49 protein-coding genes are annotated in these 57,671 nt (G+C 68.8%); 31 read left to right on the top strand and 18 right to left on the bottom strand.

The window, feature by feature from the left end:
• Positions 1–15 precede the first annotated feature (15 nt).
• A complete protein-coding gene (locus FEK34_RS24630) occupies positions 16–804 on the top strand; it encodes an aquaporin (RefSeq protein ID WP_138451505.1) in 789 nt (262 codons plus the stop codon).
• Between the two features lie 51 nt (positions 805–855).
• Here the strand turns inward: FEK34_RS24630 and FEK34_RS24625 are convergent, their stop codons facing one another.
• A complete protein-coding gene (locus FEK34_RS24625) occupies positions 856–1,437 on the bottom strand; it encodes a type II toxin-antitoxin system PemK/MazF family toxin (protein ID WP_138451503.1) in 582 nt (193 codons plus the stop codon).
• A 163-nt stretch (positions 1,438–1,600) separates the two neighbouring features.
• Here FEK34_RS24625 and lepA point away from each other — a divergent pair, with 163 nt between their 5' ends.
• The 3 genes from lepA to FEK34_RS24600 all read left to right on the top strand — a co-directional run bounded on the left by lepA (position 1,601) and on the right by FEK34_RS24600 (position 7,916).
• Positions 1,601–3,478, top strand: a complete 1,878-nt coding sequence (gene lepA / locus FEK34_RS24620) for a translation elongation factor 4 (RefSeq protein WP_138451501.1) — start codon at positions 1,601–1,603, stop codon at positions 3,476–3,478.
• 223 nt (positions 3,479–3,701) lie between these two features.
• Positions 3,702–6,005, top strand: coding sequence for a hypothetical protein (locus FEK34_RS30170; protein WP_171048373.1), 2,304 nt, complete (start codon positions 3,702–3,704; stop codon positions 6,003–6,005).
• Positions 6,006–6,110: 105 nt separating this feature from the next.
• Positions 6,111–7,916: a dynamin family protein gene (locus FEK34_RS24600; RefSeq protein WP_138451493.1), complete on the top strand. Its 1,806-nt coding sequence runs from the start codon at positions 6,111–6,113 to the stop codon at positions 7,914–7,916.
• Between the two features lie 69 nt (positions 7,917–7,985).
• Here the strand turns inward: FEK34_RS24600 and FEK34_RS24595 are convergent, their stop codons facing one another.
• Positions 7,986–9,956, bottom strand: coding sequence for a glycoside hydrolase family 15 protein (locus FEK34_RS24595; protein WP_138451491.1), 1,971 nt, complete (start codon positions 9,954–9,956; stop codon positions 7,986–7,988).
• 86 nt (positions 9,957–10,042) lie between these two features.
• Positions 10,043–10,699 carry a class I SAM-dependent methyltransferase gene (locus FEK34_RS24590; RefSeq protein WP_138451489.1) on the bottom strand — a complete coding sequence of 219 codons (657 nt, stop codon included), beginning with the start codon at positions 10,697–10,699 and terminating at the stop codon, positions 10,043–10,045.
• Positions 10,700–10,794: 95 nt separating this feature from the next.
• On the opposite strand from FEK34_RS24590, the gene FEK34_RS24585 reads away from it, so the two are divergent.
• Complete coding sequence (locus tag FEK34_RS24585) at positions 10,795–11,070, top strand: hypothetical protein (RefSeq protein ID WP_138451487.1); 276 nt, start codon at positions 10,795–10,797, stop codon at positions 11,068–11,070.
• Positions 11,071–11,136: 66 nt separating this feature from the next.
• Here FEK34_RS24585 and FEK34_RS24580 read toward each other — a convergent pair whose 3' ends face one another.
• The gene (locus FEK34_RS24580; protein ID WP_138451486.1) at positions 11,137–12,204 is read right to left on the bottom strand and encodes a M48 family metallopeptidase; all 1,068 of its coding nucleotides are present in this window, start codon (positions 12,202–12,204) and stop codon (positions 11,137–11,139) included.
• On the opposite strand from FEK34_RS24580, the gene FEK34_RS31415 reads away from it, so the two are divergent.
• From FEK34_RS31415 to FEK34_RS24545, 8 genes are all read left to right on the top strand, one after another.
• Positions 12,203–12,364 (top strand): Ms4533A family Cys-rich leader peptide, encoded by a 162-nt coding sequence (locus FEK34_RS31415; protein ID WP_368857039.1) that lies wholly within the window; start codon positions 12,203–12,205, stop codon positions 12,362–12,364. The two genes, FEK34_RS24580 and FEK34_RS31415, sit on opposite strands and share 2 nt — an antisense overlap.
• A 189-nt stretch (positions 12,365–12,553) precedes the next feature.
• Positions 12,554–13,600, top strand: coding sequence for a sulfate ABC transporter substrate-binding protein (locus FEK34_RS24575; RefSeq protein WP_138451484.1), 1,047 nt, complete (start codon positions 12,554–12,556; stop codon positions 13,598–13,600).
• Between the two features lie 98 nt (positions 13,601–13,698).
• Positions 13,699–14,547 (top strand): sulfate ABC transporter permease subunit CysT, encoded by an 849-nt coding sequence (gene cysT, locus FEK34_RS24570; protein WP_249359604.1) that lies wholly within the window; start codon positions 13,699–13,701, stop codon positions 14,545–14,547.
• The gene (cysW, locus tag FEK34_RS24565; protein WP_138451481.1) at positions 14,544–15,350 is read left to right on the top strand and encodes a sulfate ABC transporter permease subunit CysW; all 807 of its coding nucleotides are present in this window, start codon (positions 14,544–14,546) and stop codon (positions 15,348–15,350) included. The genes cysT and cysW overlap by 4 nt, the downstream gene beginning before the upstream one ends.
• A gap of 49 nt (positions 15,351–15,399) precedes the next feature.
• Positions 15,400–16,395 carry a sulfate/molybdate ABC transporter ATP-binding protein gene (locus FEK34_RS24560; protein ID WP_138451479.1) on the top strand — a complete coding sequence of 332 codons (996 nt, stop codon included), beginning with the start codon at positions 15,400–15,402 and terminating at the stop codon, positions 16,393–16,395.
• 274 nt (positions 16,396–16,669) lie between these two features.
• Entirely contained in the window at positions 16,670–17,776 is a 1,107-nt protein-coding gene (locus FEK34_RS24555; protein ID WP_249359574.1) for an Hsp70 family protein, read from the top strand.
• Between the two features lie 144 nt (positions 17,777–17,920).
• Complete coding sequence (locus FEK34_RS24550; protein ID WP_138451477.1) at positions 17,921–18,931, top strand: AurF N-oxygenase family protein; 1,011 nt, start codon at positions 17,921–17,923, stop codon at positions 18,929–18,931.
• Between the two features lie 7 nt (positions 18,932–18,938).
• Positions 18,939–20,525, top strand: coding sequence for an FAD-dependent oxidoreductase (locus FEK34_RS24545; protein ID WP_138451475.1), 1,587 nt, complete (start codon positions 18,939–18,941; stop codon positions 20,523–20,525).
• 171 nt (positions 20,526–20,696) lie between these two features.
• On the opposite strand, the gene FEK34_RS24540 is transcribed toward FEK34_RS24545, so the two are convergent.
• Positions 20,697–21,458, bottom strand: coding sequence for an SDR family NAD(P)-dependent oxidoreductase (locus FEK34_RS24540; protein WP_138451473.1), 762 nt, complete (start codon positions 21,456–21,458; stop codon positions 20,697–20,699).
• Between the two features lie 497 nt (positions 21,459–21,955).
• On the opposite strand from FEK34_RS24540, the gene FEK34_RS24535 reads away from it, so the two are divergent.
• Entirely contained in the window at positions 21,956–24,355 is a 2,400-nt protein-coding gene (locus tag FEK34_RS24535; protein WP_138451471.1) for an Hsp70 family protein, read from the top strand.
• Positions 24,356–24,512: 157 nt separating this feature from the next.
• Here FEK34_RS24535 and FEK34_RS24530 read toward each other — a convergent pair whose 3' ends face one another.
• Both FEK34_RS24530 and FEK34_RS24525 read right to left on the bottom strand, forming a co-directional pair.
• On the bottom strand, positions 24,513–26,036 hold the full coding sequence (locus FEK34_RS24530; protein WP_138451820.1) for a class I adenylate-forming enzyme family protein: 1,524 nt from the start codon (positions 26,034–26,036) through the stop codon (positions 24,513–24,515).
• Between the two features lie 57 nt (positions 26,037–26,093).
• On the bottom strand, positions 26,094–27,065 hold the full coding sequence (locus tag FEK34_RS24525; protein WP_138451469.1) for a phosphotriesterase family protein: 972 nt from the start codon (positions 27,063–27,065) through the stop codon (positions 26,094–26,096).
• Positions 27,066–27,239: 174 nt separating this feature from the next.
• On the opposite strand from FEK34_RS24525, the gene FEK34_RS24520 reads away from it, so the two are divergent.
• Positions 27,240–27,821, top strand: coding sequence for a QsdR family transcriptional regulator (locus FEK34_RS24520; RefSeq protein WP_138451467.1), 582 nt, complete (start codon positions 27,240–27,242; stop codon positions 27,819–27,821).
• Between the two features lie 88 nt (positions 27,822–27,909).
• Complete coding sequence (locus FEK34_RS24515; protein WP_138451465.1) at positions 27,910–28,713, top strand: HAD family hydrolase; 804 nt, start codon at positions 27,910–27,912, stop codon at positions 28,711–28,713.
• 127 nt (positions 28,714–28,840) lie between these two features.
• Here FEK34_RS24515 and FEK34_RS24510 read toward each other — a convergent pair whose 3' ends face one another.
• Entirely contained in the window at positions 28,841–29,260 is a 420-nt protein-coding gene (locus tag FEK34_RS24510; RefSeq protein ID WP_138451463.1) for a VOC family protein, read from the bottom strand.
• Between the two features lie 89 nt (positions 29,261–29,349).
• Between FEK34_RS24510 and FEK34_RS24505 the strand changes: the two genes are divergently transcribed.
• A complete protein-coding gene (locus FEK34_RS24505; protein ID WP_138451461.1) occupies positions 29,350–30,315 on the top strand; it encodes a helix-turn-helix transcriptional regulator in 966 nt (321 codons plus the stop codon).
• Positions 30,316–30,357: 42 nt separating this feature from the next.
• Here the strand turns inward: FEK34_RS24505 and FEK34_RS24500 are convergent, their stop codons facing one another.
• From FEK34_RS24500 to FEK34_RS31410, 6 genes are all read right to left on the bottom strand, one after another.
• Positions 30,358–31,197, bottom strand: a complete 840-nt coding sequence (locus FEK34_RS24500; RefSeq protein ID WP_138451459.1) for a sirohydrochlorin chelatase — start codon at positions 31,195–31,197, stop codon at positions 30,358–30,360.
• A gap of 3 nt (positions 31,198–31,200) precedes the next feature.
• Entirely contained in the window at positions 31,201–32,496 is a 1,296-nt protein-coding gene (locus FEK34_RS24495; protein ID WP_138451456.1) for a sulfate adenylyltransferase subunit 1, read from the bottom strand.
• 1 nt (position 32,497) lies between these two features.
• Positions 32,498–33,445: a sulfate adenylyltransferase subunit CysD gene (gene cysD / locus FEK34_RS24490; protein ID WP_171048372.1), complete on the bottom strand. Its 948-nt coding sequence runs from the start codon at positions 33,443–33,445 to the stop codon at positions 32,498–32,500.
• On the bottom strand, positions 33,424–34,143 hold the full coding sequence (locus FEK34_RS24485; protein WP_138451454.1) for a phosphoadenylyl-sulfate reductase: 720 nt from the start codon (positions 34,141–34,143) through the stop codon (positions 33,424–33,426). The genes cysD and FEK34_RS24485 overlap by 22 nt, the downstream gene beginning before the upstream one ends.
• Positions 34,144–34,174: 31 nt before the next feature.
• Entirely contained in the window at positions 34,175–35,956 is a 1,782-nt protein-coding gene (locus FEK34_RS24480; protein WP_138451452.1) for a nitrite/sulfite reductase, read from the bottom strand.
• A gap of 149 nt (positions 35,957–36,105) precedes the next feature.
• Positions 36,106–36,198, bottom strand: coding sequence for an Ms4527A family Cys-rich leader peptide (locus tag FEK34_RS31410; protein ID WP_368857037.1), 93 nt, complete (start codon positions 36,196–36,198; stop codon positions 36,106–36,108).
• A gap of 210 nt (positions 36,199–36,408) precedes the next feature.
• Between FEK34_RS31410 and FEK34_RS24475 the strand changes: the two genes are divergently transcribed.
• Positions 36,409–36,837: an SgcJ/EcaC family oxidoreductase gene (locus tag FEK34_RS24475; RefSeq protein ID WP_138451451.1), complete on the top strand. Its 429-nt coding sequence runs from the start codon at positions 36,409–36,411 to the stop codon at positions 36,835–36,837.
• 160 nt (positions 36,838–36,997) lie between these two features.
• Here the strand turns inward: FEK34_RS24475 and FEK34_RS24470 are convergent, their stop codons facing one another.
• The 3 genes from FEK34_RS24470 to hrcA form a co-directional block, all read right to left on the bottom strand.
• Positions 36,998–37,741 carry a 16S rRNA (uracil(1498)-N(3))-methyltransferase gene (locus FEK34_RS24470; protein WP_138451449.1) on the bottom strand — a complete coding sequence of 248 codons (744 nt, stop codon included), beginning with the start codon at positions 37,739–37,741 and terminating at the stop codon, positions 36,998–37,000.
• Positions 37,742–38,893: a molecular chaperone DnaJ gene (dnaJ, locus tag FEK34_RS24465; protein ID WP_036534748.1), complete on the bottom strand. Its 1,152-nt coding sequence runs from the start codon at positions 38,891–38,893 to the stop codon at positions 37,742–37,744. It abuts the gene before it with no gap.
• Between the two features lie 177 nt (positions 38,894–39,070).
• Positions 39,071–40,102: a heat-inducible transcriptional repressor HrcA gene (gene hrcA, locus FEK34_RS24460; protein WP_138451447.1), complete on the bottom strand. Its 1,032-nt coding sequence runs from the start codon at positions 40,100–40,102 to the stop codon at positions 39,071–39,073.
• 244 nt (positions 40,103–40,346) lie between these two features.
• On the opposite strand from hrcA, the gene FEK34_RS24455 reads away from it, so the two are divergent.
• The 3 genes from FEK34_RS24455 to FEK34_RS24445 are packed head-to-tail and all read left to right on the top strand — an operon-like array spanning position 40,347 to position 42,074.
• Entirely contained in the window at positions 40,347–40,826 is a 480-nt protein-coding gene (locus FEK34_RS24455) for a YbaB/EbfC family nucleoid-associated protein (protein WP_138451445.1), read from the top strand.
• A 1-nt stretch (position 40,827) separates the two neighbouring features.
• A complete protein-coding gene (locus FEK34_RS24450; RefSeq protein WP_171048371.1) occupies positions 40,828–41,172 on the top strand; it encodes a type VII secretion target in 345 nt (114 codons plus the stop codon).
• Positions 41,169–42,074: a hypothetical protein gene (locus tag FEK34_RS24445; RefSeq protein ID WP_138451441.1), complete on the top strand. Its 906-nt coding sequence runs from the start codon at positions 41,169–41,171 to the stop codon at positions 42,072–42,074. Before FEK34_RS24450 ends, FEK34_RS24445 begins: the two co-directional genes overlap by 4 nt.
• Before the next feature lie 685 nt (positions 42,075–42,759).
• On the opposite strand, the gene hemW is transcribed toward FEK34_RS24445, so the two are convergent.
• A complete protein-coding gene (hemW, locus tag FEK34_RS24440) occupies positions 42,760–43,920 on the bottom strand; it encodes a radical SAM family heme chaperone HemW (RefSeq protein WP_138451818.1) in 1,161 nt (386 codons plus the stop codon).
• Between the two features lie 511 nt (positions 43,921–44,431).
• Between hemW and FEK34_RS24435 the strand changes: the two genes are divergently transcribed.
• The 10 genes from FEK34_RS24435 to FEK34_RS24390 all read left to right on the top strand — a co-directional run bounded on the left by FEK34_RS24435 (position 44,432) and on the right by FEK34_RS24390 (position 57,454).
• The gene (locus tag FEK34_RS24435) at positions 44,432–45,520 is read left to right on the top strand and encodes a PhoH family protein (RefSeq protein ID WP_432760986.1); all 1,089 of its coding nucleotides are present in this window, start codon (positions 44,432–44,434) and stop codon (positions 45,518–45,520) included.
• A 65-nt stretch (positions 45,521–45,585) separates the two neighbouring features.
• Positions 45,586–46,134, top strand: a complete 549-nt coding sequence (gene ybeY / locus FEK34_RS24430; RefSeq protein WP_014349758.1) for an rRNA maturation RNase YbeY — start codon at positions 45,586–45,588, stop codon at positions 46,132–46,134.
• Positions 46,131–47,465: a hemolysin family protein gene (locus FEK34_RS24425; RefSeq protein ID WP_138451439.1), complete on the top strand. Its 1,335-nt coding sequence runs from the start codon at positions 46,131–46,133 to the stop codon at positions 47,463–47,465. The genes ybeY and FEK34_RS24425 overlap by 4 nt, the downstream gene beginning before the upstream one ends.
• Positions 47,458–47,808, top strand: a complete 351-nt coding sequence (locus tag FEK34_RS24420) for a cytidine deaminase (RefSeq protein ID WP_138451437.1) — start codon at positions 47,458–47,460, stop codon at positions 47,806–47,808. Before FEK34_RS24425 ends, FEK34_RS24420 begins: the two co-directional genes overlap by 8 nt.
• On the top strand, positions 47,801–48,724 hold the full coding sequence (gene era / locus FEK34_RS24415; RefSeq protein ID WP_138451435.1) for a GTPase Era: 924 nt from the start codon (positions 47,801–47,803) through the stop codon (positions 48,722–48,724). Before FEK34_RS24420 ends, era begins: the two co-directional genes overlap by 8 nt.
• Positions 48,725–48,799: 75 nt before the next feature.
• Entirely contained in the window at positions 48,800–50,377 is a 1,578-nt protein-coding gene (locus FEK34_RS24410; protein ID WP_138451433.1) for a serine/threonine-protein kinase, read from the top strand.
• Between the two features lie 16 nt (positions 50,378–50,393).
• On the top strand, positions 50,394–51,650 hold the full coding sequence (locus FEK34_RS24405) for a DUF7373 family lipoprotein (RefSeq protein WP_138451432.1): 1,257 nt from the start codon (positions 50,394–50,396) through the stop codon (positions 51,648–51,650).
• Positions 51,647–53,212 (top strand): serine/threonine-protein kinase, encoded by a 1,566-nt coding sequence (locus FEK34_RS24400; protein ID WP_138451430.1) that lies wholly within the window; start codon positions 51,647–51,649, stop codon positions 53,210–53,212. The genes FEK34_RS24405 and FEK34_RS24400 overlap by 4 nt, the downstream gene beginning before the upstream one ends.
• A 209-nt stretch (positions 53,213–53,421) precedes the next feature.
• A complete protein-coding gene (locus tag FEK34_RS24395) occupies positions 53,422–56,226 on the top strand; it encodes an ABC transporter substrate-binding protein (protein WP_138451428.1) in 2,805 nt (934 codons plus the stop codon).
• 88 nt (positions 56,227–56,314) lie between these two features.
• Positions 56,315–57,454, top strand: a complete 1,140-nt coding sequence (locus tag FEK34_RS24390; protein WP_138451427.1) for a serine hydrolase domain-containing protein — start codon at positions 56,315–56,317, stop codon at positions 57,452–57,454.
• Positions 57,455–57,671: the final 217 nt, after the last annotated feature.

Here is a 57,671-nt window from a genome sequence, read left to right as displayed (position 1 = left end):
CGGAAGGCGGACCTCATGTCACCGACTGCGCAGGAAGTCGTCGAAGAATCCATCGAGCTGAAGCCGATACCCGAACCCAAGAAATGGGCCGCGGAGGCGCTCGGCACCTTCATTCTGGTCATGGGAGGTGTCGGTACCGCGGTGCTGGCCGGGGAGAAGGTGGGCGCGCTCGGGGTGGCGCTGGCGTTCGGTCTGACGCTGATGTTCCTCGTCTACGCGATCGGCCCGATCTCCGGCTGCCATGTGAACCCGGCGGTGACGGTCGGGCAGCTGCTGATGGGGCGGCTGTCGACCGTGAGCGCGGTCGGCTACGTCATCGCCCAGCTGATCGGCGCCTTCCTGTCCGGCCTTGTGCTGTTCGCCATCGCCAAGAATCTGCCCGCCTATGACCGCGCGGTCGACGGGCTCGGTGCCAACGGCTGGGGTGAGCACAGCCCGTCCGCGCAGACGGGCCCGCTCGGGCAGGTGGTGGTTCAGAACGGTTACGGCATGGCGGCCATGATCATCGTCGAGGTGATGCTGACCGCGCTGCTGGTGTTCGTGGTGCTGGCCTCCACCGACCAGATCTCCGACGTCCCGCTGGCCGGTTTGTCGATCGGTGTGACGTTGGCGGTCATCCACCTGATCTCCATCCCGGTCGACGGCACCTCCGTCAACCCGGCCCGAAGCCTCGGCGTCGCCCCGTATCAGGACGGTGCGATGGCTCAGTCCTGGGCTTTCGTGGTTTTCCCGCTGATCGGCGGCTGCCTCGGCGCTCTGATCTACGGCATGCTGTTCGGCCGGTCCCGCGACATGATCAGCTGAGCTCGCGACAAACGAACAGGCCCCCGCGTCGGTGCGGGGGCCTGTTGTGTTTCAGCTCCAGTTGTATTCGATGACCAGCCGGTGCGCGATCACATCGAAGGTCTTGCGCGGCAGGATGGCGCCCTCGCGGCGGATGCCCGCTTCGGGAACGTCGAGGACGCGGTCGAGCCGGACCCAGCTCGGGCGGCCGTCGTGGTCCCAGCTGCCGCTGCCGATCCCTACCCAGTTGCGATCGTGGGCGCGCACCGGATTCGACGACAGCATCAGCCCGAGCAGGGTGCGGCGGTCCCGGCCGACCACGAGCACCGGCCGGTCCTTGCCATTGGCCGGATCTTCCTCGAACGGCACCCAGGTCCACACGATCTCGCCCGGGTCGGCCCGCCCGTCCAGGTGCGGGGCGTAGACGACCCTGCGGGCACGCTCAGCGGTGGGCACCGGGGTGGAGGCCGTCGGCCGGACCGGCACGGCCACGGGCTTGCGCGGCGGGGCCAGCGATCCGACCGCACGTTCCAGCAGGGTGGAGCGCTGCAATTTGCCGACCAGCTTCGGCGCCTGCGACTTGACGATCCTGGGACCCTGCTCCTTCGCGATGAGGCCGAGCTGCTTGCCGAGAGAGTTCCAACTGCGGGCCATCACTGGAATATAACGGCGGCCGGGCGCGATCACATCCGCACCGAAGGGCCGTGCGCGGCCGTCGATCGTCGTGTGGCCGCCGGTAATTGCGGCAATGCACGGGCCAGCGGAGGGCGCCGGCCCCTACCCATGGGACGATGGAGCGCAGTTCGCCGATACCCGAATGAGGAGTGGAGTGCCCGCCAGCTTCGCCGACACGACGTTCACCGATCCGTCCAGGATCCGGAACTTCTGCATCATCGCGCACATCGACCACGGCAAGTCGACGCTGGCCGACCGGATGCTGCAACTGACCGGAGTGGTCGAGGAGCGGCAGATGCGCGCTCAGTATCTGGACCGGATGGACATCGAGCGCGAACGCGGCATCACCATCAAGGCCCAGAACGTCCGGTTGCCGTGGACCCCGCGCAGCGGCGAACACGCGGGCGAAGACTTCGTGCTGCACCTGATCGACACCCCCGGCCACGTCGACTTCACCTACGAGGTCTCGCGTGCGCTGGAGGCCTGTGAGGGCGCGATCCTGCTGGTGGACGCCGCGCAGGGCATCGAGGCGCAGACCCTGGCCAACCTGTACCTGGCGCTGGACAAGGATCTGACGATCATCCCGGTGCTGAACAAGATCGACCTGCCCGCCGCCGACCCCGACCGCTACGCGGCCGAGCTGGCCCACATCGTCGGCTGCGAGCCCTCGGACGTGCTGCGGGTCTCCGGTAAGACCGGCGTCGGTGTGGCCGAGCTGCTCGACGAGGTGATCGCCCAGGTCCCGCCGCCGCAGGGCGAGGCCGACGCACCGGCGCGCGCGATGATCTTCGACTCGGTCTACGACACCTACCGTGGCGTGGTCACCTACATCCGTGTGGTGGACGGCAAGCTCACCCCGCGCGAGAAGATCAAGATGATGTCCACCGGCGCGACCCACGAGTTGCTCGAGATCGGCATCGTCTCGCCCGAACCCAAGCCCACTCAGGGTCTCGGCGTCGGCGAGGTGGGTTACCTGATCACCGGTGTGAAGGATGTGCGCCAGTCGAAGGTCGGCGATACCGTCACCGCGGCGCGCGGCGGGGCCACCGAACCGCTGACCGGCTACCGCGAACCGCGGCCCATGGTGTACTCCGGCCTGTATCCCGTCGACGGCTCCGATTACCCGGATCTGCGCGATGCCCTGGAGAAGTTGCAGCTCAACGATGCCGCGCTGACCTACACCCCGGAAACGTCGGTGGCGCTGGGCTTCGGATTCCGTTGCGGCTTCCTCGGTCTGCTGCATATGGAGATCACCCGCGAGCGTTTGCAGCGCGAGTTCGACCTGGACCTGATCTCGACCGCGCCCAATGTGGTGTACCGAGTGGAGATGGAGGACGGCAGCGAGCAGGTCGTCACCAACCCGTCGTACTGGCCGGAAGGCAAGGTGCGCCGCGTCTTCGAACCGGTCGTGAAGTGCACCATCATCTCCCCGAGCGAGTTCATCGGCTCGATCATGGAGCTGTGCCAGTCGCGCCGCGGTGAACTCGGCGGCATGGACTACCTGTCGGAGACCCGGGTCGAGCTGCGCTACACGCTGCCGATGGCCGAGATTATCTTCGACTTCTTCGATTCGCTGAAATCGCGCACCCGCGGCTATGCCAGCCTCGATTACGAGGAGTCGGGCGAGCAGGAATCGCAGCTGGTCAAGGTGGATATTCTGTTGCAGGGAGAGGCGGTCGACGCGTTCAGTGCCATCGTGCACCGCGACGCGGCGCAGGCCTACGGGCACAAGATGACCACCAAGCTGCGCGAGCTGATCCCGCGGCAGCAGTTCGAGGTGCCGATCCAGGCCGCGATCGGCTCGAAAATCATTGCCCGCGAGAACATCCGCGCCATCCGCAAGGACGTGCTCGCCAAGTGCTACGGCGGTGACATCAGCCGTAAGCGCAAGCTGCTGGAGAAGCAGAAGGAAGGCAAGAAGCGGATGAAGACCATCGGCCGGGTGGACGTCCCGCAGGAGGCCTTCGTCGCGGCACTGTCCTCGGACGCGCAGTCGGATAAGCCGAAAGACAAGAAATAGCGGGCGATCTCGGGTCTGTTCAGGGATAATGGCGCGCCGGCCGGTGCCGGCGTCGCCACCCGGTAACTGGGGGCTGGATCAATTCGCGTGGCGTTGTTAACTTTTTCAGCGTCCCGGAGGATGTGACAGCTGGGTTCTGCACAAATATGGTGGTACCTGATCTTCACTCTCGGTCGGTCCGGCGTGGTGAGGATGCTGGAAGACCCGAGAGTGGAGTTGTCGTATGACGCGTGACCTGCCCTTCGACGGCGATTTCGATGCCGACGAGCGTGGCGGCGACACTGCCTACCGTGTAGCGAGTGGTGTCGCGCGGGTAGCAAGGGGCGGCGCATACGTCACCGGCGGCGCACTGGTGGCCGCCAACGGTGGTGGCGTCCCGGCTCAGCCGGGCAGCAACGAACACCACCTGGACAGCTGGAATGCCGGCTGGGCGCGCAACAGCGACCCCGATCCCGATGTGCCGAGCCCGGTGCTCACCTTCCCGGATCCCGTTCCTGGCGACTACACCCAGACCCCGGTCGCCGATCAGGGACCCGAGGACCCCGGCGCAGACCCGTGGGTCACCATGCCGCTGCCCCGTCTGGACGGCAGCGTCGGCAGCAGCGGCGGGGGCGGTACCGACGCGGGCTTCGGACTGCCGTCGTTGCCCGGAAACGGTTCAGACGGCATGCGTGTGCCCGGCTCGAGCGGTGAGGGCGTGCCGGGTATCGGCGGCATCCCCAGCGCCGGCGGCGACGGCGTCCCTGGACTCGGCGGCATCCCCGGTGCCTCCGGTGAGGGCGTCCCCGGACTCGGCGGCCTGCCCGGCTCGACCTCCGAAGGCGTGCCCGGTATCGGCGGCATCCCCGGCACCGGTGGGCAATCGAACGGTTTCACGCTGCCCGGCGGCGGGGGCGAGATGGCAGAGCCCGGAGGCCAGGGCTTCGGTCTGCCCGGGCACGGGCTCGGCCAGGCCGGGCACGGTTTCGGACTGCCAGGCGCCAATGGCTTCGTCGCGCCGGGCTCCAATCCCTTCGGCCTGCCGGGCGCCTCGCCCGTGGCCCAGCCGGAGGCCGGTGCGCCGGGTGCGGGCGATCCGTTCGACGGTATCGGCGACGGCGACAATCTCGGGGTCTTCCTCGGCACCGAGCTGAGCGTCGACTTCGGCATCGGTGCGGACGGCATCTACCTGAACACCGCGATGAAGGTCGACTTCGGCATCGGCAATGTCGGCGATGAGCTCGATCAGTACACCGACTGGCTCGCCGACGGTATGCGGGTGCCGGACGGCTCGCATCCCGCTGTCGAGACAGGCGAGGCGGGCGGCGCGCACCAGGGGCTGGTCGGCGGTGTCACGATGCCGCAATCCGGTGGTGCGGGCTCGGCCGCGACCGGCGCGCCGGCCGCGCAGTCGACGTCCCATAGCGCCCCGCACTCGGCGTCCACCACGCATTCGGCTCCTGCGGCCGCGGCTCCGGTCGCTCCCGTGGCCCCGGCTCCCGCGCCGGTAGCGCCCGCCGCTTCCGTCGCGCCCGCGGCCGTCGCTCCGGTCCCGGCGCCCGCCCCCGCCGCTGTCGCCCCGGCCGCGGTGGCGCAGCCGGTGGTGGCGACGCCCATGCAGACCACCATCCAGCCCGACGCCGCGACCTCGCCGATCGCGAATGTGATCGCGCCGCCGCCGGGCCCGTCCCCGCTCACCGCGCCCGCCGCCGCGGTACCGGCGATCTTCGAGCGCTCGGTGCCCGCCGATCGGCCCACGCCGCCGAAAACCGGAATCGACGATCCGACGCAGATGACGCCGGGCACCACGCCCGGCGGGACGACCACCGTCACCACGACGGTGCCGACGCCGAGTACGCCGGGCAAGACCACCTCGCCGGACCCGAGCACCTCCACGCCCGACGTGAGCGTCACCAAGCTGCCCGGCGTGAGCGTCACCACCCGGCCGGGCACCTCGACGTCCGACGATCCGATCACCAAGACCCCGGGCGCGAGCGGCAGCCAGCCGAGCACCCGTCCGTCCACCTCGGACCCGGACGATGACGTCACCACTCCCGGAAACACCGGCGGCGCGACCACTCGACCGCAGACCACCGACGCCCCGGAGCCGACCACCCGGCCGCAGCCGACGGTCGACACCCCGACCACGGCGGATCTGCCCTCGACGGTGGACCAGCCCACCGCCGACGTCCCCACTGCCGATGTTCCGACCGCGGATGTACCCACCGCGGATGTACCCACCGCCGACGTTCCGACGGTGAGCGCCCCGCGGCCAACGGCTCCGACCTACGATCCGCCGAGCCAGGCGCCGACCGTGGACATTCAGCCGAACACCCCGGCGCCGACGATGAAACCGCAGGTCGGGGTCAAGCCGATCGCCGATTACGACTCCGGTTCGCATGATCCGGCGGTGCTCGCGGTGGCCTCGTTCGCCGATCACAGCCCGTACGGCCTGACCGGTGGCGAGCTCAGCGGCGCGCTGATGCCGGAGGCCGCCATGGCGCAGACCCACCATGTGGTCGCGCACGTGGACCCCGCGCTGATGTGACCGGGGGATTCGGGACGGGTTGACGGCGCTCGCGGGCGCCATGATCGAATGAAGGCCGACATCGTGCGAGAGATTCGACGACAGCGACGATAGTAAGGAGCAGGGTTGTCTGCCGCAGCCGGACTCGAGGCCGCGACCGTGAAACATCCGGACGCCATGGCCCCGCTCATCCGGATCATCGACGAACTGCGGGAGCTGACCCGGTCCGCCGGCCGCGACGATCTCGGCGGCCGGCTGAGCATGGTCCGGGGCAGGGTGAGCGATCCACGGGTGCGGCTCGTGGTGGTCGGTGACCCGAAGAGCGGGATGAGCAGCCTGGTCAACGCCCTGGTCGGGGCGAAGATCAGCGCCACCGACAGTCCGATCAGCGTTCCCGTCATCATCGAGCACGGCCCGGAGCCGACCGCCACGCTGGTGCGGTCGCTGGGTGGCGGCCGGATCGAACGTCAGCCGGTCGACCCGCTCGATCCGGCGCCCGCGCTCAATGCCAAGGGCGTCATCCGGGCCGAGTTCACCCAGCCCAGCCCGCTGCTGGCCGAGGGCGTGGTGCTGATGGACGCGCCGGGTGCGGCCCGCGAGGACAACACCACCTGGTCGATGATCGCCGCCGCCGACGCGGTGCTCTACGTCGGTGACGCCGCCGCCGAGCTGACGCCCGAACAGATCAGCCATTTGCAGCGCATCCAGCAGATCTGCCCGACCGTGGTCTGCGTGCTCAACAAGATCGACGTGCATCCGCATTGGGCACACACCCAGCAGCGCAATCGTGATCTGCTCGACGCCGCGGGCCTCGGTTTCGCGGTCGCGCCGGTATCGGCGGAGATGCACCGGCAGGCCGGGCTCGTCGGCAACTATCAGCGCGATATCGAATCCGGGTTGCCGCAGCTGGTCGATCACCTGCGCGATTTCATCGTCAACCGCGCCGATGAGGTGGCCATCGAAGCGGCGGCGGGCGATATCCGCCTGGTCTGCGACCATCTGGCCGCCTCGCTGCGCACCGAGGCGGAAACGCTGCGTGATCCGCGCCGGCGTTCGGAGATCACCGCGCAACTGGCCGCCGCCCGCGACGAGGCCGATCAGCTGCGGCAACGCACCGCCAACTGGCAGGTCACCCTCGCCGACGGCAGTACCGAGCTGATGGCCGATATCGAACACGATCTGCGGCACCGCCTGCGCAGCCTGGTCCGCGACGCCGAGGCCGAGATCGCCCAGACCGATCCGGCGCGGCGCTGGAGCGAATTCGGCGCCGACCTCGATGCCCGCATCTGCGAGGCGGTCGAGGAGAACTTCGTGATGGCGCACTACCGTTCGGTGGAGCTGTCGGAGCAGGTGGCGGCGAAATTCCCGGCCGATCACCGCGCGCCGCAGCTGCCGGAGGTGCGGTTGGAGACGCCGGGCGAGGTGCTCGAGCAGGTGGCGCCGCTGGAGCCGCTGGAAAGTGCCAAGACCAGCGTCACCCAGCAGTTCCTTTCGGCGCTGCGCGGTTCCTACGGCGGCATTCTGATGGTCGGTCTCGCCACCAGCCTGCTCGGCATGTCGCTGGTGAACTGGTATTCGGCCGGTGCCGGTGTGCTGCTGGGTATCAACGCGCTCTGGGACGACCGGCGGGCCCGCAAGCAGCGGCGTCAGGCCGAGGCCAAGGTGGCGGTGGCCCGGCTGATGGACGATGTCGTGTTCCAGGTGAGCAAGGAATCCCGCAATCGCCTGCGCGCCACCCAGCGCGCACTGCGCGATCACTTCACCGAGATCGCCACCGACGTGCTGCGCAGCGCCGACGAAGCCTTGCGGGTCGCCGAGGAGGCGGGGGCCAAATACGGCGAGGGCGGGCGCGAACGGCTGGACCGGATCGACGCCGATATGGCGACATTGCGCTCGGTGCGTGAACGCGCCGACGCCCTGGTCAGCACCTGAGCCGGTCGGGCGCACACCAGAAGCGTCCGGCTCGGGCGACTACCGGTCCCGCTGAAAGCCGGCGCCCGCTCACCCGTGCTGGGTAGTGGGCGTGTGTGCCGGCACGAACCGCCCGGCCTCGCTCGCCTCCTCGGCCCGGATGATGTGGGTGACCGCGTTGATCAGCGCCAGATGGGTGAACGCCTGCGGGAAATTGCCGAGATGGCGGCCGCTGTGCGGTTCGATCTCCTCGGCGTAGAGCCGCAACGGGCTGGCGTATCCGAGCAGTCGTTCGCACAGCTGCCGGGCCCGCGGCAGTTCACCGATCTCCACCAGCGCCGACACCAGCCAGAACGAGCAGATGGTGAAGGTGCCCTCATTGCCGGACAGCCCGTCGTCGGTGGTCTCGGTGCGGTAGCGCAGCACCAGACCGTTCTCGGTGAGCCGGTCGGCGATGGCGAGCACGGTGGCGCGGATGCGGTGATCGTCGGGTGGCAGGAATCGGGTGAGCACAGCCAGCAGCAGGGACGCGTCGAGGGTGCTGCCGCCATAGGTCTGGGTGAGCACGCCGTCGGCGTCGACGCCGTGGGTGAGGACGTCGTCTTTGATCTCCTCGGCGATGTCATACCAGCGGGCCGCGATCTCCAGCTCGCCGTGCAGTTCGGCCAGTTTCGCGCCGCGGTCCAGCGCCACCCAGCACATGATCTTCGACGAGGTGAAGTGCTGCGGCTCGCCGCGCACCTCCCAGATGCCGCGGTCGGGTTCGCGCCAGTGCCGGATCGCCGCACCCACCTGACGTTCCAGCAGCGGCCACAACGTCTCCGGCACATGCTGGCGCGATTTGACGTGCAAGTACACCGAATCGAGCATGGTGCCCCAGATATCGTGCTGATCCTGGTTGTAGGCGCCGTTGCCGATGCGCACCGGCCGGGCCGAGTCGTACCCCGAGAGATGGTCGAGGGTGGTCTCGGTGAGGGTGCGTTCGCCGTCGATCCCGTAGAGCACCTGCAACGGAACAGGTTCACCGTCGGGGCCGGTGGTCGCGTCGTTGAGGAAGGCGAAGAAGTCGTCGGCCTCGCGGTCGAGCCCGAGGGTGTACAGGCCCCACAGGGCGAAGGTGGAGTCCCGCACCCAGCTGTAGCGGTAGTCCCAATTGCGTTCCCCGCCCGGCGTTTCCGGCAGCGAGGTGGTGGGCGCTGCCATCAGCGCGCCGGTGGGGGCGTAGGTCAGGCCCTTGAGGGTGAGCGCGCTGCGTTGCAGGTAGCTGCGCCAGGGATGGTCGGGGAATTTGCCGAGCGTGATCCACTGCCGCCAGCATTCGGTGGTGGTCCACATCTTCTGCGCCGCCTCGGCGAAGGTCTGCGGGGCCGGTAGTTCCGACCACGTCAAGGCGACATAGACCTGGTCGCCTTCTTCCATCCTCGTGCGGGCGCGCGCCTCCCGGCCCTCGATGCCGAGGCGCAGATCGGTGGTGAGTACCAGCGTCGGGCCCGCGCTCGGGTCGGCGGCGCATTGCGCGGTGGCCTCCTCGTACACTTTGCCGGTGTACTCCCAGTGCGCGGCCTCCCGGTGGTAGTCGAAGGAGGGCTCACAGCTCATCTCCAGCTCGACCGTGCCGCTGACACATTTCACCGTGCGCAGCAGCATGTGTTCGGCGTCCCAGTCCATCGGCGTGCGCCGGTGGGTCTTGCTGCGCTGAAAGTTGTTGTGCCACGGCCCGAGTACCAGCGCGTCGCGCACGATCAGCCAGCCGGTCGCGGTCTGCCAGGTGGTTTCCAGGATGATGCCGCCCGGAAGATAGCGCCGGGCCGCCGGCACATTGCGCCCGTAGGGGCCGATCCGGAAATGGCCTGCGTTGCGATCGAGCATCGCGCCGAACACACTCGGCGAATCCGGGCGCGGCACACACATCCACTCGACCGAGCCATTACTGGCGATCAGGCAGGTCGTTTCGCAGTCGGACAGGAAGGCGTAGTCGTCGATCGGCGGAAAGTTCGAGCGACGCCGGGATTCGATGAGCGAACGCGCCGTCTGCTGGACCTGCTCCTCGGAGATCGCCATACCTCATGATCGCGTCCTCGCCGGGGTGCGTCCACCGCACCGCGCCGGTGGCTGTGGCCCATACCGGCCACCGGCGCGGTCGGCGCTCAGACCCGGCGGATACGCGCCAGCCAGGCGGCGGTATCGATCGGACCCTCCTGCGGCAGCCCGAGCCGCGCGACCTCCTCGGCGACGACCTCGGTATTGCGGCCGCGGTACCTGGCCGGACGCAGGTCCGCGAGCTCCCAGCCGTCGGTGAACGAGTCCCGGATGATCGACTCGCTGATCCGCGGGCCGATCCCGGGTTCGGCATCGGAGAGCGCCAGGATGTGCACCAGCCCGCCCGGTGCGCAGATCGCGTGCAAGCCGCGCACGTAGGTGGCCCTGGCCTCGGGGTCCTCGCCGAAGACGTGGAACAGCGCGCTGTCGACGATGGTGTCGAAGGGGCCGAAATCCTCCGGCCGGTGATCGGCGATGGCCAGCACGTCGGCCACCTCGAACCGCGCGTTCGGCACACCCTTGGCGGCGGCGTTTCGGCGGGCGTAATCGACCGCGCTCGGCGACAGGTCGACGCCGAGCACGTCATAGCCGAGCCTGGTCAGCAGAATCGTGTGCTCGCCGGCGCCGCTGCCGGGATCGAGCACCCGGCCCCGGATTGCCCCGGTGCGCTCCAATTCGACGATCGCCGGCTGCGGTTCGCCGATCACCCAGGGCGCGGTGTCGTTGTCGTAGACGGTGTTCCAGAATTCCGCTGCTCGTGTCATGTGCTCCAGCTTGCACTCTCAACTTTAGTTGAGGTCAATGCTCGGCGCGTGGCGAGGACGGAGGCCGCTGCCGGGCGTCGATTAGGCTGGTGATCGTGGATCGCATAGCGGGATGGTGGGACGGCTTCGAACTGTGGGTGGCGGGACTTCCGTTCATCCCGCAGTTCCTGGTGGTGCTGGTGGGCATGGTGCCGATCAGCTTCGCCATCGCCTACCTGCTCGACCGTGCGCTGAAGCTCGTCCAGCACCGGGTCGCCCTGGCCCAGCATCGGGTCCGGGCAGGCCGCTACCGTTCGGCCCGGCTGGCACAGGCAGCCCCGGTGGAACCACTGGTCGAGACCCGCGAGCACGCGCAGAGCGGAGCCCGCTGATGCCACGCTCACGTGTTCAGCTGGCCCTGGTCGCCCTGCTGGTGCTGGTGCTGGTGGCCTGGTTCTTCACTCGCTGACCGAGTCCGCACCGCGCCGCCACTCGGTGAATCGTTTGCCCAGATCGGCCACCGCCCCGCCGACCTCCTGGCCGACGGTTTCGACGGCCGCGCCCATGCCGCGTCCCATGCCGCGCACTGTGCGGATCAACGGATCCTCGGACTGATCGAAAGTCTCGCGGTAGCTGCGCGCCGCCTGCTTGATCTCCTCGCTGATCTTGGCGTTCTTGTCGTGCGCCCGGCGCGGATAGTCACCGCCGAGGATGCGCTCGTAGTCGCCGCTCTGGATCCAGCGCCGCAGCTCGGCCGCGCGCAGCACCGAGAACGGATGGCTCTGCAACTCCAGGTTCAGCAGTTTGAGCACCCCGTCGCGCAGGTCACCGGAACGCTCGTAGTCCTCGGCCTGGGCCAGGAACGCACCGAGATTCATCTCACCGACCCGCGCACCGCCGGCCAGTTTCATGTGCACCCGCACCGAGGCCTCGACATCCTGGCCGCACAGCAGCCCGGCGCGATCGCCGGAGAGCTCGGATTTGCGGCTCCATTCCATCAGCGCCGCGACGATGGCGCGCAGGGCCCAGCCGCCGATCGGCATCCAGCCCATGCCATCGGCCATCCGCAGCAGATGCATCAGCATCGTGCGGTAGACCGCATGCCCGGACAACGCGTGGCCGAGCTCATGACCGATCGTGAAACGCATCTCCTCGTGGTCGAGCAGATCGACCAGACCGGTGGTCAGCACGATGAACGGCTTGTCCATCCCGATGGTGAAGGCATTCACCTCCGGGCTCTGCACCACGAACAACTCCGGCGTGGTGGCGGCATCGAGGATCTCGACACAATCCTGGCGCAGCAGGTGCAGGGAACGGAACTGGCGTTCGTCGACGCGGACCGCGGTCGCCAGATACATCAGCCGGTACTGGCGTTCGCGCAGCAGCCCGGACAGGGTGCGCAGCACCAGATCGAACCCGCCGAGTGACCGCAACGCCACCAGCGCGGTGCGATCGGCCGGGTGTTCCCAGGCGCGCGTGCTGATTTCGGGCAGCCGGGTGCGCAGGCGGTCCGGGCTGGTGGTCATGGTGGTTCCCCCCGTCGATCTGGGATTCGTCGATTCGAATCGGCTCGAGTGCTCTGCTACAGTCTGCCGGGTGTCGACGAGTGTTGTTCCGCAGGTCCGCCATGAATTGGCGTTGATCGCGGTCGGCTGCCTCGTCGTCGCGGATATTCACTGTCGGTGATCGGATCCGGGCAGTTCTGCGCGTCTCCTCCTAGACTGGTGCGCACCTTTTTCGCAGCAATGCCCGAACCCAGCGGCCCCTCCGGCCGGCAAGTCGCGCCACTGCCGTAGCCCGGCAGGTCTTATCGATCCCGATGTGTCTCCGCCATTCACCCTCGAGTTCATGGCGGCCCCGAGAAAGGTCCAACCCATGTCACGCACCAGCCGGCTCACCGCACGCCGACGCCGCGCCGCCATCGCCCTCACCGCGATCGCGGCGTTCGCGCTCAGCGCGTGCAGCGGCGGCGCCAGCGATTCGGTCGACGGCCAGGTCGCCGACGGCAGCGGCGGCACCATCAACCTGTACGCCTACGCGGTGCCCAAGCCCGGCTTCGACAAGGTGATCCCGGCGTTCAACGCGACCGAGGCCGGCAAGGGTGTGGCGGTCCAGCAGTCCTACGGGGCCTCCGGCGACCAGTCCCGCAAGGTCAAGGACGGCGCTCAGGCCGATGTGGTGAACTTCTCCGTCGAGCCCGACGTCACCCGTCTGGTGGACGCCGGACTGGTCGACGAGAACTGGAATGCCGACGCCACCAAGGGCATTCCGTTCGGCTCGGTGGTCTCGATCGTGGTCCGTGAGGGCAACCCGAAGGGCATCAAGACCTGGGACGACCTGCTGAAGCCCGGCATCGAGGTGGTGACCCCGAATCCGTTCAGCTCCGGTTCGGCCAAGTGGAACCTGCTGGCGCCGTACGCGGCCAAGAGCGAGGGCGGTAAGAACCCGCAGGCCGGCCTGGACTACCTGTCGAAGCTGATCTCGCCCGAGCACATGCGGGTGCAGCCCAAATCCGGCCGCGACGCCACCGAAACCTTCCTCCAAGGCACCGGCGACGTGCTGCTGAGCTACGAGAACGAGGCCATCTTCATCGAACGCAACGGCGACCCGGTCGAGCACATCGTCCCCGCCGACACGTTCAAGATCGAGAACCCGGTCGCCGTGCTGAACAACAGCAAGAACAAGGAGAAGGCCACCGCCTTCCGCGACTTCCTGTTCACCCCCGAGGGCCAGCGGGCCTGGGCGCAGGCCGGTTTCCGTCCCGTCGATCCGGGTGTCGCGGCCGAATTCGCCGCCGACTTCCCGCAACCGGAGAAGCTGTACACGATCGCCGACCTCGGTGGCTGGAAAACGGTCGACGCCGACCTGTTCGCGCAGGGCACCGGCAAGATCGCCATCATCTACGACAACGCCACCAAGTAGACGGGTGATCCGGCACACACGCGATACTCGACACCGTGACAGACAGTAGTAACAGCGCCGGAACCGAACCCGCGCCCGGTTCCGGCGCCACCACAGAGCTGAGCAAACCCGCCGCCGCGGGCTCGCGGGGACCGAACTGGTCGTGGCTGCGGGTGACGGGCTCGGTGGGCCCGCTCGGCATCGCCACGGCGGTGCTGTGGCTCAGCATCATCGTGCTGCTGCCGCTGGCCGCGCTCACCGTCAGCGCCTTCGACGAGGGCTGGGCCGGGTTCTGGGATGCGGTCACCTCGCCGGTCGCGCTGGCCTCGCTGCGGGTCACCGTGTTCGTCTCGGTGATCGTCGCGCTGATCAACGTGGTGATGGGCACCCTGATCGCCTGGGTGCTGGTGCGCGACGATTTCCCCGGTAAGGGCATCGTCAACGCGCTGATCGACCTGCCGTTCGCGCTGCCGACCATCGTGGCCAGCATCGTGCTGCTGTCGCTGTACGGGCCGGAGAGCCCGATCAACATCCACCTCAATGCCACCCAGCCGGGCCTGGTGGTGGCGCTGGCCTTCGTCACACTGCCCTTCGTGGTGCGCTCGGTGCAGCCGGTGCTGATCGAGGTGGACAAGGAAGTGGAGCAGGCCGCGCTGTCGCTGGGCGCGGACAACTGGACCACCTTCCGGCAGATCGTGCTGCCCACCCTGACCCCGGCGATCATCAGCGGTGGCGGTCTCGCCTTCGCCCGCGCCATCGGCGAATACGGTTCGGTGGTGCTGATCGGCGGCAATATCCCGCGCGAGACCCAGATGGCCTCGCAGTACATCCAGCAGCAGATCGAGATCGACCGGCCGGTCGCGGCCGCCGCGGTCTCGGTGGCGCTGCTGGCCATCGCGTTCGTCTCGCTGCTGGTGCTGCGGCTGTTCGCCGAGCGTTCGGCCAGGAAGGAGCAAGAGGCGCGATGAAGCTCTCGACTCCGGTCCGGCTTTCGCTGCGTGTGGTCGCGCTCGGGTATCTGTTCGTCTTGCTCGTGCTGCCGCTCGGGGTGATCCTGTACCGCACCTTCGGCGACGGCATCGGCGCGTTCCTCGATTCCATCAGCACGCCGGCCGCCATCTCGGCGTTCAACCTGTCGATGATCATCGTGGCGATCGTGGTCCCGGTGAACGTCGTCTTCGGCATCATCACCGCGCTCGCGCTGGTGCGGGGGCGGTTCCCCGGCCGCAGCCTGGTGCAGGGCATCGTCGACCTACCGTTCGCGGTGTCTCCGGTGGTGGTCGGTGTCGCACTGATCATGCTGTGGGGCGCGGGCGGCTGGTTCGGCGGCCTCGATTCGGCCGGATTCCGGGTGATCTTCGGGCTGCCCGGCATGGTCATCGCGACGATCTTCGTCACGCTGCCGTTCGTGGTGCGCGAGGTCGAGCCGGTGCTGCACGAGATCGGCGACGATCAGGAGCAGGCCGCGGCGACCCTCGGCGCCTCCCGCTGGCAGACGTTCTGGCGGATCACCCTGCCCGCGATCCGCTGGGGCCTGACCTACGGCGTCGTGCTCACCGTGGCCCGCTCGCTCGGTGAGTTCGGCGCGGTGATCATGGTGTCCTCCGGTTTCGCCGGCGTCTCCCAGACGCTGACGTTGCTGGTGCACGCCAGGTACATGGACGACCACAACACCTTCGGCGCCTACAGCGCCGCCACCTTGCTCATGGGCATTGCCCTGGTCACCCTGCTGCTGATGACCCTGCTCGAACGCAAGCGGGGCAACAAATGATCGGCACAGCCGGACGCAGGGCACCGATGTCGACTGCCGGAGGCAACCAATGATTACCGTGACCAACGCGCGCAAGAACTACGGAACGTTCGCCGCGCTGGACGACGTCAGCATCGACATCCCCTCCGGTGAGCTGACCGCGCTGCTCGGGCCGTCCGGCTCCGGCAAGTCGACGCTGCTGCGCTCGATCGCCGGCCTGGAGCAGCTGGACTCGGGCGTGGTGGTCATCTCCGATCGCGACGTCACCCGGGTGCCGCCGCAGAAGCGCGATATCGGCTTCGTCTTCCAGCACTACGCGGCGTTCAAGCACATGACGGTGCGCGACAACGTGGCCTTCGGGCTCAAGATCCGCAAGCGGCCCAAGGCCGAGATCAACAAGCGGGTCGACGAGCTGCTCGGCATCGTCGGTCTCGACGGTTTCCAGCACCGTTATCCGGCGCAGCTGTCGGGCGGTCAGCGTCAGCGCATGGCATTGGCGCGGGCGCTGGCCGTCGATCCGCAGGTGCTACTGCTGGACGAGCCGTTCGGCGCGCTCGACGCCAAGGTGCGCGCCGATCTGCGCACCTGGCTGCGCAGGCTGCACGACGAGGTGCACGTGACCACGGTGCTCGTCACCCACGATCAGGAAGAGGCCCTGGACGTGGCCGACCGGATCGCGGTGATGAACGCCGGACGCATCGAGCAGGTCGGCACCCCCGAGGACGTCTACGACCGGCCCGCCAACGAGTTCGTCATGTCCTTCCTCGGCGCGGTGGCCCGGCTCAACGGTCATCTGGTGCGCCCGCACGACATTCGCGTCGGCCGCGATCCCAGCATGGCGCTGGCCGAGCACGAGGGCACCGCGGAATCGGCCGGGGTCACCCGCGCCACCGTCGAACGGGTGGTGCACCTCGGGTTCGAGGTGCGGGTGGAGATGCGCAATGCCGCCACCGGCGATCTGTTCGCGGCGCAGGTGACCCGCGGTGACGCCGAGGCGCTGCGGTTGTCCGAGGGCGAGACCGTCTACGCGCGGGCCACCCGGATCCCGGAATTGCCCACCAGCTGACCGCATCTCGGCGTTCGACACGGCCGCGGGCAGTGTCCGTTCGGCAAACCGGATCAGGTCATCCGGCGTGTCCGGTACGCCTCCGGTCGAGCGTCGGCGTGTCCGCTCGGTTTTCGCGACGTAGCTGGTGAGAGCCTCGCAGGTGGGCGGATTCGCCGCTGCGGGGGAGAGGCGATGGCGGACAACCTGATGTCCGGTGGTTGGCAGGCCGATCGCGGAATGATTGCCTGATGGGCGTTCGAAGCATGTCCGCTCGGCGATCAGGTGGATTTCGATGGCGTTTGGTCTCGGATTGAGCATCGGCACGGTGAACACGGTTTCGGCAGTCGCACAAGATGATTCGGTGAAGGCGCCGCCTGGGCGCCGCCGCCGCGCGACCCGGCCACCAGCCCTCACCCACCGCACCACCCTCGCCTTCGACAGCACCGGCACGGCCCGGCTCGGCATCATTCCCCGGCACGGCCGGGTGGTCACCGAATTCGCGGATCTGACCCAGCGCGGCGCGACCGCGGCCCGGATCGGCAATCGCACACTGACCCCGGCGGATCTGGTGGCGGTCGTCGCCGACTGCCTGATCGCGGCCGCCCGCGACGACCTGCACGACGACCCCGCCGGCATCACGCTGACCCACCCGGTGGGCTACAGCGACGAACAGGTGGGCGCGCTACGCACCGCACTCGACGCCGCGGGCCTGGAGCAGGTGGCGCTGGTCGCCGAACCGGTCGCCGCCGCCGCCTGGCTGGAGGCCGAACACGGTCCGCTCATGCCCGGGCTGGCCCTGGTCTACGACCTGGGTGGCGCGAGCCTGGATGTGACGCTGGTGCGGGTCGGGGCCGGATGCCCGGACAACCCGGTGAGGGGCACGCTGCGGTCCCGGGATTTCGGTGGGCGCGCGTTCGGGGCGTTGATGACGTCGCGGGCCGTCCACGGCCATCCGGGCGAATCCTCGGCGCAGGACCGTGCGGCGCAGCTGCGCGGCGAGCATGTGCGCGATTCGCTGGAGCTGGTCTACCGGTGCTTGCGGCTGGCCGATGTGACGATGGCCGACGTCGACCGGGTGCTGGTGGTCGGTGGGGCCGCCCGCCCCGCCGAAGTGACCCGGGTACTGGGCGAAGAGCTGGCCCGCCCGATCGTCACCGCCCCGGATCCGGAGCGCACCATCGCCACCGGCGCCGCGATCATGGCCAGGCGGGCGGCCGTGTCCTCGGAGCCGGCGACGCGGGTCTCCGGATCGCGCCACTGGGGCTTCTCCCGGCGAGGTGTCCGCAGGAGTGCGCGTGTCGCGGCCGCGGCCGCGGTCTGCACGGGTGCCGTCGCGCTGACGCTCGCCGTGCCGGGTGATGCGGTTTTCGCGGCGCTGTCCCAGCTCGGGGTCGGGTAACGGCCCGGCTGGGCCGGGCGGCGATCCGGAGACGTCGTCCGAGGACGACCCGCCGCCCGGACCAGCCCATGTTGACGTGACTCTCGGTTGATGTAACTATTGGGAACAGTAATAGGTATTCCCGACCGAGAGGCAGTGACGACGATGTCCGCAGCCACCACGACACCCGACACCGACCCGGTGGTCGCGCAGGCCCAGGAGTACGCCCAGAAGCTGCTACTGCTGTCGGAGGGCTCGGTGAACCGGCACTTCGATCCCTTCGAAGACATCGACTGGGAGAACCCGGACTTCGACGCCGACACCAAGCCCGAGCGCTGGATCCTGCCCCAGTCCGCCGATCCGCTCGGCCGCCACCCGTGGTACCTGGCCCTCTCGGACGAGCAGAAGATCGCGGTCGGCAAGTACCGCCAGTCGAACGTCGCCAAGGTCGGCCTCCAGTTCGAGGCCATCCTCATCAGCGGCATGATGCAGCACGTCTTCGGCCTGCCCAACGGCTCGCCGGAATTCCGCTACTGCTCCCACGAGATGATCGAGGAGCACAACCACACCCTGATGTTCCAGGAGATGGTCAACCGCATCGGCATCGACGTGCCCGGCATGGGCCCGCTGGTGCGCCAGCTGCGCCACCTGGCCGTCCCGGTCGCCGTGCTGACCCCGAACCTGTTCTTCATGGCCGTGCTCGCCGGCGAGGAGCCGATCGACCACATCCAGAAGGACATCCTGCGCTCGGGCGAGGACGTGCACCCGATCATGCGTGGCGTCATGGCCATCCACGTCGCCGAGGAAGCGCGCCACATCTCCTTCGCGCACGAATTCCTCAAGCAGCACGTGCCCGAGGGCAACGCCGCCAACCGCTTCGTCCTCTCCATCGCGATGCCGATCATCATGTGGATCCTCGGCCGCGCGATCGCCACCCCGCCGCGCAGCTTCTTCGACGAGTTCGACATCCCGGACTCGGTCCGCAAGGAACTGTTCTACGGCTCCAAGGAAGCCAAGCAGGTCTTCAGCGACTACTTCGCCGATGTCCGTTCGCTGGCCAAGGAGATCGGCCTGATGAACCCGATCTCCAAGCGCGTGTGGAAGCTGCTCGGTATCGACGGTCACTCGACCCGCTACCGTTCCGAGCCGCTGCGCGTGGTCGGCAAGGCTGCGTGAGGTAGCCGTGCCCTACGTTGTCACGCAGTCCTGCTGTAGCGACGCCTCCTGCGTCTACGCCTGCCCGGTCAACTGCATCCATCCCACGCCCGACGAGCCCGACTTCCTGAGCGCGGAGATGCTCTACGTCGACCCGCAGGCGTGCGTGGACTGCGGTGCCTGCGCCTCGGCCTGCCCGGTGGACGCGATCACCTCGTCGAAGAAGCTCACCGAAGAGCAGAAGCCCTTCATCGAGATCAACGCGCAGTTCTACCGGCAGTCGCGCCCGCGCCCGATCCTGGCCCAGCCGGTGCCCGCGCCGGAGATCCGCACCGAACGCGAACCGCTGCGGGTCGCCATCGTCGGCTCCGGCCCCTCGGCCATGTACGCCGCCGACGAGCTGCTCACCCAGCCCGACGTCACGGTGACGATGTTCGACCGGCTGCCGGTGCCCTACGGCCTGGCCCGCCACGGCGTTGCCCCCGACCATGCCAAGACCCGCCAGGTCAGCAGGCTCTTCGACGTCATGTCGGCCCAGCCCGGCTTCGGCTCGTACCTGAATGTCGAGGTGGGCAAGCACATCTCGCACGAGGAGCTGCTGGCCTACCACCACGCGGTGATCTACGCCGTCGGCGCCTCGTCGGACCGCAAGCTCGGGATTCCGGGCGAGGGCCTGGCGGGCAATGTGTCGGCCACCGATTTCGTCGCCTGGTACAACGGTCATCCCGATCACGCGAGCCGCGGCTTCGACCTGTCGAGCACCCGCGCGGTGATCGTCGGTAACGGCAATGTGGCGCTCGACGTGGCACGCATTCTGACCATCGACCCCGAATCGCTGGTCGGCACCGACATCTCGCCGGCCGCCCTGGATGCCTTGCGCGACAGCCGGATCGAAGAGGTCGTCATCCTGGGCCGTCGCGGTCCCGCGGAGTCGGCGTTCACCGTGCCGGAGTTCGTCGGCCTGCTCGGTTCCGATGTCGACATCGTCGTCGAGGGCGAATTGCCCGAGATCACCGGCGATCTGCCGTACCAGGTCGAGCAGAAGCTGCGCCTGCTGCATTCGGTGCGCAACCGCCCGGTCGGACAGCGTCGCCGGATCGTGTTCCGCTACCTGTCCTCGCCGACCGAGATCCTCGGCCCGGACCAGGTCAGCGGTATCGAGGTGGTCCGCAACGAGCTGGTCACCGACGCCGACGGCAAGGTCCGCGCGGTGGCGACCGATCAGCTCGAGCGGCTCGACGCCGGGCTGGTGCTCACCTCGGTGGGCTACCGCGGTGTGCCGCTGCCCGGCCTGCCGTTCGACGAGCGGGCCGGTGTGATCCCGAACCTGGACGGCCGGGTGCTCGATCAGCCGGGTGGTTCGGTGCTGTCGGGCACCTACGTCACCGGCTGGATCAAGCGCGGTCCGACCGGGTTCATCGGCACCAACAAGTCGTGCGCCCAGCAGACGGTGCAGCAGCTGGCCGACGATTTCAACGCGGGGCGGCTGCGCGCACCCTCGGGCGGTGCGGCCGGATTCGACCGGCTGGTCCGCAGCAGGCAGCCCGACCTGCGGCCCGGTGGCGCGGTACTGCGTCCGGCCGGACCGGTTCGCCGTCTGCTCAACCGGATCTGAACCGAACCACGCTGATAATCGACGATCGCGCCGCAGCTGTGTGCTGCGGCGCGATCGTCTGTCCGGCATCCCGGAGTTCCGGGCCTCACGGTGCTTTCGCGTCCTGAGTCCCGGAGGCCGCATCGCACGCATCGGCCGATGAGGGGCCGGTGCGTGCGAGGCGCCCGCTGATCACTTGGCCGTGAAACCGCCGTCGATGGTGAGCGCCGCGCCGGTGACGAAGCTCGCCTCCGGGCTCAGCAGGTACGCGCACAGCGACGCGATCTCCTCCGGCCGGCTGATGCGGCCCAGCGGGTGCATCGCCGCGATCGCGGCCTCGCCCTCCGGGGTGGCGCCCATCGAGTTGCGGAAGGCCGGGGTATCGACGGCGCCGGAGACCAGCGCGTTCACCCGCACGCCCTGATCGGCCGCTTCCAGCGCGACCGCCCGCGACAAGCCGACGACACCGTGCTTGGCCGCGACGTACGGCGCCACCGAGGCCATGCCCACCACGCCCAGGTTGGACGCATTGTTCAGGATGGCACCGCCGCCGGCGGCCGCGATCGCCGGAACCTGATGGCGCAGACCGTAGAAGACGCTGGTCAAGTTGAGTTCGAGCTCGTTGCGCCATGCGTCGCCGTCGATCTCGGCGACCGGACCGTACGCGGTGACGGCCCCGACATTGTTGAATGCGGCGTCCAGACGGCCGAACTCGTCGACGGCGGCCCGCGTCAGCGCGGCGACCTCTTCCTCATTGCGGACATCGGTGGGCACGAAGAGCGCGCGTCCGCCGTCGGCGCGGATCTGCTCGGCCACCCGTACGCCCGCTTCTTTCCCGCGCGCTCCGAGGACCACCGCGGCACCCTCGGCGGCCACCCGCCGCGCCACCGCCTCGCCCACACCCGAGGTTGCTCCGGTGATCAGGACGACCTGGTCGGCGAATCGTTGTCCCATGGAATTCGGTTTCCCTTCTGGTACTTGCCTTTTGATGTGCGCTACGACGTCGTGATGACCAGTCAACCCGGCGGCGGCCGCCTGTGCTGGCGGGAATCGGCCGTTGCGTTGACGCGTCACCCAACGCGGTGGAAGCGACCGCTCGGTCGAATTTCGCTCCATGGGCAACGCTTTGGTTACCGACTGGTAGGTGTGTACCGGGCGGACGGTCTGAGCGCCGGTTCCGCTGTGTGCGTTCAGGTATCACCGATCGCCGAATGATTGCGGAGTGCGACACGAGATCTCCGAATCGCATCGATCCAGGGGTCTGAACTCGTTGATCGCGATCCTGTGAACTGGGCTTTTGCGGGATGGTCGCAATCAGTTGAACCTTTCATATCAAATGGGCATCCGAACGGAGTCGAAACAGCTAACCTGTGGGAGCTGTTTGGAAGACGACCGCGGCCCATGGTTCTTCACATGAGGGACGTGGTCTCGGTGCGTTGACGGGATAGCGAATGACTACAGGGCTGGGCTTCAGCATCGGCACAGTGAACTCCGTATCGGCGGTGGCGACCGCCGAGCAACCGCGGCCGACGGTGCGCACCAGGCGCACCACTGCCGCATTCGACGGCACCGGCGTCCGGCTCGGCGCCATCCCCGAATTCGCGGGAGCCGTCACCGATTTCGCCGATCTGGCCCGCGACCCCGACTCGGTGACCATCGGCGGGCGGATCTGGTCGCCGGCGAACATGATCGCGGCCGTGGTGCACAGCCTGCTCGCCTCCGCGGAGCCCTCGGCGGGCGTGGTCACCACGTACCCGGCGGCGTATTCGAACAAACAGGTCGCACTGCTGCGGCAGGCGCTGGAGTTGTCCGGCATCGGCCATGTGGAGCTGGTGCCCGAACCGGTCGCCGCCGCCGAATGGCTCGAACGCGAACACGGGCCGCTGCCTTCGGAATTCGTGCTGGTCTACGACCTCGGCGGCAACAGCCTCGATATCACCGTCGTCCGCGTCGGCCCGGACTGGCCAGATCACCCGATGGTCGGGAAACCGGTGCGCTGCTACGACTTCGGCGGCCGCCCACTCGGCGCGATGATCGCCCGCTACGCCGGCGGAAAAGCCAAGGCGGCGGGCACGATCGCGATGACGTCCATCGTCGACACCGACGGCCTGCGCGTCGAGCAGATCCGCGATTCACTGGAAGTGGTGCGGGCCGCGGTCAGCGCCGCCGGAATCAGCATGTCCGACATCGGCCGAATCCTGGTGGTCGGCGGCGCCGCGCGGCCGCCGGAAGTTGCCCGCACGCTGGCCGAACTCGGCAGGCCCGTGATCATGTCGGCCGATCCAGGGCAGACCGTCGCGGCGGGGGCGGCCTATATCGCCGCGCGTACCGCCACGCCCGCGGCGCCCGGGGCGAGCTTCCATCCGCCGGTGTTCTCCGGTGCCGCGATCGTCTCCGCGATCGCGATGTCGGCGGCCACCATGTTCGGCAGCGGCACCGTCGACACCCAGCTCTCCCCGGTGCTCGACCGGTTCCCGCGCCTGGATATCCCGCGCGACGCACTGCTCGTCGAACTCGACGGCAGCGCGCTCACCGACCACAGCCTCGGTAGGCATCTCAACGCGGTCGGCTACGCGGCGTCCGGTGTCGCCCGGGCCGTGTCGTACGTGCCCGCGCGGCTGACCGGCTACGCCGGCATGGTCTCGCCGTCGGCGTACTCCCGGCCACACGGCCCGACCAGGGCCGAGAGCCGCGGCGACACCCACATCGGCTCTCATTCCGATACCAGGCAGTGGCGTCACCGGACCGATGAGTTGGCGGGCACGTATGCCGACCCCGCCCGGTTCAGCAATCCGATGCCGTTCTCCCCGCCGGATCGCACGGTGCGTCCGCCGAGCGATCCGGGCGCCGGCACCCCCTCGATGCCCGGCGTGCCCGGTGTCGGCGACGGGTCGAGTCCTGTTCCCGGAGCACCGGGTTCGACTCCAGGCGCGCCGGCCGGCCCCGGCACGACCGAACCCGGGACACCCGCTGGCACCGTGCCCGGCGTGCCGTCCGGCCCGGTCGATTCGACGGTGCCCGGCGGCACTGCCCCAGGCGGATCGACCGGTGGCGTGCCGGCCGGTGACCCGTCGCCCGGTATTCCCGGTGGTTCGACCGGGGCCGGGAGCGAGGGGTCGGGTGGTACACCGAGCGGTGGGGGACTGGGTGACGGTGCGTCCTCAGGCGCGGGTTCTGGTGCACCGGGTGGTGGAGTGTCCGGCGGTGATTCGTCCGGTGGTGCGACCGGCGGTGGAGCGTCTGGCGGAGCCGGAGCCGGAGCCGGGGGCTCGGCGTCCGGTGGAACAGGCTCGGACGGATCGGGTTCGGGCGGATCGGATTCGGGTGGATCTAGTTCCGGCGGTTCGGCTTCCGGTGGTTCTGCTTCGGGTGGGACGACCTCGGGCGGTACTGTTTCGGGTGGCTCGGCCTCGGGTGGTTCTGCTTCAGGCGGATCCGCCTCCGGCGACGCTACCTCCGGCGGGTCGGTCTCGGGCGGATCGGCCTCGGTTGGATCGGCCTCGGGCGGGTCGGCCTCGGGCGGTTCGTCGCCGGGTGGCAGTTCGTCCGGCGGAAGCTCTTCCGGCGGAGCCTCTTCCGGCGGCTCGGGGCGGTCGACCAGCGGAGGTTCGCGCGGTGGATCGAGCGATTCCGACGGTGGCGGTTCGTCGGGTGGATCGCGCAGCGGGGGCTCGCGGAACAGTTCGGGCGGCGATTCGGACGGCAGCAGCTCATCGGGCGGTTCGCGCGGCGGCGGCTCGAAGGGTAGCTCCGGCGGATCACGCGGTGGATCCGGTGGTTCGGGGGGCTCCGGCGGTTCGGGTGGGTCGGGCGGTTCCGGCGGCTCGGGTGGTGGTTCGGGCGGCCGCTGAGTCCTGATCGCCCGCAGCAGGCGCCGACGGTGCCGCACCGATTTCCGGTAGCGGACCGTCGGCCGCTGGCTCCGGCTCCAGCGTCGAGGGGTTCTGGTTGTGGCAGCCGGGTAGTCGCCACAACGGGGAAGCAGGACCCTTCTCGGATCCCTCTGCTTCACCGCAGCGGAGCGCCCCACCGAATCTGTTCGCGCAGCTGCGCCTTGAGTAGCTTGCCGCCCGCATTACGGGGCAGCGCCTCGTCGACCACCGTGACGTACTGCGGAACTTTGAAGTCGGCCAGCTGCTCGCGGCAATGCGCGATGACGGCGTCGACGTCGATGTCCGCGCCGTCGGCGAAGAGCACCGCACCGACCTTCTCGCCCATCACGTCATCGGGCACGGCGAGGACCGCCGCGTCCGCGACCTGCGGCGCCGCGAGCAGCGCCGCCTCGACTTCGACGCTGGAGACGTTCTCCCCGCCGCGGTTGATGATGTCCTTGATCCGGTCGACGATGTGCACGCGTCCGGCCTCGTCGACCCGCACGACATCGCCGGTGCGCAGCCAGCCCCGCAGCAGAGCCGACTCGGTGGCTTCCGGTCGATTCCAGTATCCGCCGGTGACATTCGCGCCGCGCGCCAGCAGCTCGCCGACGGCTGGATCGCCGTCGATCGGTGCCACCGCAAGCCGCACCGACGGCACCGCGTAGCCGACGGAATCGGCGTGGTCGACGGCATCGTCATCGGGGAGCACCGTCATCAGCGAGGCGGTTTCGGTCATGCCGTAGCCGTTGAAGACGATCGCGGTCGGGAACGCCGCCTGCAATTGCCGCACCAGCGCGGGTGCGATCGGCGCGCCACCGTAGCCGACCCACCGCACCCCGGACATATCGGTGCCGGCGAAGTCCGCATGCCGCAGCATGAGCGCGTACATGGCAGGCACCGTCACGATGAACGAAATGCGTTCGGCGGGTACAGCGGCGATCATTCCGGGCACATCCCGTCCCGGCATGATCACCGAGGTGCCGCCGAGATACGCGGCGACCAACAGCTGCGAATTGCAGCCGGTGACGTGGAACAACGGTACCGAGATCAGCGTCCGCAGCTCCGCGCCGATATCCCGGGGCAGCCCGAGGCAGCGGACCATGTTCTCGGCATTGGTCAGGAACGCCTCGTGGGTGGTGGGCACGCCCTTCGGCTTTCCGGTGGTGCCGGAGGTGTAGAACAGCGCGGCGATGTCGTCGTGGCGCAGCCCTTCGGCGACGTACGGTTCGCCATCGGGCAGCGGGGTGCCGGGCGCCAGGTCCACCCGGGCACCCGCATCCGAGAGGACGAACTCGACTTCGGGCTCGGCCGAGCGGGTGTTCACCGCGACGGCGATCCCGCCGGCCAGCACCACACCCCAGAAGGCCAGTACCCAGTCCGTGCCGGCGGGATACCGGATGGCCACCCGGTCGCCGCGGGTGAGCCCCCTTGCCTGCAATCCGCCGGCGACGCGGGTGGCCCGGTCCCATAACTGCCGGTAGGTCAATCGCCGCGCACCCACTTCGACCACGGCCTCGGTCTCGGGGCTGGTCTCGGCCCGGCTGCGCAGCAGGTCGAGCAGCGTCGCCGGGAGGTCGAGGTAGTGCGGCACGCCGTCGGCGTCGAGTGCGGTGCCGGTGGTGTCGAACGGGTTGTGGGTGCGGGGGATCTCGATCACGGTCTCATCGGTCGTCATGATGTCTCTGCCGGATTTCGTCGGTGACTGGTCGGTGGGTCAGGCGGTGAAATACCGGCGCGGATTGTCGACCAGCATGGTGGTGATCTGCTCCTCGGTGACACCGCGCTCGCGCAGGGCGGGCAGCACGTCGTCGCTGATGTGGGTGAAGTTCCAGTTCGGCACGGCGGCCGCCTTGCCTTCCTCGCTGAACCAGTCGATGAAGCAGGCCGCGTCGTGGGCGAGCACCATCTTCTCGGCGTAGCCCCGTTCGGCCAGCGTGGCCACCGTGGCGACCCGCTCCTCGAACGGCAGCAGCACATCGAGTCCGAAGCGGTCCATCCCGAGATACGAGCCGGCGTCGGCGATCTCGCACAGGTAGTCCAGGTCGGTGCTGTCGCCGGAGTGCCCGATGACGACCTTGGTGAGATCGGCGCCCTCCTCGGCGAGGACCTTCTGCGCCACCAGGCCCGAGCGGGTGTGCGGATTGGTGTGTACGGTGATCGGCGCACCGGTTTCGACATGGGCGCGGGCCACCGCTCGCATGACTCGCTCCACCCCTGGCGTCAGCCCCTGCTCCTCGATCGCGCACTTGAGGAACGCCGCCTTCACGCCGGTATCCGCAATGCCCTCGCGGATGTCCTTGACGAACAGCTCGACCATCGGCTCGGGCACATCGAAGAGCAGTCCGGGGCCGGTGTAGTGGAACTGGAACGGCACCTCGTTGTAGGTGTAGATGCCGGTCGCCGCGACGATATTGATGTCGACCTGCTCGTTGATGCGCTGAATCCGCGGCAGGTAGCGGCCGAGGCCGATCACCGTCGGGTCGACGATCGTATCGATGCCGCGCGCCTTGCACTGGCGCAACTTCTCGACGGCGTCCGCGACCCGCGCGTCCTCATCCCAGTGGTTCGGGTAGTCCGGATAGTTCTGCTGGATTTCGGTGCCGAGGACGAAGACGTGCTCGTGCATCAACACCTGACCAAGGGCGTTGGTGTCGACGGGGCCGCGGACGGTTTCAACTGTGGGCATCGGGATTCCTCTGCGCTTTTTGCCGGGTCGACGGTGATGAGACTGTGATGCGCACCACCGTTCGTGAGACACTGATGGAGTGTGTCTCACTGGTGGCGTTCCGTCAACCCCTTCTCGGCGGCCACGCCGGGGTGGGGGTTAGCGGTCCGTGCGCCGATATGAGGAGATGGACAGGTGATCGCTACCTCCGAAGGGCGTCGCGCGATCGACGCCGCGACCAAGCTGTATCTGGCCGGTGAACCGCTGGACATGACGGTGCTGGCCCGCACGCTCGGGATCGGACGGGCGACGTTGTACCGGCATGTCGGCAACCGCGAGGAACTGATCGCCACCGTGCTGGCCGAAGCCACCGAGCGCACCTACCGCAAGGAGATCGCCGCGGGCACCGGGACGGGAGCGGAGCTGATCCTCGACGTGCTCGGACGGCTGATGCGCACGGTGTCCGGTTCGGAACCGCTGCTCGCGTTGACCCGCCGTGAACCGCAGGTGTTCATCCGGCTGGCCCTGCTGCCCGGCGTCATCGAATCCACCTCGGCGCGGTTGATCGCGGAGATGCTCGACGAGCAGCAGCAGCTGGGGCATCTGCACTTGCGCATGTCGAGCCGCGTGCTGGCCGATGCCATCGTCCGCATCTGCGACGTGCACCTCTACGCACCGCTGCTGGGAGGGGACGTGCCGCAGATCGAGACCGCGCTCGACATCGTCGCTCTGCTCCTCGGACACGACAGGTACCCGCCCGAAGGCCCGGCGGAGTAGGCGGCCGATTCTGCTGCCGCAGCACGATTTTCGGTACCGGCGTGTAATTTCCGATGTCAAATATGCACTCGGACGGCACAATAGGTAAGTGGAAGCCAATGGGGGAGCGCCTGAGCTGATCGCGCTGGACGTCGACGGTACGCTCATGCCCACCGGCGAGCCGATCAGTGAACGGGTCGTCGCCGCGGTACGGGCAGCCGTCGATGCGGGCGCGCACGTCGTCATCACCACGGGCCGCACCGTGCTCAAAACCCGGCCGGTGCTGGCCGAACTCGGCCTCACCGACGGGCATGCCCTGTGTTCCAACGGCGCCGTGCACATGGACGTCGCCGGTGGTGATCCGCTCGCCGTGCACGCCTTCGATCCTCGGCCCGCGGTCCGGGCGCTGCGCGACCTGTTCCCCGAGATGATCCTCGCTGTCGAGCGGGTCGGAATCGGCACCTGGGCCACCGGATTCAGCCCGGGCGAATACGACGTCGGCGGCGAATACCTGGTCGTCGACGACCACACCCTGTGCAGCGAACCGACCCCACGCCTCAACGGCTGGTGGCCGGAAGGCTCCACCGAGGAACTGCGCCGCCTGCTCACCTTCCTGCGGGTGCCCGACGCAGGCTGGGTGTACGGCGAATACGGGCCCTGGCTGACGGTTTCGCGGCTCGGCGTGTCCAAAGGCTGGGCGCTGGAACGGCTGCGCACCGCCCTCGGTGTCCCCGCGTCGGCCACCCTCGCCATCGGTGACGGCTACAACGACCGGGAAATGCTCGGCTGGGCAGCTCATTCGGTGGCCATGGCCAACGGCCCCGCCGAAATCCGGGACCTGGCCGATGAAGTCACCGCCGACGTCACCGCCGACGGTGTCGCGAAGATCCTCGAACGCTGGTTCCGGCCCTAGACCGGGGTAGGGGCCACGGTCGGCGCCGCTGTGTCGCCGAGGCCGGGTTCCGCGATCCCACTCACCCTGCGGGGAGACGAGAGTCCGGCCCGCGTGCACGGTGGCGCGAGCCGGACCACGCCCGAGGTCAGGCGGGAACGGTCGCGGGTCCGGTCTCGGCGAGCACCTCGAGGTAGTGCGGATTCGACATGATGCCGAGCACATTGCCGAACGGATCGACCACCGACGCCGTGACGAACCCGGTGCCCGCACCGCGCTCGGTGATCGGGTCGTAGACGGTGGCGCCGAGTTCGAGCAGCCGGTCGAAGGCGGCCTGGAGGTCGTCGACGTGCCAGTGCAGGATCGCGCCACCGGGGGTCTGCCTGCCCTCGGGTGCGTAGGCCCCGGCGATGAGCCCGAATTCCTGCTGGTAGTCGCCGATGCGGAACTCGTAGTAGCCGCCGGGCACGTGGAAGTAGGGCGGGAGGCCGAACACCTCGGTGTACCAGTCCTTCGCGGCCTCCAGGTCGTCGGCGTAGAAATTCAGCGTCGCCATGCCTCGCAACATCGTGTGTCTCCTTCGGTTCGATGTGATGACTTCATCCTCACGGTCAAAGTGCGCACCGAATGAGCACTTTTATCGGCAGAATGAGATTCATGCGAGCCGATCGACTGGTGGCCACCCTGCTGCTGATGCAGAGCCGGGGACGGGTCACCGCCGCCGAGATCGCCACCGAACTCGAGGTGTCGGTGGCCACCGCCCGCCGCGATCTCGAAGCGCTGTCGGCGGCGGGGATCCCGGTGTATCCGCAGCCGGGGCGTGGTGGCGGCTGGCAGTTGATCGGGGGTGCGCGCACCGATCTGAGTGGGCTGACCGCGGGCGAAGCGCGGGCATTGTTCCTGCTCGCGGGTCCGTCGGCGGGCGCGCAGCCCGAGGCGAAGGCGGCATTGCGCAAGCTCGTGCGTGCGTTGCCGCAGACTTTCCGTGGCGAGGCCGAAGCGGCCGCCGATGCCGTCGTCATCGACCCCGCGCGCTGGGGCGCCACCGAACGCGCACTCCCTGCCGAGGTCCGCACTTTGCAACGGGCTGTCGTGCAGCGCAACAAGGTTCGCTTGAACTACCGCACCCGCACCGGAGAGCAATCTGAGCGCCTGGTCGATCCGCTGGGCCTGGTCGACAAGGACGGCATCTGGTACCTCGTCGCCGGCACCGAGCGTGGCAGGCGCACCTATCGCGTCGACCGCATCGGGGAGATGCTGGTGACCGGTGAGGCGGCCGAGCGGCCTGCGGATTTCGACCTGACGCAAGCCTGGGACCAGGTGGTCGACGAGGTGGAGCGGCAGCGTTCGACCGTCGCGGCAACGGTGCTCATCAGCGAGCGGCTACTGCCGATTCTGCGCGATCAGCAGGGGCGTCACTGCGTGGTGGACGGTCCGATCGACGACGGTCGCGTCCAGGTCCGGGTCACCGCGCCGACGGCCTGGATGGTGGCCCAGCAGCTGGCCGGCTGGGGTGATGCGATCGACGTCGTCGGACCAGGGGAGGTCCGGGCCGAGCTGGCTCGGATCGGGGCTCAGTTGGTCGGCCGGTATGCCGAAACCACGCCCGATCCCACCCCGTGAGCGGTGCAGCCGCGCAACGTTCCTGCCGCCCCTGAGATCGCATCAGGCAGAACGCAAGAGGGGTACCTCGAGGGCGGCCCGGTAGCGATCCAGGATGACGTCGGTCAACGCCGGATGCGGGCCGAGCACCTGGGTGTGCGCGAGTTCCGGAGCCTGCCGCATCAGCCGGTCGGTGAGCAGCCCGGGCGCAAGGAACCACGGCGCCACCAGCACCCGTTCGGCGCCGCGCGCCCGCAGCCGGGCGGCGGCCTCGGTGACGGACGGGCCGGTGGTGGCGAAGCAGATCTCAGTTGTCCAGCCGGTCACCTCGGCGAGCAGGCGAGCGACGTCGGCAGTCCGGGCATTCGCGGCCTCGGAGGAGGAACCGACCGCGGCGACGGCAATGCCGAGTCGCGGATCGTCAAGGGCGCCAATCGGATCAGCGAGGACGGAACGGCTGTCCGAGCTGTCCATGGGGCGCGCTCCGGCTGGATCGTGTGCGAGCACCCGGTCGCGCAACACCGAGACCAGTCGCGCATCGGCGCCGAGCACCTCGGCCTGGATCAACTCCATCCGCGGATGCCGGGCCGAAGCACTCGCCAGCAAGCCAGGCAGATCCACTCGCGCGTGAAAAGCGCTGCCCAGCAGCAACGGAACGACGATCGCACGCGTATGGCCCTGCGCCGCAACGGCATCGACCACCTGATCCACCGACGGCGCATTCAAATCCAGAAAAGCCAGTCGAACATCCAGATCCGGGCGCGCGGCCGCGAGCTGCTCGGTGACCGCCGCCATGGTGGCCGCCGAACGCGGGTCGCGGCTGCCGTGCGCGACCGCGATCAGTGCGGGCGCGCCGAAGCCGCCCGCACCGTGCGCGGACCTCGCGTGGACAGCCGCGGTCATTCGTCAGGCCCCGGTTCCGACCTCGACGGCGGTCAGCGCGTCGCCCACCAGGCCGGCGGCGAGGGTATTGCCGCCCGCCGGGTCGATCAGCAGGAAGCTGCCGGTGTGCCGGTTGACCCGGTAGTCGTCGGCCGCGATCGGCTCGGCGACCCGCACCGAGATCCGGCCGATGTCGTTGAGTTCCAGCGATTCCGGGTTCGGCGCCGCGGACAGCCGCTGCTCGTCGAAGCGCTCGATCAGCTCACCGACGATGGCCTGGGTGGTCTTGGTGCCGTGCTTGAGCAGCAGCCGCGCACCGGGGCGCAGCGGCTTGTCACCCAGCCAGCACACGGTGGCGTCGAAGGTGTCGATCGGTTCCGGCGCGTCGGCGGGAGAGGCGATCAGGTCGCCGCGCGAGATGTCGACCTCGTCGGCCAGGATCAGCGTCACGCTGCGACCGGGCTGCGCCACCGCCAGCTCACCGTCGGGGGTGTCGATGCGTTCGACGGTGGTGCGGATACCGGAGGGCAGCACCACGACTTCGTCGCCTGGCGAGACCGAACCGGCCGCGATCTGGCCCGCGTAGCCGCGGTAATCGGGGTATTCGGCGGTGCGCGGGCGGATGACGTACTGCACCGGGAACCGCAGGCCCAGCGAATGCGTGCCCGAGCTGTCGGCGTCGACCGGCACCGATTCCAGGTGCTCGATGAGCGAGGGCCCGTCGTAGTACGGGGTGTTGTCGGAGCGAGTGGCGATATTGTCGCCGTGCAGCGCCGAGACGGGGATCTCCAGCACGTCCTCGCTCGACCAGCCCAGCGTGCTGGTGAGCTTGTTGAACTCGGCGGAGATCTCGGCGAACACCGTCGCGGCATCGTCGACCAGGTCGATCTTGTTCACCGCGAGCACCAGCTTCGGCACACCCAGCAGCGCCAGCACCGCGGCATGACGACGGGTCTGCTCGATGACGCCCTTGCGCGCGTCCACCAGCAGGATCACCAGCTGCGCGGTCGAAGCGCCGGAGACGGTGTTGCGGGTGTACTGCACGTGGCCGGGGGTATCGGCCAGCACGAACGAACGCTTCGGCGTCGCGAAGTAGCGGTAGGCGACGTCGATGGTGATGCCCTGCTCGCGCTCGGCGCGCAGGCCGTCGACCAGCAGCGAGAGATCCGGTGTGGACAGACCCTTGTCCACCGACGCGCGGGTGACGGCGTCGATCTGGTCGGCCAGCACGGACTTGGTGTCGTAGAGCAGACGTCCGACCAGGGTGGACTTACCGTCGTCGACAGAACCGGCGGTGGCCAGCCTCAATAGGTCGGACATGTCAGAAATATCCCTCTCGCTTGCGGTCTTCCATGGCGGCCTCGGAGACGCGGTCGTCGCCTCGGGTCGCGCCTCGTTCGGTGAGTCGTGACGCGGCGACCTCGGCGAGGATCGCCTCGTTGTCGGCGGCGTCGGACAGGATCGCGCCGGTGGTGGAGCCGTCGCCGACGGTGCGGTAGCGCACCGAACGGGTTTCGAGCACCTCACCCTCGGCCGGGCCGCCCCACACGCCGGGCGTCATCCACATGCCGTCGCGCTGGTAGACCGGGCGCTCGTGCGCGTAGTAGATGCTGGCCAGATCGACGTTCTCGCGGGCGATGTAGCGCCAGATGTCGAGCTCGGTCCAGTTGCTCAGCGGGAACACCCGCACATGCTCGCCCGGGGCGTGGCGGCCGTTGTAGAGGTTCCACAGTTCCGGGCGCTGCCGCTTCGGGTCCCACTGGCCGAAGGCGTTGCGCAGCGAGAAGATCCGCTCCTTGGCCCGCGAGCGCTCCTCGTCGCGGCGGCCACCGCCGAACACGGCATCGAAACGGTTCTCGCTGATCGCGTCCAGCAGCGGGACGGTCTGCAACGGGTTGCGGATGCCGTCGGGGCGCTCGGTGAGCCTGCCGTCGGCGAGGTAGTCCTCCACCTTCGCCACGTGCAGGCGCAGGCCGTAGCGCTCGACCACCTTGTCGCGGAACTCGAGCACCTCGGGCAGGTTGTGCCCGGTGTCCACGTGCAGCAGCGCGAACGGCAGCGGCGCGGGCCAGAACGCCTTGAGCGCCAGATGCAGCAGGACCGTGGAGTCCTTACCGCCGGAGAACAGAATGACCGGACGCTCGAATTCGCCCGCCACCTCGCGGAAGATGTGGATCGATTCCGACTCCAGTGCCGCGAGGGTGTCGAAATCGGTGAGGCCGAGGGAACGTTCGCTGATTGTTTCGGTCATGAGCTGTGCAACCCGCATTCGGTCTTGGCGAGGCCGGCCCAACGGCCGCTTCGCGGATCGGATCCCGGCTCCGGCTTCCGTGTGCACGGAGCGCAGCCGATGGACGGATATCCCTCTTCCACCAGAGGATTGACGAGGATCGAGTGCTTTTCGATGTAGTCCTGCATCTCCTCGTCGGACCACGGCGCGATCGGGTTGATCTTCACCAGGCCGAATCCCTCGTCGAAGGAGATGAGCGGTGCGTTGGCCCTGGTCGGCGCCTCCACCCGGCGGATGCCGGTCACCCAGGCGTTGTAGCCGGCCAGCGACTTCTTCAGCGGCACCACCTTGCGCAACCGGCAGCATTCACCCGGATCGCGCGCGAACAGGTCCTTGCCGAGCAGCTGGTCCTGTTCGGTGACCGAATGCTCAGGGCGCACGTTGATCACGTTCACCCCGTACACCGCCTCCACCGCGTCACGGGTGCCGATGGTCTCGGCGAAGTGGTAGCCGGTGTCGAGGAACAGCACGTCCACGCCGGAACGCACCTGTGCGGCCAGATGGACCAGCACACCGTCCTGCATGTTCGAGGCCACGATGTAGCCGGTGCCGAAGGTGTCCTCGGTCCAGCGCAGCAGGTCGATCGCCGAGGCGTCCGGGCCGAGTTCGGCGGCACCGCGTTCGGCGATGGCGCGCAGCTCGTCCTCGGACAGCTTGTTCGCGAGTTGTGTTGTCACTGTTGATCTCCCGTCACCTGATCAGGCGTGCTCATCGCAGGTCGGCCTCGTCGGCGCGCACTGCCCACTGTGCGAAACGCTCGCCCGCGTCGCGGTTCTTGACGAAATTGCGCACCACCCGCTCGATGTAGTCACCGAGCTCCGCGCTGGTCACCTTGTGCTGGCGCAGTTTGCGGCCGAAACCGCTGTCGAGACCGAGGCTGCCACCCAGATGAACCTGATAGCCCTCGACCTGATTCCCCTCGCCGTCATCGACCAGCTGGCCCTTGAAGCCGATATCGGCGATCTGGGACCGGCCGCAGGAGTTCGGGCAGCCGTTGATGTTGATCGTGATGGGGACGTCGAGTTCGGCGTTGATGTCGGCCATCCGCTGCTCCAGCTCCGGTGCCAGCACCTGGGACCGCTTGCGGGTCTCGACGAACGACAGCTTGCAGAACTCGATACCGCTGCACGCCAGCAGGTTCTTGCGCCAGATCGACGGACGCGCCTGCAGGCCCAGCGGTTCCAGCTCGGCGATCAGTTCCTCGACCTTGTCGTCGGCGACGTCGAGCACGATCAGCTTCTGGTACGGGGTGAACCGGACCCGGCCGGAGCCGATGCGCTCGACGGCCTCGGCGACCTTGGTGAGGATCGTGCCCGAGACGCGGCCCGCGATGGGGGAGAAGCCGACGGCATTGAGGCCGTTGCGCAGCTTCTGCACGCCCACATGGTCGATCGGCTTGGCCGGCTGCTCGGGCGCGGGGCCGTCGATCAGCTTGCGCTTCAAGTACTCGTCCTCGAGCACCTGGCGGAACTTCTCGATGCCCCAGTCCTTGATCAGGAACTTCAGCCTGGCCTTGGTGCGCAGGCGGCGGTAGCCGTAGTCGCGGAACACCGCGACGACCGCCTCCCACACCTCGGGCACCTCGTCCAGCGGCACCCACGCGCCGACGCGCTGGGCCAGCATCGGGTTGGTCGACAGACCGCCGCCGACCCACAGATCCAGGCCGGGTCCGTGCTCGGGATGCTCGACGCCGATGAAGGCGACGTCGTTGATCTCGTGCACCACGTCCTGCTGACCGGAGATGGCGGTCTTGAACTTGCGCGGGAGGTTGGAGTACTCCTTCTTCCCGATGTAGCGGCGCACGATCTCCTCGATCGCCGGCGTCGGGTCGATGATCTCGTCGAAGGATTCACCCGCCAGCGGGGAGCCGAGGATCACGCGCGGGCAGTCGCCGCAGGCCTCGGTGGTGTGGAGACCGACCTGCTCGAGCCGCCGCCAGATCTCCGGGACGTTCTCCACCTCGATCCAGTGGTACTGGACGTTCTCGCGGTCGGACAGGTCGGCGGTGTCACGGGCGAACTCGGTGGAGATCTCGCCGATGGTGCGCAGCTGCGCGACATTGAGCGCGCCGCCGTCGCAGCGCACCCGCATCATGAAGTACTTGGCTTCGAGCAGGTCGATGTTCTCGTCGCCGGTGTAGGTGCCGTCGTAGCCCTGCTCACGCTGGGTGTAGAGGCCCCACCAGCGGAACCGGCCGCGCAGATCGCCCTTGTCGATGCCGTCGAAGCCGGTCTTGGAGTAGATGTTCTCGATGCGCGCACGCACATTGAGCGGGTTGTCGTCCTTCTTGGACTGTTCGTTGGGGTTCAGCGGCTCGCGATAGCCGAGCGCCCACTGACCTTCGGCGCGGCGCTTCACCGGCTTACCGGTGCGGGCGCGCGGGGCGGCCGACGCTTCGGCCCGCGGGCGGTCCGGGCGGACCCGGCGCTCACGAGCGGGCGCGGCGGTTTCGGGCTGATCGGCGGGGCCGGCGTCGGTGCTCGACGTCATGGGGGCTGCTCCTGCTGGGTGTTGTACGTCCGTGCTGAAGGCGTGAGCTGGGCTGTGCTCACGACCGCGGTGTCAGCGGGCCGAAGTCCTCGTTATGGAATGGCCGGAGAATGGGGATGGCCGGGGGTCCGGGAACGGGCGCAGCTGAGCTACCGGGAAGAACCGGGCAGACAACAGGCGCTGCAGACGCGCTTGAAGTCGACGTGGCGACGTGCCACCAGTCGTACTCCGTTTTCGCGCATGGGCTTCATTGTGCCATGTCAGAACCTACGTTCCGACCGTCCTGCCAGTATTTTCCGCTCGCAAGGGGGAAATTCCCTGGATTCGGCGGGCAATTGTGACCGCTCTCATAGTTCGACTCGGGGGCGGATGGGCGAAGTGTCCGATCTGCGCTGTGATACAGCGCACATGGCATTGACCTCGAGCTAACTCGAGGTCGCAGGCTGATCGGCATGAGCATCGAGTCGACCCAGACCAGCTATGAGCCCACCGAGCGTGCGACCGAGATCGCGGCGATCCGCGCGGTCGTCGATACCGTCGCCCACGCACAGGCCAATGAGCTCGTCGACGAATTCACCGGCCTCTTCCGTGAAGACGCCGTATGGACCACCGGGCACGGCAAGCGGCTATTCGGCCGCCCGGCCATTGCCGAGTTCACCGCGAAGGTGCTGCCCGGCGCCACCGCGAACGGCACGGCGACCTACGAGGTGGAGCACATCGCGTTCCTGCGTCCCGATGTGGCCGCGGTCAAAATCCGGCAGCGCTACCTCACCCATGACGGCGAGCTCGTCAGCGAGGGCAGCCCGCTGTACGTGATGACCAAGGAAGCCGGGCGCTGGACGCTCACTGCCGGGCAGAACACGCCCGTCGTGGCCGAGTAGCCGCGCTGACTGGTCAGGTGCACTGTTCAACTTGACGGGGCGCGCGGTCAACCCCGGTGCGGCACGCTGGTCAACCCTGACGGGACGCGCGGTCAACCCCGGTGCGGCACGCTGGTCAACCTGACGAGATGCGCGGCTCAACCCCGGCGCCGCGCGCGGATCAACTCCAGCGCGGCGTCAACGCCCCCAACGCGCCGAGCGCGACAGCAGCGGCTGTGGAGGTTCGCAACACTGTCGGCCCGAGCAGCACCACCTCGGCGCCGGCGTCGGTCAACGCCGACAGCTCCGCATCGTCGAGTCCGCCCTCCGGCCCGACGATCAGCATGATCGCGGGCGCATCGCGCAGCGGCAGCTGGGTGAACCGGGACTCCCCGGATTCGTGCAGCGCCGCCACCACGGCGCCGTCCGCCTTCGCCGCGCGCACCGCCGTCAGCAGGTCGGCGGTCCGGTGCAGGCCGGTGACCTCGGGAATGTAGGCCCGCCGGGATTGCCGGGCCGCCGATTTGGCCGCGGCCCGCCACTTGCCGATGCCCTTGTCGGCCTTGGCGTCCCAGTTGGCGACGCAACGCGCGGCCTGCCAGGGCACGATGACGTCGGCGCCCGCCTCGGTCATCAGCTCGACCGCCAGTTCGGACCGGTCGGATTTGGGCAGTGCCTGCACCACGGTGACCGGCGGCTGCGCCGGTGCCGCGACAGCGGTGGCCCGCACCGCGAGCTCGAGGCGGTCGCGCTGTGCGGCAACGACTTCGGATTCGGCGAGCAGCCCGCGTCCGTCGGACAGGGTGATCTGCTCGCCCACCCGGATGCGGCGCACCGTGGCGGCATGCCTGCCCTCGGGTCCGTCGAGCACGGCGACACCCCCGGGTGCGGGGATCTCGTCGAGATAGAAGACCGTCGCGGCCACTCAGCGACCGCTGAAGGAAGCGCGCAGCCGGGCGAAAAGGCCGCTGTTGTGCTCGGACTGCGCCGACATCACCTCGGCCCGCTCCCGGTCGCGCATGCCCTTGTACTTGCGGAGCAGGTCGGTCTGCTTACTGTCCAGCTTGGTCGGGATGACGATGTCGAGGTGGGCGAGCAGATCACCGCGCGCGCCCGAGCGCAATCGCGGCATGCCGTGCCCACGCAGCACCGACACCTCACCGGGCTGGGTGCCGGGCGCGATGGTGAGCTCGGTGGGTCCGTCGAGGATGGTGTCGATGACGACAGTGGTGCCCAGCGCCGCGTCGACCATCGGGACCCGCACGGTGCAGTGCAGATCGTCGCCGTCGCGGACGAACACATCGTGCGGCTGCTCGACGACCTCGACGTACAGATCGCCGGCATGACCACCGCCGGGGCCGACCTCGCCCTGCGCCGCCAACCGCACCCGCATGCCGTTCGCGACACCGGCCGGGATCGGCGCGGCGATCTCCCGGCGGGCACGCACCCGGCCGTCGCCGCCGCACTTGTGGCACGGATCGGGGATGGTCTCGCCCGCACCACGGCAGGTGGGGCAGGGCCGGGAGGTCATCACCTGGCCGAGGAACGAACGCTGCACCGACTGGACCTCACCGGCGCCGCCGCAGGTCTCACAGCGCACCGGCTTGGAGTTGCCGTTGGTGCCCGCACCGTGGCAGCTGTCGCAGAGGATGGCCGTGTCGACGGTCAGGTGCTTGGTGACCCCGACCGCGCATTCGGCGAGGCTGAGCCGGGTGCGCACCAGCGAATCGGCGCCCGGCTGCACCCGCCCGCGCGGCTTACGGGCCCCGCCCGTACCACTCATGCCGCCGAAGAAGGCCTCGAACACATCGCCGAGACCGCCGAAGCCGGCTCCGGTGAAGCCCGCGCCGCCACCACCGGACTCGAGCGGATCGCCGCCCATGTCGACGATGCGCCGCTTCTCCGGATCGGTCAGCACCTCGTAGGCCGCCGAGACCTCTTTGAAGCGCGCCTGGGCCGCCTCGTCGGGGTTGACGTCGGGATGCAGTTCGCGAGCCAGCTTGCGATAAGCGCGTTTGAGCTCCTGGTCGGTCGCGTTCTTCGCGACGCCGAGCAGTCCGTAGTAGTCCCGTGCCACTTGAGTTCTCTAGTCCTTGATCGCTGTCCACAGTTCCGACTGCGTACCGCCGGAGGCTGCTGGGCTCGTCCCTGGCCCGTACCGCTTCTCCAACCGCACAGCATTAGTCGGGTTCACTCAACTTTATCCGGCCGGAGATTCGAGCGTATCAGCGGAGGCGAGGACCGGGCTCGGTCGTCAGCGTTCGGCCAGGACCTCGCCGATGTACTTGGCCACCGCGGCCACCGAAGCGATGGTGCCCGGGTAGTCCATCCGGGTCGGGCCGAGCACACCCATGCCGCCGAGCACCGCGCCGGACGCCCCGTAACCGGTGGATACCACCGAGGTTCCGCGCATCTGCTCGACCTGAGTCTCCTCGCCGATGCGGACGGTGACCGTGCCCGGCTGCTGTGCGGCCGCGAGCAGTTTGAGCACCACCACCTGCTCCTCGAGCGCCTCCAGCACCGCGCGCAGCGAGCCGGGAAAACCGAAGTCGGAGGCATTGCGGGTGAGGTTGGCGGTACCGCCGAGCACCAGCCGCTCCTCTGGGTGTTCGACCAGCGTTTCGACCAGTACCGTAGCCACCCGCACCAGCACGTCACGCAAGCGCGGCGGCGCCTGCTCGGGCAGCTGCGCGACCGCGGCGGAGGCGCTGGCGAGGCGCTTGCCGTCCATCGCACCGCCGAGCATGCCGCGCAACGCGGCCAGATCCTCGTCGTCGACGAGTGCGCCGAGCTCCACGATGCGCTGATCGACGCGACCGGTGTCGGTGATCACCACCAGCAGCAGCCGAGCCGGGTTGAGCGCGACCACCTCGATATGACGCACCGTCGACGCCGACACGGTCGGGTACTGGACGACGGCGACCTGACGGGTCAGCTGGGCGAGCAGGCGCACCCCGCGGCGCAGCACATCGTCGAGGTCGACGCCGGATTCCAGGAACTCCAGGATGGCGCGGCGCTCGGCGGCCGACAGCGGCTTCACATCGGCGATCCGGTCCACGAACTGCCGGTAGCCCTTGTCGGTGGGCACCCGCCCGGAACTGGTGTGCGGCTGGGTGATGTAGCCCTCGGCCTCCAGGACGGCCATGTCGTTGCGCACCGTGGCGCTGGAAACACCCAGGTTGTGCCGTTCGACAAGGGTTTTCGAGCCGATCGGCTCCTTGGTCGAGACGTAGTCGGCAACGATCGCCCGCAGGACCTCGAACCGTCTGTCCTCGGTGCTCGACATCGGCCCCACCTCCTCGCTCGCGTGGGCACGCAGTCGCGGCCGTTCAGCGCGCCACCATACTGGGCCCGGCCGGCTTCCGCCGGACCTCACCCATCCATTTTAGTGGGCAGGCGCAATCGGCAGCCGGTCCCGCGTCGGCGCGGCGACCACTGTGCTTCCCGGCGACTCGGCGGCCGAGGTGTCGAGCGTGATATTTTGCCCGGCGTCTCGCATCGCAACGACACGGAACAGAGGGGGGATCCGGATGTTCGACGACCCATCGCGGGCGGCCGACGACCTGACCCAGTGGGCGCAGAACCTCGAGCGCAAGGCCCAGCAGTATCAGGCCCTGCACGGCCGGATGGCCGCCATGACGGTGACCGAGACCTCCGACGGCGGGCGCGTCACCGTGACCGTCGACGGCAACGGCCTGCCCACCGATATCCGCTTCTCCGACGGCATTCGCGGCGTCGGACCGGCCGCCCTGTCGGCCGAGCTGATGACCTGCCTGCACCGCGCCCAGGCCCGCCTGCGCCGCGAAGTCACCGCGACGGTTCAGGACGTGGTCGGCGAGGACGAGGCAGGCGCCCGGATCATCGGGCAGTACGCGGAACGTTTCGCCGACGACGACACCGAACCGGAGCCGGAAGCTCCCGCCGCACCGACCGACCCGAAGGACCTGATCGGACCGGACTCCGATGATCCGGACGATCAGTACTACCGCGGCAAGAACTGGCTGGTGTGAGATGACTCAGCCGAACCTCGCCGTTCAACCCGACGATCTGCGCCGCCATGCGCGCAGTGTGGAAGGGCTGGCCGAGCGCGCCCGATCGGCATTGCAGGCGGCGGAATACCTCGCCGCCGCCGACGACGGGTTCGGGATGTATCCGCGCCCGCTGGTCAAGATGTTGCTCGACGACAATCATCAAGGCGCCGTCGACGCGATCCGCAAGCTCACCACTGAGCTGTCCGCGGTGCCGGGCAAACTCGAATCGAATGCGGCCTCGTTCGAGGGCGCCGACAAGGCGCTCGGAACGACCATCGGCAAGGCGGGTCGACCGATCGAGGACGTGGGAGGCTCCTCACGATGAGCACCCCGTACGGCACCTGGATCAATGAGCACACCCCAGGATTCGACGATGCTGCGGCACCGAAGAACCCACTCATCGCCGACGGCACCGGTTACCGCGACGAGTACTTCGCCGAGACCAATTTCCTGTTCTCGAATGTGGGATTCGAGGGTAAGGACGGGCCGTGGGGCGTGCTCGAGGGGACGGTCGCCGCGGATTCTTGGAAAGTCGTTTCGCATGTCCGCAAGGGCGAGATCGTCGATGGGGTATTCAGCGGCATCGCGGCTGGGGCCGCGCTCGCCAGTATCGGCCCGGATCCGTTCGGATTCGTCGGCGGGCAGATCGCCGGCTGGATGCTGGAGCACGTCGAGCCGCTACGCAAGAGCCTGGATGCTTTGTGGGGCAATGCGGACATGGTCGAGGCCTATGCGGAGACCTGGAAGAACATCTCCACCGAATTGACCGAGGTCGGCGCGGCGTGGCGGGCTGCAGTGGATACCGAGGTCGCCGAGTGGAATGGCCTTGCCGCCCAGGCCTACCGAGCTCGCGTGGCTACGCTCTCCGACCAGGTCGGTGGCGCAGCGGGTGTCGCGGCCGCGCTCGCGGCGATGGTGGAAAAGACGGCAAAGATTGTCGACGCGGTTCGAAGCATGGTGTCCGAAGTTCTTGCCGCCCTTGCCGGAGCGTTGATCGGGTACACCATCGAATTGGCACTATCGCTCGGCAGCGCAGCGCCATTGGTGGCGGCGCAGGCGTTTTTCCGGATCACCGCCGAAAGCGTCAAAGTCGCTGCGCTCATGGCGAAGCTGACCAAGGCGTGCACCGATATGCTGCCGTACCGCGTGGCCGTCGGAAAGATCATCACCGAGCTGCTCGGCACCGAAGAGCCGGGTGGTGCTGAGCCGCAGGCAGCGCCGGCGTAAGCCGGCGGCATGGACTCGAGGACCTGTGAACAATTTTGATCCCGGCCGCCGCATACCTGCGCCGCCGATGCCGTTTTCCCCGCCCCCGCAGCGCGTTCCGCCGCTCCCATTGCCGGGTCGGCCGGGGGAAATGCCTGCGTACAACCAGGCACTCCTTCCACCGGATTTCTCGCAGCCGTATCTGCATTTTCTCGATCGGCCTATGCCGCATTATGTTCCGGAACCGGGGCCTACAGGTGTCACTGTGCATGTGCAGTACCCGTGGTGGGCGATGCCCGCCAGCCTGTTGACTCGCTTTTCCGGCCCCAAAGTCTTTGTCAATGGACAGGAATGGCCTGGCATCGAGTGGGGTACAACGCATATACCTCTGCCGCCCGGTCTATATCACGTGCGAGTATGCTGCCGAGGCGCTGCGATCGCACCATGGATGGGACTCACAGGGATGGGTGAGGATTACGGCCATGCGGACGCGATGCTTCCGGTGGCGCCGGACCACAGCACTCACACGTACTATTCGGCGCCCGCTGTGGCGACGCTCAGGGGTGGATTGGAGCCCGGGCAGCAACGCCGCACACCTGGATTTTGGTTTGCGCTCCCGATATCGGTGATAGCGATGTTCTTCCTGGTCGGCGTCCCCATCATTGCGGCATGCATGGCTATCACCGGCTGACCTGGGGCTGTCTGCTCACCCCACCAGATCGCGCACCACACCGTCGGCCAGCAGCCGCCCCTGATCGGTGAGCACCAGGTGATCACCGCGCAATTCGGCGCGCCCGTCCGCGATGATCTGCTCCGCCGCCGCGATACCGGCCGGGTTCAGGTCCGCCATCGGCAATCCGGTGCGCAATCGGACGGTGAGCATGATCCGCTCCAGGTAGCGCTCGTCGTCGGTGAGCGATTCCCAACCGGCGGCGGGCAATCCGCCTTCGGCCACGCGATCGGCGTACCGCGCCGGGTGTTTGACGTTCCACCAGCGCACCCCGCCGAGGTGGCTGTGTGCGCCGGGTCCGGCGCCGAGCCAGTCGCCGCCGTCCCAGTATCCGAGGTTGTGGCGGCAGCGGGCGGCGTCGGAGGCGGCCCAGTTCGAGACCTCGTACCAGGTCAGGCCTGCGGCATTGAGCCGCGCGTCGAGGCGTTCGTAGCGGGCGGCGAGGACGTCGTCGTCGGGGGCGGGTAGTTCGCCGCGGCGGACGCGGCGGGCCAGGGCGGTGCCGTCCTCGACGATGAGCGAGTATGCGGAGACGTGGTCGACGCCCGCTTCCAGGACGGCGTCGATGCTCGCGTCCAGGTCGCTGTCGCGTTCGCCGGGGGTGCCGTAGATCAGGTCGAGGTTGACGTGGTCGAACCCGGCCGCGCGTGCCTCTTTCGCGGCGGCGACCGCCCGGCCCGGCGTGTGGGTGCGGTCGAGGACGGCGAGCACGTGCTGGGCAGCGGACTGCATGCCCAGCGAGACGCGGGTGTAACCGGCCGAGCGGATCCGCTCGAAGAACGCGGGCGAGGTCGACTCGGGATTGGATTCGGTGGTGATCTCCGCGTCGGCGGCCAGCGCGAACTCGGCGCGCACGGCGTCGAGCACCTCGGCTAATCCGTCGCCACCGAGCAACGAGGGTGTGCCCCCGCCGACGAACACGGTGGAAACCTCAGGGGTGGCGCTCGGCAATGCGGCGAACTCCCGCGCCGCCGTCGCGAGCTCGCCGCGCAGGGCCGTCATCCAGGACTGTGGCGATGAGGAACTGCCCAGCTCACCGGCGGTGTAGGTGTTGAAGTCGCAATACCCGCAACGGGTCGCGCAGAACGGCACGTGCACGTAGATGCCGAACGGCCCGCCACCGAAATCGCGCAGCACCGGGACGGAGGCGTCGGTGTGCGGTGCGGTGGAAGCGGGGGAACTCACCGCTCCAGTGTGCCCGTGCCGGTCCGCGCCGGCGCACCCGACCTGGGTGTTTGCCGCCACTTCTCCGCGTGCCAGGACCGGCAGCGCCAGGCCGACGTCGCCGTGCGCGAGCGCCTCGGCGACCCGGATCCCGCGAGCACCGGAGCGGGCAGGCGGCCGAGTCGTGACTGCCGCTGTACTGGCGGCGCTGAGGCAGGTGCCGCGGAGACCTCTACCCAATCCCGGGGAGCATCACCATAGTTGCTGGTAGGACGCCCGAGGGCAGCTCGCGCCCGCATAATCGGTGGGCGGCTGTCGGTGCCGCGCGTTAAACTCGGAGCATCCACAGCGCATTATCTCCACCGCGCCGGAGCAGGGTCGATGCCGCCGAACGGGCGGTGGTCAGCACGGTGCGGGGCAGGTGATGCGACGGCTCCGAGACCGGAAAGCAGGCTAAGGCCACTACGTGAGAACCCAAGGTGAGATCGGCGACCCGGCGACCCCCGCGGCCGGCAACGGTGCAGACATCGGCAGCACGGGTCCCGCGGCACGCACCGTACGTTCCAGTATCGAACTCGCACCGGAGTCCGTTTTCCCGTTCCTCGGATCGGCCGACCAGAATCTGCGTGAACTCGAAGAGCTGCTCGACGCCGACATCCACGTGCGCGGCAACTCCGTCACCCTCACCGGCAAGGCCGCCGACGTGGCGCTGGCCGAGCGGGTCGTCGAACAGCTCGTCGCGCTGACCGGCCGCAACCGCGTGGTCACCCCCGAGGCCGTGCGCCACACCGTGTCCATGCTCACCGAGGGCACCGCCGAATCGCCCGCCGAGGTGCTCAGCCTCGACATCCTGTCCCGGCGCGGCAAGACCATCCGCCCCAAGACGCTCAACCAGAAGCGCTACGTCGACGCCATCGACGCCAACACCATCGTGTTCGGCATCGGCCCGGCAGGCACCGGCAAGACCTACCTCGCCATGGCCAAGGCCGTGCAGGCGTTGCAGTCCAAGCAGGTCAACCGCATCATCCTCACCCGCCCGGCCGTCGAGGCGGGCGAACGCCTCGGCTTCCTGCCCGGCACCCTCAACGAGAAGATCGACCCGTACCTGCGCCCGCTCTACGACGCGCTGCACGACATGATGGATCCGGAAGCCATCCCGAAGCTGATGGCGGCGGGCGTCATCGAGGTCGCGCCCCTGGCGTACATGCGCGGTCGGACGCTGAACGATTCGTTCATCATCCTGGACGAGGCGCAGAACACCACGGCCGAGCAGATGAAGATGTTCCTGACCAGGCTCGGCTTCGGGTCGAAGATCGTGGTCACCGGTGACGTCACGCAGGTCGACCTGCCCAACGGCTCGCGTTCCGGGCTGCGAGCGGCCAGTGAGATCCTCACCGAGATCGAGGACATCCATTTCGCGGAGCTCACCAGCAGCGACGTCGTCCGGCACCGCCTGGTCTCCGACATCGTCGACGCCTACGACCGCTTCGAGGCCGAAACCCGCCCGGTCGGCCCGCACATGCCGGGCAACCGGGCCCAGCGCCGCGCCGCCAACCGCACCGGACGCCGCTGAACGTCTCGCACACCTCGCGGGGTTGCGGTCGGACGGTGACCGGCCGCACCCATTAGGCTGACCTGGTGAGTATCGAGATCGCTAACGAGTCGGGCATGGACGTGCCCGAGGAAGATCTGGTCGGTGTCGCACGGTTCGTGATCGCGCGAATGGATGTGCACCCGGCCGCGGAGCTGTCCATGGTGCTCGTCGATCTCGACACCATGGCCGACCTGCACATGCGCTGGATGGACCTGCCAGGCCCGACCGACGTGATGTCGTTCCCGATGGACGAGCTCGAGCCGGGCGGGCGGCCCGACAGTCCCGAACCCGGCCCCTCCATGCTCGGCGATATCGTGCTGTGCCCCGAATTCGCGCTCGGCCAGGCACGCAAGGCCGGCCATTCCCTCGATCACGAACTCGCGCTGCTCACCGTGCACGGTGTGCTGCACCTGCTCGGCTACGACCACGCCGAGCCGGAGGAGGAGAAGGAGATGTTCGCGCTACAGGCCCGGCTGCTCGAGGAGTGGTACGAGAGCCTGCGTGAGGCCAGGCGCCGCGCCGAACTCGCCGAACGCGACGCCCGCCTGCTGGGGAAAGCGGGCTTCACGACGCCGGGTGATGCTCAGGCGTGAACGCGCTGACTCTGATCGTCCTGGCGGTCCTGCTGGTCCCCGTCGGTGGTGTGTTCGCTGCCGTCGACTCCGCGCTGAACACGATTTCCCCTGCTCGCCTCGACGATATGGTGCGCGCCGAACGGGCGGGCGCCGCGCGGTTGAGCCGCATCGTCGACGACCGGCCGCGCTATGTGAATCTCATGGTGCTGCTGCGCATCCTGTGCGAGATCACCGCGACGGTGCTGCTCGCGGCCGCGCTGGCCACCATGTTGTCCGACGGGATGGCGCTGCTGCTGACCGCCGTCATCATGGTGCTGGTCGATTACGTGGTGATCGGGGTCGGCCCGCGCACCCTCGGCCGCCAGCACGCCTATTCGATCGCGCTGGCCGCGGCGTTGCCGTTGCAGTTCATCGGCGCGCTGCTCGGCCCGGTCAGCAGGCTGCTGATCCTCATCGGTAATGCGATCACCCCGGGTAAAGGTTTCCGCAACGGCCCGTTCGCCTCGGAAATCGAACTGCGCGAGGTGGTCGATATGGCCCGCGAGCGCGGCGTCGTCGCCGATGACGAGCGCCGGATGATCCAGTCGGTATTCGAGCTCGGCGACACCGCGGCCAGGGCGGTGATGGTGCCGCGCACCGAGATGGTGTGGATCGAACAGGACAAGACGGCCGCGCAGGCCACCTCGCTCGCGGTGCGCAGCGGCCACTCGCGGATCCCGGTGATCGGCGCCAACGTCGACGACATTCTCGGCGTCGTCTATCTGAAAGATCTTGTGCAGTACGGCGATCGCGGCCGCACCGTGCTGGTGCGCGAGGTGATGCGGCCCGCGGTGTTCATGCCCGATTCCAAACCGCTGGACGCCCTGCTGGACGAGATGCAGCGCCGCCGCAACCATATGGCGCTACTGGTCGACGAATACGGCGGTATCGCAGGCCTGGTCACCATCGAGGATGTGCTGGAGGAGATCGTCGGTGAGATCGCCGACGAATACGACACCGACGAGACCCCGCCCATCGAGAAGCTCGACGACGACCGCTACCGGGTGTCGGCGCGGCTGTCGATCGAGGATCTCGGCGAACTGTACGGCCTCGAGATCGACGAAGAGGATGTCGACACCGTCGGCGGGCTGCTCGCCCATGAGCTCGGCCGGGTCCCGTTGCCCGGTTCGGAGATCACTGCCCACGGCTTGCAATTGCGTGGCGAAGGCGGACCCGATACCCGGGGCCGGGTGCGCGTGCACACGGTGGTGGTCAGCCGGGCGGTCGACGGCGAGACGGCATCGAACGGTAACGGCGCGGCCGGGGCGATCCCGGCCGGCCGAGACGAACAGGAGACACCGAATGACTGAACTGGATGCCGAGGACAACAAGCTGCTGGTGCTGGCGCGTGGCGCCATGGCTCGCACCGAAGGCTCGAGCGGCGCCGCCGTCCGCGACAGCGACGGGCGCACCTACGCCGCGGGCGAGGTGAGACTGGACGCGTTGCGGCTCACCGCATTGCAGGCCGCGGTCGCCGCCGCGATCTCCAGCGGCGCGGAGGGTTTCGAAGCGGCCGTGGTGGTCGGCGGCAAGTTCTCCGATCCGGGGGTGACCGCGGTGCGCGAGGTGTCGGCGCAGGCGCGGATCGTCTTCACCGACCGCGCGGGTGCGGTATTCGATATCGCCGAGGGTTTCGAGGTGCAGGGTGGCTGACCGATCCGGTTCCGGCAAGGACGAATTCCGTTCCGGATTCGTCTGTTTCGTCGGCAGGCCGAACACCGGCAAATCGACGCTGACCAATGCGCTGGTCGGCGCGAAGATCGCGATCACCTCCTCGCGGCCGCAGACCACCCGCCACACCATCCGCGGGATCGTGCATCGCGAGCACACCCAGCTGATCCTGGTCGATACTCCCGGCCTGCATCGCCCGCGCACCCTGCTCGGCCAGCGGCTCAACGATCTGGTGCGCGACACCTACTCCGAGGTCGACGTGATCGCGCTGTGCATCCCGGCCGACGAAAAGATCGGCCCCGGTGACCGCTGGATCGTGCAGCAGGTCAAGCAGATGGCGCCGAAGACGACCGTGCTCGGCGTGGTCACCAAGATCGACAAGGTGAGCCGCGATCAGGTCGCTGCGCAGCTGCTCGCGGTGTCGCAGCTGCTGGGGCCCGACGCCGATGTGGTGCCCGTGTCGGCGGTCAAGGGTGAGCAGGTCGAGGTCCTGGTCGACGTCATCGCGTCGAAGATGCCGGAGGGTCCGGCGTTCTATCCCGACGGCGAACTGACCGATGAGCCCGAGGAAACCCTGATGGCCGAACTCATTCGTGAGGCGGCCCTCGAGGGTGTGCGCGACGAGCTGCCGCATTCGCTGGCCGTCGTGATCGAGGAAGTCCTGCCGTACGAGGGCCGCGAGGACATGCTGGATGTGCACGCGCTGCTGTACGTGGAGCGGCCGAGCCAGAAGGCGATCGTCATCGGTAAGGGCGGTGCGCGGCTGAAGGAGGTCGGCACCAATGCCCGCAAGCAGATCGAGCACATCCTCGGCACCCGCATCTACCTGAACCTGCACGTGAAGGTGGCCAAGGACTGGCAGCGCGACCCGAAACAGCTGGGCAAGCTCGGTTTCTGAGCCATCGCCGTCGGTGCCGGCTGCTATATTCCCGGGCGTGTTCGTCGTCGACGGCGGTGGCAGACCTGTGCCGCGATGACGATCACTCGGCGCCGGAAGGGTCCCGGCGTCGACGCGGGCGTGGGAGGACGGTGCCGGGTGGAGATCACCGAGGGCATGGATTTCGCCGGATACCGGATCGAGCGCCGCCTCGGTGCCGGCGGCATGGGAGCCGTCTACCTCGTCCAGCATCCGCGGTTGCCGCGCAAGGACGCGCTGAAAGTGCTCTCCGACGGCCACCAGGACGACGCCGAATTCCGTGCGCGCTTCCTGCGTGAGGCCGAGATCGCCGCCCGGCTACAGCATCCCAACCTGGTCGCGGTCCGCGATCGCGGTGAGTTCGACGGCCGGCTGTGGCTGACCATGCAATACGTCGACGGCGTCGACGGCGCCCAGTTGATCCGCAGGGGTCCGGCCGCGTTGCCGCCGCAGCGCGCGGTGTACATCATCGGGGAGGCCGCGCGCGGTCTCGACGAGATCCACCGCGCGGGACTGCTGCACCGGGATGTGAAGCCGGCCAACATTCTCGTCGCCGAGCAGCCGGGGGAGCCGGATCGCGTGCTGGTCACCGATTTCGGCATCGCCCGCCCCGCCGACGATTCGACCACCCTCGGCGATCCGGGCGGGCTCACCGCGAGCCTGGCGTATGCCGCGCCCGAGCAGATCCGCGGCGAGGTGCTCGATCAGCGTGCGGACGTGTACGCGCTGGGCTGCACGCTTTTTCATCTGCTGACCGGTTCGGTGCCGTTCCAGCGCGAGACGCCGGGCGCAGTCATGTTCGCCCATCTCAACGATCCGCCACCGCGGCCCGCACAGGCCGATGCCCGCTTGCCCGCGGCATTCGACGAGGTGATCGCCACCGCGCTGGCCAAGGATCCGGCGCGGCGCTATCCCAGCTGCGGTGCGCTGGCCGAGGCGGCGCACCGCGCACTGACCGGCGCGGAGGCCGAAACCGTCCGGCTCAGCGCGCCCACTGCCGCGGTGACCGTGCCTGGTGGGGCCGGGCCGCGCACGGCAGGCACACGGGCGCTGTTGTGGGCCGGGGCAGCGGCGGTCGTGGTGCTCGCGGTCGTGCTCGCGATCGTCGCCTGGCCCGATCGGGTCGAATCCGCTGCGGCCGTGCGGCTGCCGACTCCATCCGGTCCGGCGCCGAAGGTGTCGCCGGACTGGGCGGGGTATTCGTTCATGGTCGAACCGTTCGCCGAACTGTTGCCGTATTCGCCGGACGGCTTCGGCTACCGCGAACTCTCGGTATGCCAGGCCATCGACGACAAGCGCGACCTGGTGCCGATGGATACCGCCTTGCCGCTGAGCGTGATCCGCTGCACCGGCGATCAGGACCCAGTCGCCATGATGTTCCTGCACTGCACCGCCGATCGAAGCCGGCTCGGGCCGCTGCCCTGGCCGGGGATGGAAGGCGAAGAGCGCTGGAAACGCGAATCAGGGTCGGGCTACCTGCGCTGGGGCAGCTACACCACGGTGCACGGCGAGAAGTTCGGCCGTCTCGAGGTGTTCTTCGACGCTCCCGACCGCAACTTCTGCGCCATCCAGGTCAACGGTGAGGTCGCGGCCGCCGAGCTGCGTGCCCGCTGGTGGTTCGATGCTCCGCTGTGACAGGGGATTACGAATAATGCTGCGCACCGGGATTTCCCGCACGCTGGGTGCTCTCGCCGTCATCGTGGCGACCGCGACGACCGGATGCGCGGTAGCCGGGCATCCACAGCCGGAGCAGCCCGATCTCAGCGGGCTCGACGTCGGCACCTACGGTGTCGGCCCGCTGGCCGCGCCGGCCGAGGGCAGCGAGCGTTACGGCCGGGTGATCGAATCGGTGCGGATGGGCGAGGCGGTGATCGATCCGGCCGAAGTGGATCCCGGCCTGAGCTACGCGCTCGGCACGGTGCGCGCCTCACCCCTGCCGACACCGGTGAAGACCAACGGCCTGCTGGCCGCGCCCGCCCGCGCGGTGCTCCAGCGCTACGGCATGGTGGCCGGCTTCGTCGTCGGCGGAGCCGATCGTGACGTCAGCTCGCTGCCGGTCGTCGGCTCGGCCCGCATGATGACGGTGCTGCTGCTGCGCCTACCGGACGCCGATGCGGCGCGGCAGGCCGCGCAGGAGATCGACGCGATCGACGCCGCGGTCAGCCCCGACAATGTCGGCGTCGACATCGACCGCCACCCGTCCGCCCACGCGCACTGGCGCCCGGCCGTGCCGACCATGGCCGCCACCATGGCGGACGGCCCCTTCGTCATCAGCCTGCTCATCGGGCACACCGCCACCGACCGCGACGCCATGGCCGGACTGGTCGCCGACACCTTCGACGCCCAGCTGGCGCGCCTGCGCGAATTCGAGCCGACACCACGCGACGAGATCGCACGCCTGCCGCTGGACCGTGACGGCATGCTGGCGCGCATGGTGCCCGAAAAGCCCGGACAGTGGCAGTATCCGGCGGCGATCTCGGTCAGCACCGTCGAGACCGCGGGCTGGAACAGTGCCGTCATCCCGAAGGGTGTGGTCTTCGGTCCGCGCGCCGCGCACCTGCGGATCGGGCGCGCGAGCGATCACGGACCGGCCGGGCAGCCACTGGAGTTGCTCGGCTACAACGGCGGCAACGACTCGCTCGGCCGGTTCGCCGACGCTGCCACGGCTCGACGGGACTTCGATGCCTTCGCCGACGAAGCCGAGATGCCCGGCTACGGGCCCATCGATGCGCCGCGGGGCATTCCCGATGTGCGCTGTGTGCAGTATCTTTCGGCCGGTCCGCAGTGGCCTCGCTATTCCTGCCGTCTCCTCTACGGCCGCTACCAGGCCTTTCTGCGCGGACGCACCATCGAAAGCACCCACCAGCGCGTCGCCGCTCAATACGCCCTGCTGGTGAGCAGCACATGAGCGGACGTCTCACTCCCGGGGTCGTGTTCGCGGGATACCAGATCGAAGGCGTCCTCGGCAGCGGCGGGATGGGGACGGTCTATCTGGCGCGGCACCCACGGCTGCCGCGCCGTGAGGCGGTGAAAGTACTCTCGCCGCAGCACAGCTCCGATGACGAGTTCCGGGCCAGGTTCGTGCGGGAGGCCGAGCTGGCCGCACGGCTGGACCATCCCAACATCATCGCGGTCCACGACCGCGGGGTGGCCGAGGAGCTGCTGTGGATCGCGATGCAGTACGTCGACGGGACCGATGCCGCCGAACTCATCCGGCGCCACCCGTCCGGGCTGGCGCCACCGCGCGTCGCCAGGATCGTGACGCACGCGGCACGCGGGCTCGACGCCGCCCATCGGGCCGGGATGCTGCACCGCGACGTCAAACCGGCGAACCTGCTCATCGAGGCCCGTCCCGGCGGTGACGAGTGGGTGTATGTCACCGATTTCGGTATCGCGCGAGCGGCCGGATCGGCGACGGCGCTCACCGAACCCGGCGTGGTCGTGGCGACGCTGGCGTATGCCGCGCCGGAGCAGCTCGCCGCACGGCCCGTGGATCAGCGCGCCGACGTCTATGCGCTGGGCTGCACCCTGTTCGAGCTGCTGACCGGGGCCAAGCCGTTCCCCCGGCCGACCGCCGCGGCGGTACTGCACGCCCACCTCCAGGATCCGCCGCCGCGGGCCACGGCAGTGAACCCGGCGTTGCCCGCGGCTATCGACGCGGTGCTGGCGCAGGCGTTGGCGAAGGACCCAGGGCAGCGTTTCCCGACCTGTGGGGCGTTGGCGGCCGCGGTCTCGGCGGTCTTGCTCGAGCCTGGGCCGGGGCCGACGGCAGGGCCTGTCGACGCAGCGGGCCATGCGCCTGCCCGGCCCGCCGAAACCGTGCCCGCACCCCGTCGGCGGTGGATCGGCCGGGCGGGCATGGTCGCGGCGGCGCTGGGTTCGGCGCTGGTTCTCGCCGTCATCGCGGGCACGGTCTGGGCGGTCGGCATGGGCGACGATGAAACGTCTTCGCCTGCCGTGGCATCCACGACCACAGTGAGTCCTTCCACCAGGGCGACCGCAGGCGGGAAGACCTGGGGTAGTCACGATTTCGTCGTTCGCAGCTTCCCCCGGCTGCTGCCTGCCACCCCCGACGCGCAGGGTTATCAGGGACTGCGCTGTACGGCCGTCGACCAGGACATGCGCCCGGTGGATGTGACGGCACCGGTCGGCCGGGTGGCGCGGCTGCGCTGTAGCGGAAACGGTGCGCCCGTGCGGGGACTCACGGTGGACTGCCTGGGCGACCGCTCGCCGAATCCGGTCGCACCGTTCTCGGATATGACCGTCACCGGCGATCAGCCATGGAGTCGCGTCTCCGGTAGTGGCCGGGTGATCTGGGGTGACGTCCTCAGCGAGGGCAGCACCGTTGGCACCCTGTTGATCGGATTCGACCTGGCAGGTCCCGGCCGCGAACATTGCCAGGTATTGGTGCTGGGCGGTGCGAACGGACAGGAACTCTACGACACCTGGTGGCCGGCAGTTCCGATCTGATGGGGGCGCGATTCGCCGGTGTTCATGGTGGCACGTCGAGCATTGGTCGGCGCGCCGCCGGAGGCACCGCCTGGGCATGAATTTCGTCGCGCCACCGGGCCCTCGGTTGGGGTAGCGGAATCGGACCGGACGCGGATGTCGGTGCCGCGCGGTACAGTTCAGGTCCGCGCGCAGAGAGTGCGTGGCGCTGCCGGACCAGGGGAGGGTCGATGGCGAACCAGGACGAGGTAGTCGCTTTTCTCCGGTTGCTGCGTGGGCTGATGGTGCCCGACGAGCGGCCACGAATCCTGCGCACCCTGCTGCGCCGGCGTCGTCCGCTGCCACCGCCGATGGTCTGCCTGGTCGCCGATGAACCCACTCCGCTGCTCGAACAGACCTATGAATGGCTCGGCCGCTCGTCGAGCCGGGCCGCGCCGCGCGCCTACGTCGACGTGGCGTCGCTGCCCTCGCCCGCGCTCACCCCGGACACCGCGTCGGCGACCCGCTTCGACGGTGAGGAGTCCGCCGAGAACTGCCTGCCCGTGCTCGAGGCGTTGAGCCGGAGGTTCATCTCCGACAACACGGCCATGGGTCCCATCGAGTTTCCGCGCTACCACGCCGCCGACTGGCTCACCCGCCAGCGTGCCGCGGGCGCCCCGATCGACGCGGCCGAATTGCGCGGCAGGTTGCCCCGGTTGCTGCGCATCGGCCGTCGCGACCCGGAGACCAATCCGCCGCCCTTCGGTGCGCTGGGCGCCACCATCGAGCGGATAGCGCTCGCGATCTGGGCGATCGTGCCGATGGTGCGGCTGTGGCTGTGGGTCAGCGGCATCGTTCCCGGCGTGTCGCGGGAGCCGCGCTGGTTCATGCGCCAGCGGTATCTGGCGCCGGAACTGTCCGACAGCTTCTTGGGTTTCGCGCTTCGCCTCACCGAACAAGGCCGCGAGCGGGAAAACCATGAGCAGATCGCCAAGCTCCTGGTGCACGCGTTCCTGTCCGATCTCGGTGACGCGTATCGCCGTCGGCTGCTGCGACCGTCGAGTTGGCGGCGCACCGCCTATCCGGTGGCGTTGCTCGACGGTGTCGCCGGCGGCAGTCAGGGCGCGGATCTGTTGCGCTGGATCAACGACATCCGCAACGAGACCGGCAGATTCGACCCGCTCGTTGTCGTCGCCGCGGTGGACCGGACGCCGTCGGACGACGAACCCGCGAGCCTCCGCGACCTCGGCCGCACCACCGGTGCGGCCCGCGACCCGCTGCGGCGATGGCGCGACACCATCGAAGTCCGGCGCCGCAACCGTGAGGCCACCGCGTGGTATCTCCCGCTGCGTATGCCGGACCGAGACGACGGCGCCGCCGGCGAACTCGGCGAGAATCATCTCGCCAGGCCGCCTGCCCCGCCCTGGGCGGCCCGCAGATCGGTGGTGGCGGCGTTCGCGCTGGTGCCGGTGGTGGCTCTGGTGGCGGCAGCCGCGGTGTATGTGTACCCGCGCACCGCAGTCGGCTGTAGTGCCTGGCCGTTCTGGTCCGGGGTCGGTGTCGCGGTGCGCGACGGCGAATGCGTCGGCTACAGCGACAACGCTCGTCAGGTCTTCGCCGACGATCCTGAACTGTCGGAGATGCAGCGAGAGGTGTTCCGGCAGAACGCGATCGCCGACCGCATCCGCCGCGCCAACCCGAACCGCCCGGTGGTGGCGCTCGTCTACTTCGCCGGCCTCACCTACGCCGACCGCAACATGCGCTATCCGCATGCCCAGGTCGAGGAATTGGCCGGGCTGGTGCTGCGTCAACGCGGCGCCAATGCCCAGAGCAGCGAGGCGGAGCCGCTGCTACGCATCATCATCGCCAACGGCGGATCCGGGATGCGGCAGGCCTCCTGGGTGGTGGACCACCTGCTCAGCGATCTCATCCGGGACGATCCCGACGTGCTCGGCGTCATCGGACTCGATCGCAGCAACGCCGAGACCAGGCGGGCCATTGCCCGGCTCGGCGATCTCGGGGTGCCGACCTTCGCCACCACGCTGTCGGCGGACGGCCTGGACGAGGTGTCGCCGACGTATTTCCAAGCCGCGCCCAGTAATCGGGTGCAAGCGAGGCTGGTGGGCGACTACGTGGCCGGTGCCCGATATCCGGCGGGCACACCGCGTGCGGGACAACCGCGCTACGACCGCGTCACCGTGTTCCATCCGGAGAATCCCGACGACGTGTACGTGCACACGCTGGTCGCCGACGTGCTCGATGAGCTGGGCGCCCGTGGCATACCCGCCGACGCCTTCAGCTGGTCGCGGCAGCAGGAGCTCTACGGGTTCCCGCCGCCCTGCGCCGACAGCGGCCCCGGTGCGGGTGACCTGCTGTTCTTCGCCGGGCGCAACAATGATTTCGGCGCCTTCGTCAATGCCGTCACCCGAGAATGCCACGCCACCGAATCGCCGCCGATCCTCGGCAACGACGCAGTCACCCGCTTCATCGCCGACCCTGTCGGCAGGCAGGCGATTCCGGCGGGGCTCTCGATTCGCTATGTGGCCAAAGGAGTTCCGGTGATGCTCGCGGGACCCGGCTGCGTCCGCGGGCGTGGTGTGCTTGGCGAGGAGCGGGTCGGGCTCGAGTTCCAGGATCTGTGCGCGTCACTCGCGGAGCTGATCGAGGACCTGGACCTGTATCGGACTCCGTGGCCGGGGGACCGGACGGGACTGTCCTACGATGTGGCCGGAGCCTTCCTGCAAGCCGTGCGGGCCAACCGCGCCCGGCCGGAACAATCCACGGGCGAGATCGTCCTCAGCCGCACCGCCATCGCCTTGGAGCTGCGCGGCGCCGACTACACCGGCATCACCGGCGTGCTGCGCCTCACCGATTCCCGGGTGGCCGAGGATGCCACCATCGGCGTGCTGATGGCAGAAGACCTCAGCAGCGACGAGGTCGCGCCACGGTGCCTGCTCATGTACGGCGCGCCGATCGGCGATACCTCCGGCCGGGGACCGGAAGGATGCCCGGTCGGCACTCACAGCCCCACCGAAACCTGGCAGCCGCCACCCTGAACCCGATCAGGAGCCAAACCTTTACTTGACGTCAGATTCAACTTACTATGACCTGGTTCACAGAGTCCGCAAGGAACGGAGCCAGGCGATGGCGGAGATCTCGGGTACCTGCGACCCACGGTTCGACGATCTGCGCGAGGCGCTGCGGCGCAACCTCGACGCGGGGGAGGATCTCGGCGCCTCGATCGCCGTCACCGTCGACGGCACCGCGGTGGTCGACATCTGGGGCGGCTGGGCCGACGCCGACCACACCGCCGCCTGGCATCGCGACACGATCACCAACGTGTGGTCGAGCACCAAAACCGTCACCGCGCTCGCCGTGCTGCTGCTGATCGATCGCGGCCGCATCGACCCTTACGCGCTGGTGTCGAAATACTGGCCGGAGTTCGCGGCGAACGGCAAAGACACCGTCGAGGTCCGGCACCTGCTCTCGCACACCTCCGGGCTGTCGGGATGGCAGGAGCCGCTCACCTGGGACCAGATGTACGACCAGACTCTGGCGTGTGCCCGGCTCGCCGCCCAGGCCCCGTGGTGGGAGCCGGGCACGGCGTCCGGATATCAGGCACTGAACCACGGCCATCTGCTCGGCGAACTCGTCCGCCGCGTCGACGGCCGTGATCTGCGGCAATTCATCGCCGACGAGATCGCGGGCCCGCTCGGCGCGGACTTCCGGCTCGGCGTCGAGCGCTCCGACTACGGCCGTGTCGCTAACGTCGTGCCGCCGCCACCGCTGCCGATCGATCTGGCCTCGCTCGACCCGGATTCGGTGCTGGTCAAGACCTTCGGCAACCCGCCCGCCGACGCCACGGTGGCCTGGACCGATGGCTGGCGCGGCGCACAGATCGGTGCGGCGAACGGGCACTCCAACGCTCGCGCGCTGGCACGCATCCAGTCCGCGGTCGCCTGCGGCGGCAGCGTCGACGGCGTCCGGCTGCTGTCGCCCGAGACCGTCGAGCTGATCTTCGACAAGCAGTCCGACGGCGTCGATCTCGTGCTCGGTGTGCCGGTCCGGTTCGGGCTCGGGTTCGGATTGCCGACCCCGGAATCGGTGTCCTACGTGCCGGAAGGCCGGATCTGCTTCTGGGGCGGCTGGGGTGGGTCGCAGGTCGTCATCGACACCGAACGTCGCGCGACGATCGTGTACACCATGAACAGGATGGGCGCCGGGCTGCTCGGCTCGTCACGTTCGGCCGAGTACGTTTCGGCGGCATTCGCCGCGCTCGGCTGAGCTCGGCTCCGCCGGGTGGGCTGAAGTGCCCGGCGGGTGGGTCGAACCTCCGGTGGGTGAGCCGAACCTCGGGTGGCTGGCTGAAGCTCCGGCGGTTGATTCGAACCTCCGGTGGGTGGGCTGAACATCCGGTGGGTGGGCTGAACGTCCGGTGGGTGGGCTGAACGTCCGGTGGGTGGGCTGAACATCCGGTGGGTGGGCTGAACATCCGGTGGGT

It is taken from the genome of Nocardia cyriacigeorgica (assembly GCF_005863245.1).
GTDB lineage: Bacteria > Actinomycetota > Actinomycetes > Mycobacteriales > Mycobacteriaceae > Nocardia > Nocardia cyriacigeorgica_C.
Note: the sequence above shows the minus strand (reverse complement) of the source record. Positions and strands in the feature narration are given on the sequence as shown.

Excerpts from the sequence above, each read along its gene's own strand:
- FEK34_RS24630 (WP_138451505.1), top strand. The coding sequence starts at position 16 with ATGTCACCGACTGCGCAGGAAGTCGTCGAAGAATCCATCGAGCTGAAG.
- FEK34_RS24625 (WP_138451503.1), bottom strand. The coding sequence starts at position 1,437 with ATGGCCCGCAGTTGGAACTCTCTCGGCAAGCAGCTCGGCCTCATCGCG.
- lepA (WP_138451501.1), top strand. The coding sequence starts at position 1,601 with ATGAGGAGTGGAGTGCCCGCCAGCTTCGCCGACACGACGTTCACCGAT.
- FEK34_RS30170 (WP_171048373.1), top strand. The coding sequence starts at position 3,702 with ATGACGCGTGACCTGCCCTTCGACGGCGATTTCGATGCCGACGAGCGT.
- FEK34_RS24595 (WP_138451491.1), bottom strand. The coding sequence starts at position 9,956 with ATGGCGATCTCCGAGGAGCAGGTCCAGCAGACGGCGCGTTCGCTCATC.
- FEK34_RS24590 (WP_138451489.1), bottom strand. The coding sequence starts at position 10,699 with ATGACACGAGCAGCGGAATTCTGGAACACCGTCTACGACAACGACACC.
- FEK34_RS31415 (WP_368857039.1), top strand. The coding sequence starts at position 12,203 with ATGGTGGTTCCCCCCGTCGATCTGGGATTCGTCGATTCGAATCGGCTC.
- FEK34_RS24580 (WP_138451486.1), bottom strand. The coding sequence starts at position 12,204 with ATGACCACCAGCCCGGACCGCCTGCGCACCCGGCTGCCCGAAATCAGC.
- FEK34_RS24575 (WP_138451484.1), top strand. The coding sequence starts at position 12,554 with ATGTCACGCACCAGCCGGCTCACCGCACGCCGACGCCGCGCCGCCATC.
- cysW (WP_138451481.1), top strand. The coding sequence starts at position 14,544 with ATGAAGCTCTCGACTCCGGTCCGGCTTTCGCTGCGTGTGGTCGCGCTC.
- FEK34_RS24560 (WP_138451479.1), top strand. The coding sequence starts at position 15,400 with ATGATTACCGTGACCAACGCGCGCAAGAACTACGGAACGTTCGCCGCG.
- FEK34_RS24555 (WP_249359574.1), top strand. The coding sequence starts at position 16,670 with ATGGCGTTTGGTCTCGGATTGAGCATCGGCACGGTGAACACGGTTTCG.
- FEK34_RS24550 (WP_138451477.1), top strand. The coding sequence starts at position 17,921 with ATGTCCGCAGCCACCACGACACCCGACACCGACCCGGTGGTCGCGCAG.
- FEK34_RS24540 (WP_138451473.1), bottom strand. The coding sequence starts at position 21,458 with ATGGGACAACGATTCGCCGACCAGGTCGTCCTGATCACCGGAGCAACC.
- FEK34_RS24535 (WP_138451471.1), top strand. The coding sequence starts at position 21,956 with ATGACTACAGGGCTGGGCTTCAGCATCGGCACAGTGAACTCCGTATCG.
- FEK34_RS24525 (WP_138451469.1), bottom strand. The coding sequence starts at position 27,065 with ATGCCCACAGTTGAAACCGTCCGCGGCCCCGTCGACACCAACGCCCTT.
- FEK34_RS24510 (WP_138451463.1), bottom strand. The coding sequence starts at position 29,260 with ATGTTGCGAGGCATGGCGACGCTGAATTTCTACGCCGACGACCTGGAG.
- FEK34_RS24505 (WP_138451461.1), top strand. The coding sequence starts at position 29,350 with ATGCGAGCCGATCGACTGGTGGCCACCCTGCTGCTGATGCAGAGCCGG.
- FEK34_RS24500 (WP_138451459.1), bottom strand. The coding sequence starts at position 31,197 with ATGACCGCGGCTGTCCACGCGAGGTCCGCGCACGGTGCGGGCGGCTTC.
- FEK34_RS24495 (WP_138451456.1), bottom strand. The coding sequence starts at position 32,496 with ATGTCCGACCTATTGAGGCTGGCCACCGCCGGTTCTGTCGACGACGGT.
- cysD (WP_171048372.1), bottom strand. The coding sequence starts at position 33,445 with ATGCGGGTTGCACAGCTCATGACCGAAACAATCAGCGAACGTTCCCTC.
- FEK34_RS24480 (WP_138451452.1), bottom strand. The coding sequence starts at position 35,956 with ATGACGTCGAGCACCGACGCCGGCCCCGCCGATCAGCCCGAAACCGCC.
- FEK34_RS31410 (WP_368857037.1), bottom strand. The coding sequence starts at position 36,198 with ATGCGCGAAAACGGAGTACGACTGGTGGCACGTCGCCACGTCGACTTC.
- FEK34_RS24475 (WP_138451451.1), top strand. The coding sequence starts at position 36,409 with ATGAGCATCGAGTCGACCCAGACCAGCTATGAGCCCACCGAGCGTGCG.
- hrcA (WP_138451447.1), bottom strand. The coding sequence starts at position 40,102 with ATGTCGAGCACCGAGGACAGACGGTTCGAGGTCCTGCGGGCGATCGTT.
- FEK34_RS24455 (WP_138451445.1), top strand. The coding sequence starts at position 40,347 with ATGTTCGACGACCCATCGCGGGCGGCCGACGACCTGACCCAGTGGGCG.
- FEK34_RS24450 (WP_171048371.1), top strand. The coding sequence starts at position 40,828 with ATGACTCAGCCGAACCTCGCCGTTCAACCCGACGATCTGCGCCGCCAT.
- FEK34_RS24445 (WP_138451441.1), top strand. The coding sequence starts at position 41,169 with ATGAGCACCCCGTACGGCACCTGGATCAATGAGCACACCCCAGGATTC.
- FEK34_RS24420 (WP_138451437.1), top strand. The coding sequence starts at position 47,458 with ATGACTGAACTGGATGCCGAGGACAACAAGCTGCTGGTGCTGGCGCGT.
- FEK34_RS24410 (WP_138451433.1), top strand. The coding sequence starts at position 48,800 with ATGACGATCACTCGGCGCCGGAAGGGTCCCGGCGTCGACGCGGGCGTG.
- FEK34_RS24405 (WP_138451432.1), top strand. The coding sequence starts at position 50,394 with ATGCTGCGCACCGGGATTTCCCGCACGCTGGGTGCTCTCGCCGTCATC.
- FEK34_RS24400 (WP_138451430.1), top strand. The coding sequence starts at position 51,647 with ATGAGCGGACGTCTCACTCCCGGGGTCGTGTTCGCGGGATACCAGATC.
- FEK34_RS24395 (WP_138451428.1), top strand. The coding sequence starts at position 53,422 with ATGGCGAACCAGGACGAGGTAGTCGCTTTTCTCCGGTTGCTGCGTGGG.
- FEK34_RS24390 (WP_138451427.1), top strand. The coding sequence starts at position 56,315 with ATGGCGGAGATCTCGGGTACCTGCGACCCACGGTTCGACGATCTGCGC.